The organism is Neobacillus niacini (genome assembly GCF_031457145.1).
Lineage (GTDB): Bacteria > Bacillota > Bacilli > Bacillales > Cytobacillaceae > Neobacillus > Neobacillus niacini_J.
This window is the reverse complement of record NZ_JAVDVZ010000010.1, coordinates 113,542-171,212: the sequence shown is the minus strand read 5'-3', so window position 1 is coordinate 171,212 and position 57,671 is coordinate 113,542. Positions and strand designations below refer to the sequence as shown.

Annotated in this window: 58 protein-coding genes, 1 pseudogene and 1 other annotated feature (2 of these 60 only partly in view); of the genes and pseudogenes, 5 read left to right on the top strand and 54 right to left on the bottom strand. The window is 33.6% G+C overall.

The window, feature by feature from the left end:
* The 4 genes from J2Y03_RS20910 to J2Y03_RS20895 all read right to left on the bottom strand — a co-directional run.
* Nucleotides 1-2,024 carry the 5' portion of a BTAD domain-containing putative transcriptional regulator gene (locus J2Y03_RS20910; RefSeq protein WP_310197746.1) on the bottom strand. 1,222 nt of this gene lie to the left of the window's left edge, so only the first 2,024 of its 3,246 coding nucleotides appear in the window; the start codon lies at nucleotides 2,022-2,024; the stop codon falls past the left edge of the window.
* A 127-nt stretch (nucleotides 2,025-2,151) separates the two neighbouring features.
* A complete protein-coding gene (gene thrB, locus J2Y03_RS20905; protein WP_310197743.1) occupies nucleotides 2,152-3,069 on the bottom strand; it encodes a homoserine kinase in 918 nt (305 codons plus the stop codon).
* On the bottom strand, nucleotides 3,066-4,127 hold the full coding sequence (thrC, locus tag J2Y03_RS20900; protein WP_310197741.1) for a threonine synthase: 1,062 nt from the start codon (nucleotides 4,125-4,127) through the stop codon (nucleotides 3,066-3,068). Before thrC ends, thrB begins: the two co-directional genes overlap by 4 nt.
* Nucleotides 4,124-5,419, bottom strand: coding sequence for a homoserine dehydrogenase (locus J2Y03_RS20895; protein ID WP_310197739.1), 1,296 nt, complete (start codon nucleotides 5,417-5,419; stop codon nucleotides 4,124-4,126). Before J2Y03_RS20895 ends, thrC begins: the two co-directional genes overlap by 4 nt.
* 261 nt (nucleotides 5,420-5,680) lie before the next feature.
* Nucleotides 5,681-5,890, top strand: a binding site (T-box leader).
* 70 nt (nucleotides 5,891-5,960) lie between these two features.
* Between J2Y03_RS20895 and serA the strand changes: the two genes are divergently transcribed.
* Nucleotides 5,961-7,598 carry a phosphoglycerate dehydrogenase gene (gene serA / locus J2Y03_RS20890; RefSeq protein ID WP_310197737.1) on the top strand — a complete coding sequence of 546 codons (1,638 nt, stop codon included), beginning with the start codon at nucleotides 5,961-5,963 and terminating at the stop codon, nucleotides 7,596-7,598.
* Between the two features lie 33 nt (nucleotides 7,599-7,631).
* On the opposite strand, the gene J2Y03_RS20885 is transcribed toward serA, so the two are convergent.
* Entirely contained in the window at nucleotides 7,632-8,768 is a 1,137-nt protein-coding gene (locus J2Y03_RS20885; protein ID WP_310197734.1) for an HAD family hydrolase, read from the bottom strand.
* Nucleotides 8,769-8,881: 113 nt separating this feature from the next.
* Complete coding sequence (locus J2Y03_RS20880) at nucleotides 8,882-9,481, bottom strand: cell wall hydrolase (RefSeq protein ID WP_310197732.1); 600 nt, start codon at nucleotides 9,479-9,481, stop codon at nucleotides 8,882-8,884.
* Between the two features lie 354 nt (nucleotides 9,482-9,835).
* On the opposite strand from J2Y03_RS20880, the gene J2Y03_RS20875 reads away from it, so the two are divergent.
* Nucleotides 9,836-10,285 (top strand): Dps family protein, encoded by a 450-nt coding sequence (locus J2Y03_RS20875; RefSeq protein ID WP_132096091.1) that lies wholly within the window; start codon nucleotides 9,836-9,838, stop codon nucleotides 10,283-10,285.
* A 66-nt stretch (nucleotides 10,286-10,351) separates the two neighbouring features.
* Here J2Y03_RS20875 and J2Y03_RS20870 read toward each other — a convergent pair whose 3' ends face one another.
* Together J2Y03_RS20870 and J2Y03_RS20865 are read right to left on the bottom strand one after the other, a co-directional pair.
* Nucleotides 10,352-10,759, bottom strand: a complete 408-nt coding sequence (locus J2Y03_RS20870) for a disulfide oxidoreductase (protein ID WP_310197729.1) — start codon at nucleotides 10,757-10,759, stop codon at nucleotides 10,352-10,354.
* Nucleotides 10,752-11,471, bottom strand: coding sequence for a DsbA family protein (locus J2Y03_RS20865; RefSeq protein ID WP_310197727.1), 720 nt, complete (start codon nucleotides 11,469-11,471; stop codon nucleotides 10,752-10,754). Before J2Y03_RS20865 ends, J2Y03_RS20870 begins: the two co-directional genes overlap by 8 nt.
* A 132-nt stretch (nucleotides 11,472-11,603) precedes the next feature.
* On the opposite strand from J2Y03_RS20865, the gene J2Y03_RS20860 reads away from it, so the two are divergent.
* Together J2Y03_RS20860 and J2Y03_RS20855 are read left to right on the top strand one after the other, a co-directional pair.
* Nucleotides 11,604-12,659, top strand: a complete 1,056-nt coding sequence (locus tag J2Y03_RS20860) for a lactonase family protein (RefSeq protein WP_310197723.1) — start codon at nucleotides 11,604-11,606, stop codon at nucleotides 12,657-12,659.
* A gap of 28 nt (nucleotides 12,660-12,687) precedes the next feature.
* On the top strand, nucleotides 12,688-13,392 hold the full coding sequence (locus J2Y03_RS20855) for a DUF421 domain-containing protein (protein ID WP_310197720.1): 705 nt from the start codon (nucleotides 12,688-12,690) through the stop codon (nucleotides 13,390-13,392).
* 61 nt (nucleotides 13,393-13,453) lie between these two features.
* Here J2Y03_RS20855 and J2Y03_RS20850 read toward each other — a convergent pair whose 3' ends face one another.
* On the bottom strand, nucleotides 13,454-13,834 hold the full coding sequence (locus J2Y03_RS20850; protein ID WP_310197717.1) for a hypothetical protein: 381 nt from the start codon (nucleotides 13,832-13,834) through the stop codon (nucleotides 13,454-13,456).
* Nucleotides 13,835-14,240: 406 nt separating this feature from the next.
* Here J2Y03_RS20850 and J2Y03_RS20845 point away from each other — a divergent pair, with 406 nt between their 5' ends.
* Nucleotides 14,241-14,369, top strand: a complete 129-nt coding sequence (locus J2Y03_RS20845) for an anti-repressor SinI family protein (RefSeq protein WP_310197712.1) — start codon at nucleotides 14,241-14,243, stop codon at nucleotides 14,367-14,369.
* Between the two features lie 107 nt (nucleotides 14,370-14,476).
* Here the strand turns inward: J2Y03_RS20845 and J2Y03_RS20840 are convergent, their stop codons facing one another.
* The 45 genes and pseudogenes from J2Y03_RS20840 to J2Y03_RS20620 all read right to left on the bottom strand — a co-directional run.
* On the bottom strand, nucleotides 14,477-15,580 hold the full coding sequence (locus J2Y03_RS20840) for a nucleotidyltransferase family protein (protein ID WP_310197709.1): 1,104 nt from the start codon (nucleotides 15,578-15,580) through the stop codon (nucleotides 14,477-14,479).
* Between the two features lie 15 nt (nucleotides 15,581-15,595).
* Complete coding sequence (locus J2Y03_RS20835; protein ID WP_310197706.1) at nucleotides 15,596-17,401, bottom strand: ABC transporter ATP-binding protein; 1,806 nt, start codon at nucleotides 17,399-17,401, stop codon at nucleotides 15,596-15,598.
* Nucleotides 17,402-17,424: 23 nt separating this feature from the next.
* Nucleotides 17,425-17,874 (bottom strand): signal peptidase I, encoded by a 450-nt coding sequence (locus tag J2Y03_RS20830; RefSeq protein WP_310197703.1) that lies wholly within the window; start codon nucleotides 17,872-17,874, stop codon nucleotides 17,425-17,427.
* Entirely contained in the window at nucleotides 17,858-18,139 is a 282-nt protein-coding gene (locus tag J2Y03_RS20825) for a PqqD family protein (RefSeq protein WP_310197701.1), read from the bottom strand. Before J2Y03_RS20825 ends, J2Y03_RS20830 begins: the two co-directional genes overlap by 17 nt.
* Entirely contained in the window at nucleotides 18,136-18,915 is a 780-nt protein-coding gene (locus J2Y03_RS20820; protein ID WP_310197697.1) for a hypothetical protein, read from the bottom strand. The genes J2Y03_RS20825 and J2Y03_RS20820 overlap by 4 nt, the downstream gene beginning before the upstream one ends.
* A gap of 81 nt (nucleotides 18,916-18,996) precedes the next feature.
* Nucleotides 18,997-19,260 (bottom strand): hypothetical protein, encoded by a 264-nt coding sequence (locus J2Y03_RS20815; RefSeq protein WP_310197694.1) that lies wholly within the window; start codon nucleotides 19,258-19,260, stop codon nucleotides 18,997-18,999.
* A gap of 203 nt (nucleotides 19,261-19,463) precedes the next feature.
* Complete coding sequence (locus tag J2Y03_RS20810) at nucleotides 19,464-19,940, bottom strand: VanZ family protein (RefSeq protein WP_310197691.1); 477 nt, start codon at nucleotides 19,938-19,940, stop codon at nucleotides 19,464-19,466.
* Between the two features lie 374 nt (nucleotides 19,941-20,314).
* The gene (locus tag J2Y03_RS20805; protein ID WP_310197689.1) at nucleotides 20,315-21,214 is read right to left on the bottom strand and encodes a glycosyltransferase family 2 protein; all 900 of its coding nucleotides are present in this window, start codon (nucleotides 21,212-21,214) and stop codon (nucleotides 20,315-20,317) included.
* 111 nt (nucleotides 21,215-21,325) lie between these two features.
* Nucleotides 21,326-22,303 carry an SDR family oxidoreductase gene (locus J2Y03_RS20800; protein WP_310197686.1) on the bottom strand — a complete coding sequence of 326 codons (978 nt, stop codon included), beginning with the start codon at nucleotides 22,301-22,303 and terminating at the stop codon, nucleotides 21,326-21,328.
* Between the two features lies 1 nt (nucleotide 22,304).
* The gene (locus tag J2Y03_RS20795) at nucleotides 22,305-23,693 is read right to left on the bottom strand and encodes a nucleotide sugar dehydrogenase (protein WP_310197683.1); all 1,389 of its coding nucleotides are present in this window, start codon (nucleotides 23,691-23,693) and stop codon (nucleotides 22,305-22,307) included.
* Nucleotides 23,690-23,965: a glycosyltransferase gene (locus J2Y03_RS20790; RefSeq protein ID WP_310197681.1), complete on the bottom strand. Its 276-nt coding sequence runs from the start codon at nucleotides 23,963-23,965 to the stop codon at nucleotides 23,690-23,692. Before J2Y03_RS20790 ends, J2Y03_RS20795 begins: the two co-directional genes overlap by 4 nt.
* 539 nt (nucleotides 23,966-24,504) lie before the next feature.
* Nucleotides 24,505-25,728 (bottom strand): acyltransferase family protein, encoded by a 1,224-nt coding sequence (locus tag J2Y03_RS20785; protein ID WP_310197677.1) that lies wholly within the window; start codon nucleotides 25,726-25,728, stop codon nucleotides 24,505-24,507.
* A gap of 106 nt (nucleotides 25,729-25,834) precedes the next feature.
* On the bottom strand, nucleotides 25,835-25,984 hold the full coding sequence (locus J2Y03_RS20780; RefSeq protein WP_310197674.1) for a hypothetical protein: 150 nt from the start codon (nucleotides 25,982-25,984) through the stop codon (nucleotides 25,835-25,837).
* On the bottom strand, nucleotides 25,981-27,081 hold the full coding sequence (locus tag J2Y03_RS20775; protein ID WP_310197671.1) for a glycosyltransferase family 4 protein: 1,101 nt from the start codon (nucleotides 27,079-27,081) through the stop codon (nucleotides 25,981-25,983). Before J2Y03_RS20775 ends, J2Y03_RS20780 begins: the two co-directional genes overlap by 4 nt.
* 383 nt (nucleotides 27,082-27,464) lie before the next feature.
* Nucleotides 27,465-28,574, bottom strand: a complete 1,110-nt coding sequence (locus tag J2Y03_RS20770; protein WP_310197668.1) for a hypothetical protein — start codon at nucleotides 28,572-28,574, stop codon at nucleotides 27,465-27,467.
* A 17-nt stretch (nucleotides 28,575-28,591) separates the two neighbouring features.
* The gene (locus J2Y03_RS20765; RefSeq protein WP_310197664.1) at nucleotides 28,592-30,040 is read right to left on the bottom strand and encodes an MBOAT family O-acyltransferase; all 1,449 of its coding nucleotides are present in this window, start codon (nucleotides 30,038-30,040) and stop codon (nucleotides 28,592-28,594) included.
* 257 nt (nucleotides 30,041-30,297) lie between these two features.
* Nucleotides 30,298-31,104 (bottom strand): 6-hydroxymethylpterin diphosphokinase MptE-like protein, encoded by an 807-nt coding sequence (locus tag J2Y03_RS20760; RefSeq protein WP_310197661.1) that lies wholly within the window; start codon nucleotides 31,102-31,104, stop codon nucleotides 30,298-30,300.
* A gap of 55 nt (nucleotides 31,105-31,159) precedes the next feature.
* Nucleotides 31,160-32,137, bottom strand: coding sequence for a glycosyltransferase family 2 protein (locus J2Y03_RS20755; protein ID WP_396954236.1), 978 nt, complete (start codon nucleotides 32,135-32,137; stop codon nucleotides 31,160-31,162).
* Between the two features lie 50 nt (nucleotides 32,138-32,187).
* Nucleotides 32,188-33,240: an acyltransferase gene (locus J2Y03_RS20750; RefSeq protein WP_310197660.1), complete on the bottom strand. Its 1,053-nt coding sequence runs from the start codon at nucleotides 33,238-33,240 to the stop codon at nucleotides 32,188-32,190.
* A gap of 164 nt (nucleotides 33,241-33,404) precedes the next feature.
* Nucleotides 33,405-33,968, bottom strand: coding sequence for an acyltransferase (locus J2Y03_RS20745; protein WP_310197657.1), 564 nt, complete (start codon nucleotides 33,966-33,968; stop codon nucleotides 33,405-33,407).
* Nucleotides 33,969-34,049: 81 nt separating this feature from the next.
* Nucleotides 34,050-34,568, bottom strand: coding sequence for a KdsC family phosphatase (locus tag J2Y03_RS20740; protein WP_310197655.1), 519 nt, complete (start codon nucleotides 34,566-34,568; stop codon nucleotides 34,050-34,052).
* Nucleotides 34,565-35,572 carry a KpsF/GutQ family sugar-phosphate isomerase gene (locus tag J2Y03_RS20735; RefSeq protein ID WP_310197653.1) on the bottom strand — a complete coding sequence of 336 codons (1,008 nt, stop codon included), beginning with the start codon at nucleotides 35,570-35,572 and terminating at the stop codon, nucleotides 34,565-34,567. Before J2Y03_RS20735 ends, J2Y03_RS20740 begins: the two co-directional genes overlap by 4 nt.
* Complete coding sequence (gene kdsA, locus J2Y03_RS20730) at nucleotides 35,547-36,386, bottom strand: 3-deoxy-8-phosphooctulonate synthase (protein ID WP_310197651.1); 840 nt, start codon at nucleotides 36,384-36,386, stop codon at nucleotides 35,547-35,549. The genes J2Y03_RS20735 and kdsA overlap by 26 nt, the downstream gene beginning before the upstream one ends.
* 1 nt (nucleotide 36,387) lies before the next feature.
* Nucleotides 36,388-37,191 (bottom strand): 3-deoxy-manno-octulosonate cytidylyltransferase, encoded by an 804-nt coding sequence (locus J2Y03_RS20725; protein ID WP_310197649.1) that lies wholly within the window; start codon nucleotides 37,189-37,191, stop codon nucleotides 36,388-36,390.
* Nucleotides 37,192-37,195: 4 nt separating this feature from the next.
* A complete protein-coding gene (locus J2Y03_RS20720; RefSeq protein WP_310197647.1) occupies nucleotides 37,196-37,981 on the bottom strand; it encodes a 6-hydroxymethylpterin diphosphokinase MptE-like protein in 786 nt (261 codons plus the stop codon).
* 3 nt (nucleotides 37,982-37,984) lie between these two features.
* Nucleotides 37,985-39,160 carry a glycosyltransferase gene (locus tag J2Y03_RS20715; protein WP_310197645.1) on the bottom strand — a complete coding sequence of 392 codons (1,176 nt, stop codon included), beginning with the start codon at nucleotides 39,158-39,160 and terminating at the stop codon, nucleotides 37,985-37,987.
* Nucleotides 39,161-39,198: 38 nt separating this feature from the next.
* The gene (locus J2Y03_RS20710) at nucleotides 39,199-40,257 is read right to left on the bottom strand and encodes a glycosyltransferase (RefSeq protein ID WP_310197643.1); all 1,059 of its coding nucleotides are present in this window, start codon (nucleotides 40,255-40,257) and stop codon (nucleotides 39,199-39,201) included.
* A 119-nt stretch (nucleotides 40,258-40,376) separates the two neighbouring features.
* On the bottom strand, nucleotides 40,377-41,495 hold the full coding sequence (locus J2Y03_RS20705) for a glycosyltransferase family 1 protein (RefSeq protein WP_310197641.1): 1,119 nt from the start codon (nucleotides 41,493-41,495) through the stop codon (nucleotides 40,377-40,379).
* Nucleotides 41,496-41,586: 91 nt separating this feature from the next.
* A complete protein-coding gene (locus J2Y03_RS20700; RefSeq protein ID WP_310197639.1) occupies nucleotides 41,587-43,371 on the bottom strand; it encodes an ABC transporter ATP-binding protein in 1,785 nt (594 codons plus the stop codon).
* Between the two features lie 206 nt (nucleotides 43,372-43,577).
* Nucleotides 43,578-44,777 (bottom strand): glycosyltransferase, encoded by a 1,200-nt coding sequence (locus tag J2Y03_RS20695; RefSeq protein WP_310197637.1) that lies wholly within the window; start codon nucleotides 44,775-44,777, stop codon nucleotides 43,578-43,580.
* A 1-nt stretch (nucleotide 44,778) separates the two neighbouring features.
* Nucleotides 44,779-44,940: a hypothetical protein gene (locus J2Y03_RS20690; RefSeq protein WP_310197634.1), complete on the bottom strand. Its 162-nt coding sequence runs from the start codon at nucleotides 44,938-44,940 to the stop codon at nucleotides 44,779-44,781.
* Between the two features lie 9 nt (nucleotides 44,941-44,949).
* A complete protein-coding gene (locus J2Y03_RS20685) occupies nucleotides 44,950-45,294 on the bottom strand; it encodes a helix-turn-helix domain-containing protein (RefSeq protein ID WP_310197632.1) in 345 nt (114 codons plus the stop codon).
* A gap of 31 nt (nucleotides 45,295-45,325) precedes the next feature.
* On the bottom strand, nucleotides 45,326-46,465 hold the full coding sequence (locus J2Y03_RS20680) for a DegT/DnrJ/EryC1/StrS family aminotransferase (RefSeq protein ID WP_310197802.1): 1,140 nt from the start codon (nucleotides 46,463-46,465) through the stop codon (nucleotides 45,326-45,328).
* A gap of 53 nt (nucleotides 46,466-46,518) precedes the next feature.
* A complete protein-coding gene (locus J2Y03_RS20675) occupies nucleotides 46,519-47,163 on the bottom strand; it encodes an acetyltransferase (RefSeq protein WP_310197629.1) in 645 nt (214 codons plus the stop codon).
* Nucleotides 47,160-47,774 carry a sugar transferase gene (locus J2Y03_RS20670; protein ID WP_310197627.1) on the bottom strand — a complete coding sequence of 205 codons (615 nt, stop codon included), beginning with the start codon at nucleotides 47,772-47,774 and terminating at the stop codon, nucleotides 47,160-47,162. The genes J2Y03_RS20675 and J2Y03_RS20670 overlap by 4 nt, the downstream gene beginning before the upstream one ends.
* Nucleotides 47,775-47,790: 16 nt before the next feature.
* A complete protein-coding gene (locus J2Y03_RS20665; protein ID WP_310197624.1) occupies nucleotides 47,791-47,934 on the bottom strand; it encodes a hypothetical protein in 144 nt (47 codons plus the stop codon).
* A 22-nt stretch (nucleotides 47,935-47,956) separates the two neighbouring features.
* Nucleotides 47,957-49,024: a UDP-glucose 4-epimerase GalE gene (galE, locus tag J2Y03_RS20660; protein ID WP_310197622.1), complete on the bottom strand. Its 1,068-nt coding sequence runs from the start codon at nucleotides 49,022-49,024 to the stop codon at nucleotides 47,957-47,959.
* A gap of 27 nt (nucleotides 49,025-49,051) precedes the next feature.
* Nucleotides 49,052-50,122, bottom strand: a complete 1,071-nt coding sequence (locus J2Y03_RS20655; protein WP_310197619.1) for an EpsG family protein — start codon at nucleotides 50,120-50,122, stop codon at nucleotides 49,052-49,054.
* A gap of 39 nt (nucleotides 50,123-50,161) precedes the next feature.
* A pseudogene (galU, locus tag J2Y03_RS20650) lies at nucleotides 50,162-51,039 on the bottom strand (UTP--glucose-1-phosphate uridylyltransferase GalU).
* Nucleotides 51,040-51,052: 13 nt separating this feature from the next.
* A complete protein-coding gene (locus J2Y03_RS20645; RefSeq protein ID WP_310197617.1) occupies nucleotides 51,053-52,897 on the bottom strand; it encodes a nucleoside-diphosphate sugar epimerase/dehydratase in 1,845 nt (614 codons plus the stop codon).
* A gap of 20 nt (nucleotides 52,898-52,917) precedes the next feature.
* Nucleotides 52,918-53,055 (bottom strand): hypothetical protein, encoded by a 138-nt coding sequence (locus J2Y03_RS20640; RefSeq protein ID WP_310197614.1) that lies wholly within the window; start codon nucleotides 53,053-53,055, stop codon nucleotides 52,918-52,920.
* A gap of 238 nt (nucleotides 53,056-53,293) precedes the next feature.
* Nucleotides 53,294-53,950: a CpsD/CapB family tyrosine-protein kinase gene (locus tag J2Y03_RS20635; RefSeq protein WP_310197612.1), complete on the bottom strand. Its 657-nt coding sequence runs from the start codon at nucleotides 53,948-53,950 to the stop codon at nucleotides 53,294-53,296.
* The gene (locus J2Y03_RS20630) at nucleotides 53,940-54,668 is read right to left on the bottom strand and encodes a YveK family protein (RefSeq protein WP_310197609.1); all 729 of its coding nucleotides are present in this window, start codon (nucleotides 54,666-54,668) and stop codon (nucleotides 53,940-53,942) included. Before J2Y03_RS20630 ends, J2Y03_RS20635 begins: the two co-directional genes overlap by 11 nt.
* A gap of 174 nt (nucleotides 54,669-54,842) precedes the next feature.
* Nucleotides 54,843-56,636 (bottom strand): ABC transporter ATP-binding protein, encoded by a 1,794-nt coding sequence (locus J2Y03_RS20625; RefSeq protein ID WP_310197607.1) that lies wholly within the window; start codon nucleotides 56,634-56,636, stop codon nucleotides 54,843-54,845.
* A protein-coding gene (locus J2Y03_RS20620; protein WP_310197800.1) for a nucleotidyltransferase domain-containing protein crosses the window boundary here: on the bottom strand, nucleotides 56,633-57,671 show its 3' portion. The gene runs 95 nt beyond the window's last position; the window shows 1,039 of its 1,134 coding nt (coding positions 96-1,134); its start codon lies off the right edge, out of view — the gene reads right to left on this strand; the stop codon is at nucleotides 56,633-56,635. The genes J2Y03_RS20625 and J2Y03_RS20620 overlap by 4 nt, the downstream gene beginning before the upstream one ends.

Genomic DNA, 57,671 nt, shown 5'->3' with positions numbered 1-57,671 from the left:
GCTTCCATTGCCCGCTCGTAATCCCCTCGAGTCCCATAAAGAATACAAAGACCCATTAAAGGCTCGGCTTTTCCCCTTTCTACATTAAGCGAACTCATAATGTCTAATGCAGTATGGTAGCACTGTTCAGCTAAATCCAAATCATATTTATTGAGAATTTGAACCGCATGGCCCATCCGAATCCAGCCGCAGGCCTCCACAAAAGGTGCTTTAAGGCTAATACCTTGCTGAATTCCTGCTTGTGCTAAATCTTTAGCCTCCAAACCCTCTCCGGTAAAAGCTTCTATTAAGGACAATAATAAATCTGTTTCTCTGTGTGCCTTCGGTAAAGCATAACCAGTTTTACTAGATAATTGTTCTTTTTGTTTGAGGAGAAACTTTTTTGCTTCTTCAAAACGACCTGTTCGCAAATACAATCTTGCCTCAATATTCCCTTCCAAAAATTCCGGACTGGATTCATTAACCTTTTGCAGCCATTTTTCTGCCTTTGAAGATTTTCCTGAATTCAAAAGATTCTCTGATAGCAAATAGTATAGTTTTGCCTTTTCCTGTTCTGAACCAATGCTTTTTTCTCGGGCTTCAATGGCTTCATATAATAATTCCTCAGCTTGATGAGGTTGGATGGTATCTAAATAAATCTTCGCTTTACCTTCCAATGCCTTACTCATACCGAGAAAATCATTCCTCTTTTTTGCCTCTATAAATGTCCTTTCATAGCAAGCTTCAGCTTCCTGATATTGGGAGTGATATCGATGGACCTCTGCTTTGATAAACCAAAGAAGGTAATAAGTATCTAACTCAGACCCAGGAATCAACATTAAATGATCAGACAAGCTTTTGAGCTTACCGCCTTCAAGCATATTCATTCCATTGTCTTGCAAGATAGAAGCAATTGCTTTAAAATGATTAATTTTTTTATAGTGATAAAGCGCCTCTTCCCACATCGATCTTCTTTCATAGAAGCGTGCACATTTCTCATGTAACACTGAGTAATTATAAGGGTTGTTTTTTGAGAAAGCGTTTTCTAAAAACTCTTTAAAAAGAGCATGATACCGATAATGTTTTACCCCAATCTTTTGAATGAATAAATTTTTTTCCTTCAATTGTTCTAACATGCTGGAAGCTCCATGAATCCCAATTACTTCATCACATAGTTCTTCCTCAATGACATCTAAGATTGAAGTTTGTTCCAAAAACTGTTGAATCATGGGAGGTTGTTTTGAAAATACTTCCATTACTAAGTAGTCAAACAAGTCTTGAAGTGAGTAAGAGGTCTCAACAAGTGTAGATAACTCTCCAGTTAGAGGAATTTGCTGGGCAATCATACAAAGTGCAATAATCCAGCCTTCGGTTAGTTGATAAATGGTTTGTAAATGTACAGGCTCAATTTCTAACCCGTATAGGTCTGATAGCAGCAATTCCATTTCATCAATGGTCAGTACTAGATCTTCTCGCGAGATTTCTAATAAATACCCATTCACTCTCATTTTCGTTAGGTGCTTCCATCCTGGACGGCTGCGACTTGAAATCACCAAATGTAAGTTAGAAGGAATATGCTGAAGTAATTTTTCAATCCAGCTATTAATGGTATAAGAATGTTCGATTTGATGGTAATCATCTAAAATCAACGTGATATCGGAGTTCAGTTCAAGAATTTCATTAATGAATAACGAGCACAAATAACTGATATCTTCTTCCCGAATGTACCGGTCCATGGTTTCAATATGCTTAGCAATTTCCTGTCCAAAATCAGGCAAAAATCCTCTTATTGAATGAATGATATAGGAAAGGAATGGAAGGATGTCATCATCATTTGACGAAATGGAATACCAGCAGCCAGAGATTTTTTCATCCCTCATAAATAAAGCCAATGCTGTACTTTTTCCAAATCCAGCTCCCGAATGAATAATGGTCAATGGGTACTCTGGAATTTTCTTCATTTTCCGAGTCAGCTTTGCACGTCTAATAAATTCATCTTTGACAACGGGAATCCGCAGCTTGGTTTGAATAATTGGAAGCTTCATTTATTGTCCTCCTTTCTCAATTTTCCCAATTTTAACACTATTTTATCATATAATAGACAATTATGGCAGGATAAGACTTTACATTAAAAGGTAAAAAAATAGGGCCGATGAACTCTCGGCCCTATTTCTATATGCATTTATTTAGGCTGTAGACATTACTGCCCTTATCATCGATGTTTAGTAATTTAATGGTCATATCGGGAAAAGCAGTTTCTAGTTCATACTCAAGAGCTTTACCTTTTCCTTTTTCACAAAAACATAAAACAGTCGGTCCTGCACCACTTAGAGCAACACCAAAAGCACCTCTTGCCTTTGCATAATTTTCAATATCATCGTAAAACGGGATTAGCTGTTTCCTATAGGGCTGGTGGAAAAGGTCACGTTCCATCATTTTCCCTGCCATTTCCCATTCTTGACTAAGAAGGGCTGCCACTAATACGTTTGCTGTTGAAGAGGCTTGAATGGCTTCCGAATAGGAAAAATCCGTTGGCAGTACACCTCTTGAATCCTTCGTCAATAAACTTTCTTGCGGAATTACAGCAACCGTTTCAAATGTATTAACTGACAGGGAAAGGATATTAACCTCACCTTGTTGATAACTTCCAATGACTAGACCACCGTATAAAGACGCCCCAACATTATCAGGATGACCCTCTATTTCAGTGGCCAGCAGCAACTTTTCTTCCTTTGTTAATCCCAATTCCCCGATACAATCAGCAAGTTCAATTCCTGCAATGATTGCAGAGGCACTAGAACCTAGTCCTCGTGCCAAAGGAATATCACTAGCTACATTAATGTTACAAGGTGTTAATACTCTGCCGTACTTAGCGGCAGTTTGAATCGCAATTTGACAAATAAAATGATTTTCATCTTGAGGAAAATCCTTTAAGTCTGGGGAAGTAGAGAGACATTTCCACTCATCACTCTTCTCAACCTCTAATTCCAAATATAAATCTAGTGCGACTCCCATGGAATCAAAACCCGGACCTAGATTTGCTGAACTTGCAGGTATTTTGATTACAAACTTTCCATCATTAAGGGTCATTGATGGACAACTCCCTTAATATGTTCTGTTACAGCTTTTTCATCATTAGGCAAATGCTTTATATTTACCTCGCTGACCTGTATTGCAGTATCAGGATCCTTTAAGCCGTTTCCAGTCAGCACTGCTACGATTTTTGTTCCTTTTTCAATTCTTCCTTTTTGCAAGGATTTATAAATACCTGCAATAGAAGCACAGGAAGCAGGTTCAGCAAAAATTCCTTCAGATGAAGCAACTTTCTTATATGCTGATACTATTTCTTCATCACTGACCTCATCAAAAAGACCATTTGATTCCTCAACAGCAGAAACAGCTAAATTCCAGCTTGCTGGATTTCCAATTCGAATTGCTGTGGCAATGGTTTCAGGGTTTTCAAATACACGGTTATGCACGAGTGCAGCTGCACCAGCGGCTTCAAAACCATACATACGTGGTAATCCAGTACCCTTATGCTGGGAATATTCTTTAAATCCCTTCCAGTAGGCACTGATGTTTCCAGCATTGCCAACAGGTATAGCTAAAATATCTGGAGCAAATCCCAATTGGTCACATACCTCAAAGGCTGCTGTTTTCTGCCCTTCTAAACGATAAGGATTAACAGAATTAACTAAGGCAATAGGTTCTTGTTCACTAATATTGCGAACCATTTTTAGTGCGTGGTCAAAATTCCCTTCAATAGAGATTATTTCCGCCCCATACATCATCGCCTGCGCCATCTTGCCCATTGCAATTTTTCCTTCTGGAATAACAATAATACAACGTAATCCTGCTCGTGCTGCATATGCAGCTGCCGCTGCAGAAGTATTTCCAGTTGAGGCACAGATGATTGTTTTACTTCCAGATTCTATGGCCTTCGCAACCGCCATAACCATTCCGCGGTCTTTGAAGGAACCCGTCGGATTGGCGCCTTCGAGTTTAACGTAAAGCTCAATATCCCACTCCTTTGAAAGCCTTTCTAGCTTTACTAAAGGGGTATTTCCTTCATTTAACGTTAACATAGGTGTTTCGTTAGTTACTGGTAAAAATTCTTTATATGCTTCAATCAATCCTGGCCATCTCATAATGATTTTCTCACCACTCTATATGCACTTTTTATTTCTTTCACCGCTGGCAGATCATTTAATTCATGTAGGATTGCATCATAATTTGTCAATGATGCTTGATGTGTAACCAAGACAATTTCTGATGTTTCATTTTTCTTAACTGGCAATTGTAATATTTTTTCGAAGCTGACACCATTCTTTGCAAAAATGGATGTGAGTTCAGCAAAAACCCCAACCTCATCCTGTACATGGATACGTAAAAAGTATTTAGAGTACTTTTCATTATCATCCTTTAAACGCTTAGGATATTGTGGTGTTACGGCACTGCGTCCATTTACGCCAAGTCGTAAATTTTTAATAACCCCAACTAAATCTGAAACAATAGCTGTTGCAGTCGGCAAACTTCCAGCACCTGGTCCGTAAAACATTGTTTCACCAACAGCTTCACCGTAGACATAAACCGCGTTATACTCATTTTGAACGGAAGCTAAAGGATGGTTGTCAGATAAGAATGTCGGCTGGACACTTACTTCTACTTTTTCCCCTTCGCGGTGTGCATATCCTAGCAATTTCATTGTATAGCCTAATTGTTTTCCATACCGTATATCTTCATCCGTAACAGAAGAAATTCCACATACTTTTACATCATCAAGCTCTATATGCATCGAAAAACCTAAAGTTGCTAAAATGGTCATTTTCCGGGCAGCATCTAAGCCCTCTACATCTGATGTCGGATCTGTTTCTGCAAATCCAAGTTCTTGTGCCTCTTTCAGGGCGTCTTCATAACTTGAGCCACTTTGACTCATTTTTGTTAAAATATAATTAGTAGTACCATTCACAATTCCCATCATTTGTGTAATTCGATCAGAGGCAAGTCCGTCAACTAATCCTCTTAAGATTGGAATACCACCGGCAACACTTGCTTCATAAAACATATCACAGCCATTCTCAGAAGCGACAGTTAATAATTCAGATCCATGAAGGGCCATTAAATCCTTGTTTGCAGTCACAACATGCTTGCCATGGCGGAGCGCACTAAGCAAATATTCCTTTGTTTCCTTGATCCCGCCCATCACTTCAATCACAACATCTATTTCGGGATCATTCAGGATATCAGATGGGGACGATGTTAACATAACGGGATCGATTTCAACCGGTCTTGTTTTATGCACATCTTGGACCAGAATTTTCTTTATAACAACAGGACAACCCACCTGATGCATTAATTTATCTTGATGATTTTTAATAATTTTTACAACACCTGAACCTACTGTTCCTAAACCGAGTAAGCCAATTTGGATTGCTTTCATAACCTATCCCTCCCGGACTGTCTACTACACGCGTACAATTGTATTTATATAGTAGACATTATATTATTCTCTCAATATAATTACAATAGACTAATTTTTTTAAAAATTCAATGTAATCGCTTAACATTGCGCCAATATTGAATTACTTTTTTATAAAATTTATTTAATCAAAAATTTCTAAAAATTATTCAATTTATCCCTTTACAATATTAAAGAATCCAAGGTAGAATATTCAATAAATTCAATGAAAATTTAATCGAAAATAATGTGATGATGAAGACGGTAGTAAGAAAATGCTTTAGAGAGCTGGTGGCTGCTGTGAACCAGTGCAATTTCTTACTTTTACCCAGCCCTTCTGAACTGGCAGACTGAAGTTTTAGTAGGAATGCCCGGGAAAACCCGTTAGCATACTGAGGCTGCAGCGTTTTTAGCAGCAAAAGAGGGTGGCACCACGTAGATCACGTCCCTCATAACAAGACAAATCTGTCTGGTTATGAGGGATTTTTTATTTATAATTTTATAATGAAAGGATGAAGTTCAAATGTTTAAGGTACTTGTAACAGATGGAATAAGTGATACTGGTTTAAAAAGTTTGTTTGATCATCCTAATTTTATTGTTGAGCGCCAGCCTACACTAAAGCCCGAAGAGCTAAAGAATATTATTGGAGATTACGAGGCTTTAATCGTACGCAGCCAAACAAAAGTTACTGGGGAACTGCTTCAATATGCGGATCGCCTTAAGGTAATTGCAAGAGCAGGTGTGGGTGTTGATAATATTGATGTCAATGCTGCTACAGGGAAAGGGATTATCGTAATAAATGCTCCCGGTGCTAACACGATTGCAGCTACAGAACATACATTAGCAATGATGCTCTCTATGGCAAGAATGATTCCTCAGGCTCACAAGAAAACAGTTGCCGGAGAATGGGACCGCAATTCCTTCAAGGGTGTAGAGCTATACAAGAAAACTCTGGGTGTCATTGGTATGGGTAAAATTGGTACCGAAGTAGCAAAGCGCGCTAAAAGCTTCGGGATGAACATCTTGGGTTACGACCCTTACTTAACGGAAGAGAGAGCCGAAAAACTTGGAATGAAAAAGGCCAGTCTCGATTTAATCGCACGTGAGTCCGATTTCATTACAATCCATACACCACTCACCAATGATACAAAAGGTCTGGTTAATGACGACTACTTAAGCAAGACAAAAAAAGGAGTCCGCTTTGTTAACTGTGCTCGTGGCGGAATTATTGATGAAAAGGCATTGGTAAGGGCCATTCAAGCTGGCCATGTTGCTGGCGCCGCCCTAGATGTTTTTGAAAAAGAACCTGTAGCAGATCCAGAATTACTACAAAATCCAAATATTATCATTACTCCGCACTTAGGGGCTTCTACCGTAGAAGCACAGGAAAAAGTTGCTCAAGAGGTTAGTGAAGAAATTATTGAGATTCTTGAGACACAGTCAATCCGGAATGCAGTTAATATGCCGCAAATGTCTGGTGAGACACAGCAAAAAATGCAGCCATACCTGCTGCTTGGAGAACAAATGGGGCAGCTTGTGGTTCAATTATTAAAACATGCTCCTTCTAAAATTGAAATCAACTATTATGGGGATTTAATTGAAGAGGATACAGAATTATTAACAAGAACGATGATTAAAGGAATCCTATCCCACCATTTAAGTGATTCTGTTAATCTGATTAATGCGCTTCATCTTTTGAAAGAGCAGGGAGTTTCCTACAATGTGCAAAAAAATGCCACTAATAAAGGGTTTGCCAATTATATGGAGCTCTCTATTACAAAAGGCTTGGAAACCACTAAAATTGGTGCGACGGTATTAAACGGCTATGGTGCAAGAATCGTAAAAATCAACGAGTATCGTATTGATGTTAGACCAGAGAGCCATCTATTACTTGTCAAACATCAGGATGTTCCTGGCATGATTGGAAAGGTGGGATCACTACTTGGGGATTATCATATAAATATTGGAACAATGCAAGTAGGTAGAACAGCAGTTGGTGGAGAAGCCATCATGATGTTAACACTTGATAAACAAATTACTGCAGAGGTTATTCGTGCCCTAACACTAATAAGTGGATTAAACGAAGCCAAATCATTAGAATTATCTAATGTTGATCCCTTTTATCCAGGAAGACTGGAGTTAGAGAAAGTCAATAAATAGTAAAGAGGGATTGCTTCACGCAATCCCTCTATTCTATTTTTCGATAATTCCCCTTACATCCAGCACGGAATCAAGAATATAGTCTGCCTCGTGTTTTTCAAAGTCACTTCTTGCGTCTTTTCCTGATAATCCGGTTAACACTGCAGCAAATTGGCACCCCATTTGTCTAGCAGCAAGCAGGTCGGCCAATGAGTCACCTACCACTAAAACCTCTTCACCATTTTCAATTGGCAATGAACTACTTAAACAGGCTTCGACCGAAGTCTCCCTGCCGTTAAGTCCCATTATATACGTAAACGGGTCTGGCTTTGATAACGACCGGCTTTCTTCCAACTCTTTTTCGGCTTTAAGCACATCATCAGCGGTTACAATATAATTGATATCAAAGTGTTTTAGCCAGTCCAAATGGTGAAATGGCTGAATAGTTTCAAGCTCTGGTCTCCCCGTCCCTATACCAATCCTTACACCAGAATCATTCAGGAATGAAAAGAGTGATTCAATTTCTTCTTTTGCTGCTAATGTGGTTTCATTTGCTAAAAAGCCCTTCTTTCCTAACTGCACAGAAGGTCTACCAGTAGATTTCTGTACATTTTTATCCCCAACATACCATTCCTGACTAGTATGCTCACATACAGACCATAGTGCCCCGCCCCCACTAAAGATAGATGTTTTTACCCCAAGCTTTTCTTCTGCAAGTTGGTTTAGATAATTGAACAATTCTTGCTTAGTTTCCTTTGAATGTTCAAAATCAGCTACAAATAAATTGAAATCAATGTTTACTGAATAAGTTTGAAGGACCCTGCCTAAATCAATCAGTACTTCTCTCGTAATGGGTTCTTGAAGCCAAGTGTGGATTCTTTCAAACTCGATTTCCTTGATTTGAGATAAGAGATAGATTAATTGGTGACTGAAGGATAAATAGATCATGTCCCAGTTAGCATTTAAGCCCCTTGACTTCATAAGCTTAAGGACCTCATCATTTTTTCCAAACACATCTTCCCGAATATCCTTAATCTCTGCAGCACCATAATCTGTCTTGTATTCTTCCGGTGCCAATCCTAAATATTTATCGCTGGTTACCAGCTCCCAAACAGTTAAGGCAGATGCATCAAAATAATGCTCTTCACTTAGCAAGACACCATCAACATCAAATAATATTGTTTTAATCATTTAAACAACCCTCTTTTCCCAGTCCGCTTTATTTCGTTATCGTAACACAGTGCACAAAAAAATAAAATATAAAGAAGCTAGCCATAATAATGACTAGCTTCTTTAACTATTTATTATTTAGCAAAACGGTGATTTCCGATTGTTACTGTTGTTTCACGCGAAAAAATCCATTGACTTACAGCTGTATTTGGGTTGTAAAAGAATAAAGAGCCATTTCCTTGTCCTTGAAAAGCAAGTGCTTCGTTTACAGCCTGTTTTGACGCTGCATCGGCAGGTTGATTAATTTGACCATTTTGTACTGGCGTAAACGCGTAATGTCCGTTAGAAATCTGATAAACAACTTCTCTTACAGAGTTAGGAAAATCCGGACTTGCAACTCTGTTCAAGATTACTGTTGCAACTGCTACCTTACCTGCATAAGGTTCACCAACTGCTTCTGCACGAACAAGGCGTGCCATTAATTCTTTATCGGCTGCTGAAATAGTAGCATTTGGGATTACTAGATTTGAACCAGCATAAAGTAGTGAATTTTTTGCATTGTTTGCCTTCATTAAACTAGTAACAGGCACACCATAATTAGTTGCTATTTTCCAATATGTTTCACCGGATTGTACTTTATGGTTACTAGTTGCTTCTGACTGTGTCACTCCCGTAAATGCTGACATTGATAAGAGTAATCCTGTTGCAATGACTAGTTTCTTTAGTTTTTTCATGTTTTGTTCCTCCTCGTAGTTCGTTTCTCTACTACTAAGGCTATCAGTTGTAACATTCTTATTCATTAACCAAAAAATCCCAGTGTGAAATAAGTTCAAACTAGTCCTGCTATGAAAGCATCTATCTACCATCTGGAATAATAACCCAGCCACTTACCATTCCCATTGAAATTCCACTACTGGATAATTTAGGTGGAAATATTACATTTTATTTCAGGCTGATTTCATAAAATCCTATTGTAACAATGACAATCTTCACGGAATTGACAAAATATTGCTCAATTCAAGTAAGAATTCTAACTTAATCTTTGGTAATAATATAATAGAAGACAAAAAATGATGGAGGGTTTATATATGGAAAAAAATCAGTTAGTCAGCGTACTTAACAAACAAATAGCAAACTGGTCTGTATTGTATATCAAGTTACATAACTATCACTGGTATGTGAAAGGCGGTCAATTTTTTACCTTACATGCTAAATTCGAGGAATTCTATAACGAAGCCGGTCTGCATGTAGATGAGTTAGCTGAACGATTACTAGCAATTGGGGGAAAACCAGTTGCTACTATGAAAGAATGTCTTGAATTATCATCTATTCAAGAAGCAAATGGTAATGAAACCGCTGAGGAAATGGTTCAAACCATTATTCATGACTTCTCGATTATTATTGGTGAATTAAAGGAAGGTATGTCAACCGCAGGAGAATTAAATGATGAAACAACGGGTGATATGCTTCTAGCGATTCATTCCGGGTTAGAAAAACACGTATGGATGTTGACAGCATTTCTTGGAAAATCAATTTAATTTTTCAACATTAGTCCAACTAAAAGTTGGACTTTTTTTATTTCCACGTAAAAAAGAGACTATTTATTAGTCTCTTTGGCTGCGAGCAATGAATACAAGACAGATGGTAATAATCGTGAAGGCGGTAAACGCCAATATTGGAATAGTGATAAATCCAAGCCAGTTTATATAATCTTGGGAACAAGGTACACCACTTGAACACATTTCAAACTGCTGCAGATACGGAATCTTTTGAAGTGCAGTATGGTAGCCTGAAATCAGCATTCCGATTATTGATAATGGTATCGTGTATTTCACAATTCCTTTATCGTTTTTATAAAAAGCAATACCCAGGATAATGGCTAATGGATACATAAAAATTCGTTGATACCAGCATAGAGTACAAGGGATGTAATGAAGAACTTCACTGAAGTACAAACTACCTATGGTGGCAATAAGGGCTGCCACCCAAGCAAGTAGTAAAGGTTTATTCATTCCCCTTCTCCTTTGCTGCTTCCTCTACCAATTTATTTAAATCTTCCATTGTTTGTCCATCAAATCGCTTTCCATTTACAAAGACAGTTGGAGTTCCTGATACACCTAATTTTCCTCCAAGAGCTTCGTCGCTCTTCCAAGCGTCCTCTGGTGCCTTTGTATCGAAATAAGCAACTACCTTATTAACTTCTTCTTTGTTAGCAATTTCCTCTAGGGTTTCTGTTAAGAAATCCTCTGTAAAAACATCGACTTTCTCGTATCTTGTATCTTCAGGCTGCTTATCGTAAATAAGTTCATGGAACTCCCAGAATTTATCGTTGCCTAGTTCATGGTAAACTGCTTCTGAAAATTTTGCCGTACGTTCAGAGTCAACATTAATAAATGGATAATGAAAATAGTAAAATTTAGCCTTCCCTGTATCAACAAATTCTTTTACAACCAGCGGTACTACATTGTCTGCAAAGTTTTTACAATTTGGGCATTTATAATCCCCAAACTCTACAATGGAAACAGGGGCTGATTCTTCACCCAGAAATGGCTGATTTGCATAATCAATCTCTTCTTTAGCAGTATCATCAGATTTCTGGTTGTTGGCTAGAAAGATAAATCCAATAATAGCTATTGCAATCAATCCAATAATCCAAAAAGCAAATTTTGATGATGAAGATGATGGTCTCGTAACTTTTTTAGTACCTTTTTTCTTTTGTGCCATGATTAAACTCCTTATTAAGTAATTTTTATGATATTAACTATATAGTGGGTTAAACAAAAATTCCAGTTATTAGACTGAAGTCCCATGCTAAGGTTAAAATAAAAGAATAACAAATGATAAGGAGTTTTTAAAATGACAAATACTAATTTACAGCAAGGGTTTATTGGTACATATACAAAAGGAGAAAGTAAAGGAATTTACAGTTTCATATTAGACAGTACTGAAGGAAAAATAACAGATATTAAAGCTGTTGCAACCCTTGAGAATCCAACATACTTAACCTTATCTAATGATAAAAAATATTTATACTCAGTAGCAAAGGATGGTAAATCTGGTGGACTTACTGCCTTCTCCATTACCGACAACGGAGAACTTGCTCTTATTAATAGTCAATTATCTGCCGGCTCCCCTCCCTGCCATGTGAGTATTGATAGTCAAAATCGATATGTTTTCAGTACAAATTACCATAAAGGAACAGTTGAATCTTTTTTACTTAACTCAGAAGATGGTACAGTACAGCCAGCCTCTTCTATTATTCAACACGAAGGTTCTGGACCTGACCCAAGACAGGAAAAGCCACATGTGCATTATGCTGGGCTAACTCCTGATGAAAAGTATCTTGCGGTAGTTGATTTAGGAACAGATACTCTTACTACTTATGAAGTAAGTACAGATGGAAAACTTACAAAGGTGCATCTTCTACCTTTAAAAGCTGGCAGCGGTCCGCGGCACCTAACTTTTCATCCTAATGGAATGCTTGCTTATCTCATGACTGAATTTAGTTCAGAGGTAATTGTTTTACGTTATCATTCGGATAATGGACATTTTACAGAAGAACAATACATTTCTACTATCCCTGCAGATTTTAGTGAGAATAATCAAGGAAGCGCCATTCATATTTCAGCGGACGGACGCTTTGTTTATGCAGGAAATCGCGGTCACAATAGCATTGCAGTCTTTCGCGTCGAAGAAACAGGTGAACTTAGTTTCTTGGAACATACTCCTACTGAAGGTGATTGGCCAAGGGATTTTGAAATAGACCCAACCGGAAGATTTGTAGTTGCTTCCAACCAAGAATCTAGCAATTTGGTGCTGTTTGCTAGAGATGAAAATACGGGCAAGTTAACTCTATTACAATCTGATATTACGGTGCCGCACCCGGTTTGTGTTAAGTTTTTAGGAAATTAGACTCAACTGAATAAAGGACGTGTCTTCAGTGGATTTCTTTCAAAGCCAGGAAACATTGACTACGATACAGTGGATACTAAGGGCTGTAATTGGATTTTTATTTTTGCTGATTGTTGCAAAATTTATGGGTCAGCGTGCCATTTCACAGCTCCGTTTGATTGATTTCGTCATGGCATTAGTTCTTGGGAATATTATTGCCCATCCGTTATCTGATGAACACCTTGCAATGAAAGGTTCTATGATTACTACCATCGTATTGGTTATTTTATATACTGGGGGTTTATGGCTTACCTTAAAGTTCACCTTTATCGAGAAGCTCCTGGATCCACCACCATTTCCTCTTATTAAAGACGGTGAAATTATCTACAAAGGGCTAAAAAAGGCTAAAATTTCGGTTCACCATTTATTAGCCGAGTTAAGGGCAGAAAAGATTGAAGATATTAGTAAAGTAGCATTAGCATTATGGGAATCAAATGGGAACATTTCTATTTTTTTAGATCCAAAGTATGAACCAATCACACCTGAACTATATAACATAAAAACGGTACCATTTGATCTCCCTCGGACGATTGTAAAAGAGGGAAAAATTGAAACAAGAGAATTGAAGCAATTAAACAAAGAAGAGGACTGGGTTGTCAATACAATAGAAAAGTTATATCAGACAGACTTAAAGAACGTGCTGCTTGCAACTATTGATAACAAGGAAAACTTGAAAGTTTTCCTATATAAATAAAAAAGACCACGTAATGGAAATTTTTCCGTTATGTGGTCAATCATAAAATATGGATTAAAGACTAATAACAATACCATTTTCTCCATATTTCCGTTGAGTCTATACAGCCATTATCATTACCCCAACCCCATTTGTCATCCTTACACTCATCCCAATCCCAATCATCGTCGTTGTGCTCGTTTATATGGCCCCAGGACCAGTTAAACAAGGAATCCCACCAATTTTTATTATCCTTATCATAATAATTATAATTTATTGAATTATCTTCTTGATAGTATTCACTACTTTTATCATTGTTAATAAATGAGAAATAGTTAGCAAGAGCTTGAAAGTAGTCACTATTACTTTCTTGACTATTATTTGATGTGGCAAATGCAAAAGTTGGGGATATCAAAACACTTATTAATACCAAAGTAAAAGAAAGCTTTCTTAACCTTCTCAAATCAATTTACCCCCTTCCTAACCATTAGCATTTAATTCGTTCTTTATTAAGAATATACTATGTATTCCTGAAATTGTAAACAATAAGTAGTAATTTATACCCAAATCTATAGAATCCCCCCTTTTTTCAAGCATATTTAACTACTTTTTTCTACCCTTGCCGATTAAATAACGAAGTATGTTCTAAAATTTCAGCAGTATTTTTTAAAATGAGTTATATGTAGAATATTGTCGGAATTTTTAGAATCAAAATCGTTCGATATATAGAATATTTATGGTACTATTTACTTATGAACTTTATACCATTATTAAATAAAGGCAACCCTCATGAAAAGCTATACGACTTATGTACTAAAAATAATGGCTGATTTAGCTGAAATAATAATTTTAGGGGGACTTTCAGTAATATGTTAACTGCGTTATTAAATGAAAATGAACTAGATCTTGAATGGATGGAACTTATTTTGGAAGCACGAAAATTAGGAATTTCTGATGAAGAAATTAGAGAGTTCCTACGAGAATTCTCTACTACCTAATATTGTCTTTTGTGATATTTTCCATATCACCCTCAATTCTAAAAGACAACCAAATAGTTCAAGCTATAAATAAAATAGATTATGTAAGGAATATTCCTTCACATAATCTATTTTTTTATTATTTTCCCTAAAAAAAGACCTCTTATTATTCCAGATATCCTTTTCTTGTATAAGATTATATAAGATTTAAAGGAAATTCCTTGTGTATTCTCGTTAAGTTCCTGCGATAGCTCAAATTTAGAAGGAAATAACCATTGGTAGATTTCTTTAATACTGTGTTTGGAAGTGTCATAACTGAAAAATTGGTAATCTAAAAAGTCCATGTATTGTTTAAAGCCTTTAGTATTAGCATGCTTCCTAAATCTCTTTTTTCTGTTAATAGGGAGCTTTACTACTTGATGTAAATCTGGAAATTCCTCATAAACAATGGATAAAGTTCGAGTTAACCGTTTCAGAGTTTGGTGCGATTCTGCCAACCTAAAAAGTTCACCATAATCCAAGTCAGAACCCAATTTGTGAATCATCTGCATGATATCAATGAAATATTTCAAAGAACTAAGATTATGTCTCCACCCATGTAGACAAATCATATAAAAGCAATGTAGATGGCTAAGTGCTCTTATATGTTTGTTTTCTCCTACTGCTTTGGCCTGTCTCCAAATATCATTTATGTCAAATTTTGAAGTATCTTCTTTTACAAGCCCCCAATGTAATTCCACTACTAAAGGCATAATAGAATGCGGCAACTTTTTGCTAAAACTGCAATGAAAATGTCCGGGAATGGGTTCCTCTTCTATTGTAAAACCAAGAGCTTTAACCGTCTCAATTGCATGACTTAAATCCTGAAGGCGAACCAATAAATCGATATCAGAGGTTGCTCTAGCACCTAAATGTCCAAAATACTTTTCGGCAAAATACACACCTTTTAGTGGAATAACATCGATTCCTCGCCCTTCAAACTTGGCTAATAACATATCCGTCTGATTTTTTATGAACAGGTTCATAAAAAGACCTTTATCATATTTTGCTTTTAACAAGGCTTGAAAGAAGGATGGTGTTTGCTCAAGAATTCCTTTTTGCTTTAATAAAAAATAGACCTGTGATTCGACACCTTCGTGTTCGATATCTCGAATAATTTTACTGTAATAATAATCATCATGTTGATCTAGATAATGTGAATGATATAAGGCCGAGATAAAATCATAACTCATGTAGCCACCTCCCCATTACGATTTTGAGACTAAAGTCAAAGGGTTTATTTTCTTGGAATTATATGCTGCTTTATGGAGTTTTCGGTATAGACCATTTTGATTGATTAACTCGTTATGCGTTCCGCTTTGAACAATTTTCCCATTACTCATAACTAAAATAAGATCCGCATTTTGAATAGTAGACAATCGATGAGCAATAACAATCGTTGTTCTGCCTTTCATCAATTCCTCGAGTGCTTCCTTTACATGGAACTCCGTTTCTCCATCCAAAGCTGATGTTGCCTCGTCTAGTAAAAGGATCGGGGCATCTTTAATAATAGCCCGTGCGATTGCAATTCTTTGTTTTTGACCACCAGATAATTTGATTCCATTTTCACCAATTTCGGTATCATACCCTTTTGGGAGTGAGAGGATAAATTCATGTATCTCAGCACTGATTGCCGCTTCAACCATTTCCTTCTCCGTCACATCTGGTCGTGCAAGCAGCAGATTTTCACGGATAGTGCCTGCAAATAAGAAAGTATCTTGCGGAACATGAGCTATCGAACTTCTTAATTCGGAAACAGAGTACTCATTAATGGATTTACCCGATAGACGTATTTCCCCTGATTGCTGCTTATAAAATCCTTGCATTAGATTAAAAAGGGTACTCTTTCCTGCACCAGTTGGGCCGACTAATGCGATCATTTTTCCAGTCGGGATATTTAGATCAAATTTATCTAGTACTTTATTATTTCCATAGCTAAATGTAACATCATCAAATTCAATGGAATCCACATCCTTTAGTGTTGGAGAAAAAGAAGGAAGTTCCTTTATATCTGGTAATTTTTCTAATACGTCTAGCACTCTTTCAAGAGCAGCCACAGACCGTTGAAAGCCAGCCCAAAGCCCCGCAAAGCCAGTAATAGGATAAAACAAATGGTTAACCAAATTTAAAAATGTCAAGAGCGCTCCAACGGTTAGTTCCCCAGTTGATACGAATAATGCGCCAATAGACAAATTCACCATAAAAGTAATCGACCCTATGATCTGCCCGCCTGTATTATACCAAGATCTAAGTTTCGTATTTTCCAGTTCAAGATCAAGCAATTCCTTGTTCTGATTAACATACTTATGATATTGAATTTTTTCCAATGTAAAGGAACGAATAACCTGAAATCCGTGAAACGTTTCACTTAAGAGGCTATTAATATTACCTATTAAACTGTGAATCAATCTCCCATTTTTCCGAAGTAATAGCCCAAACACTACGCCTGATATTGCCACAATCGGTGCAACAATTAAACTAATCAAACACAGCGTCAAATTGATATTTGCTAAATATATAAAGACAACAATATAAATAATTGGCAATCTAATTAAACTAATGAGATTGCTGCCAATTACACCGTCAACACCATGTATATCGTTAGAAAAGTGGGACATTAATTCACCAGAACGATAATTAGAAACATCTCCAGCCGGCAATCGTAATACATGGTGAAATAAATGGTTTTTCATATCCATTTTCACACCATTAGTTGCAAAAGTTTCACAGTAGGTATAGCAAACACTTGAGAAAATACTTAATACGATAAGTAGTCCTCCATATGGAATGAACGTAAGGATTTGCTTATATCCCCCATGAATAGCTGAGTCAGTAATCTCACCAAAGAACTTTGCAAAGGCAATCGTTAAGTAAATATCCAGTCCTAATAAAAGAATAATAAACAAATAGGCCTTCCACTGTTTCATGATAAAAGGCTTCACAAACGAAAAGGTCCTACGTAAATCCTTTATGGTAAAATACTGTTTTATTAGCAATTCTAATTTTTCTTTCATAAGGTACACTCCACACTTCGTTATTAAAATTGCAATTTTCTATTAATATATCTTCGAAGAATACCTGAAATGGCGGGAAAGGTAAGGATAACTTTTCCCCAAAACCTTGCAAAACGACCTTCTGGGGTTAATATTCTATGTTTCTTTTGGACACTAACTAATTTACCAAGTATCTGATCCTCACCTATTAATTGGTCAAAACCTAGGTTAGTATCCCCCTTTAGCTGAAATAATTGTTGATTTTTTACTATTTTTATAGAAACTAGACGATGGGCAATCAATTGTCCGGTTTTTGTATAGAATAAAATAACATCACCCTTTTTTAGGAGTGTCGGTTGACAGTGAACAAACCGGCAAAGGTTTCCTTGTTGAATAAAAGGATACATACTATTACCAAAAGAAGGGAGCTCGAGCCAGCCATCCTTTATAATAGTAGTTTTTAACAATAGATATGTGCTATAGTCGATTAACATTTTCAATCAACCCACACTCGGTAAGATTAGACAGAAATTCTTCGACATCTTGTTTAATTTGTTCTTTGTTTTGGACGGCTTTATACTCCTCAACCAAGGACTTTGTAAGAGTATCCACAGTTTGCATTTCGTTAAGCAAGGACCAGCAATGCCCTCCTACTCCATTTAATTTCGTAATGGTATATTGGTCTGTATTTAAGATGATCCATTCACCATCCAACTCAGTTGCTTCTACATTTCCTTTTTGAATAAAATGAGTCATCATGATATTAACTCCCAAAATGAATTATTTTTTTGAAAATGAAGTTCATAAACTGGCACTTGCATTACCAAAAGGGTTATTAGTTTCATAATTGTACTGGTTTCTTCTTGACTATGGGGCCAAAAGAAAACCTTATCCATTAATTGAAAAAGAGCGTCGGATTTGGCTACCTTTTCCCGCTTATTTTGAAGTGCTTGGAAAAGAATTTGTACACTGGCTAATGAAAGATTCCCGCTAAATGAGTCTGCCTCAATTTCACTACGAAACGGAGAATTATATATCTGTACATCCTCTTCCGTGATTCTTACAAGGGTTGCTTCATCTGAGAGGAGATTACGTGGATAGGATAGTTTAGCAGCAGTCGATTTACCTGCTCCGGATTGTCCTGCAAATATATGTGCCTTTCCGTTTTCAATTGCACAGGAGGAATGGATCAACAGACCCCAATTATGATAAACAATGAAGGAACTAAATAAGTTCATTAGAGCATGTTTAAGGGCTAACTCATCGTGTACAGAAATAGAAGCAGCTTTATAATCTGAATCCACCTTTATTACGTAATCAGCACGACGATAGAGGATTTGATTGTTGTCTTTCATGATATCAACATAATAATCTTGGAAGGATACACCAAATCCATCTTCAATTTTAATTACAATGTCAGGCTGTATATTTTCAGTTGGTATGTATGAGTGAAAATTTTTTTCAAGCATTGTCCGAAGATTTTTGGATTCGCACAAGACATGAATGAAAAAGTCGCCAATTTTCGTTTTTAACATTTTCATATTGGTCTCCTAAAAGAATTATTTGTAAGGAAAGTCAATGATCTTTCCTCATCAACCTTCCCGTCTTAGAACGTACTATGGGTTTACATTTGGATTACATTGCCCTACGCCAATATTTCCATTTCCATTTCCATTTCCATTCCCGTTCCCATTACCATTACCAGGTGTTCCAGCCCCACATGGCTGCGGATTAGGATTTCCAGGTGGAAAATGTATCCCACCATTCCCATTTGAATCAGGGTTATTCCCTTTTCCCGGATTCCAGCTATGCCTTGTTTCAAACTGAAGTGTTTGATGACTTAAAACAATCGGACGGGTATAAACCTTCTCTACTATCACTCATATCACCTCCTTACGGCAAACAGTTCACTATAAAGAACACAATATACAAAAAAAATACAACTGCTCAACATATGGAACTGATTTAAATGCGTAATAAATTTGATATGTCTCTATTTACAAATTATAATTCATAAATAGTCCTTTTTAAAGAACAACCATTCGACAAAGTCCACCTTGCTCCTGCCGATTCCTAAACATTGTTAGAAATAAACCTTTGATTTACCCTTTTTGAAAAAATTAGTACTACTTCTTAAAAACTGGCCAAATCTTGATTCTTTACTGTTAAAATAGTTCTTATGAATAAGAATTGCAATTACAAAAACACCAATAGCATTTTTTATTAAATCTACAATTGAGAAAGACCTAAAGGGTACAAATAGTTGATGAATTTCATCCAGAAATCCATATGAGATGGAAAAAATTAAAACTAGTACTTCCTTCCACTTCTTCAAATGTCCAAAGCTTAGGAATGCCAATATAAGCAGAAAGTAAAGAATACCAAATTCAAAAAAATGACCCAGCTCTAACGCAGCACCGATTGCAAGAATCAAATAGGGGTTTAAAACATGTCTTAAATCGCTTACAGATTCGGGGTCAAAATGGCTTGTTTGCTGCCAAATCAAGTACATATAAATAAGTGGAAAAATATTTAGTAAAAATCGTCCAACGAATATCATTCTTGGAGCACCACTCCTTAGCTTCTTCTACTAGATCATTAAATGACTTTTTTATCCTATTTTCCCACGTTCATAACAAAAACTTGATTTCTTTATCTCTAACAATAGCGCTTAATCGGTATTTTATCTTTTCAGGCTGTACTATGGATTAGTTCAATATCAGAAGCCTTAGTGATGGTAAAATGTCTTTTCTCAATGCTATATAATAATTACTATCACCTGAAGAAGCATTATAACTGTTACTTTTTAAGTAACTTCTTTTTTTATAAATAAACTTCCATGAGCGTCAAAGTGCTCCATGTACCATATTTCAATGTCACAATCATAATAATGGACCCCGCCCTTTACCTCAATTACTCCATGAAAAATTAAACCTACCGCAATGAGGAATTCAATTTTTTCCTTCTAGTATTGCAAACATATAAATACATAATTAAACCAAGAGGTAAGGCTAAGACCGTTAGTACTTTTTTGGGAGATTCTTTTATAAAACTCTTATTCCTTATCATAATGTTTCCCATTACATATTGTGCAGCGGAAAGAAATTTACGTTTGAATCCAGGCTCCATAATTAAAGATACTTTTCTTAACTCCAAAAAACCTCGTGGGTTCTTCTTGTACGATTCAATGATATTTTTCGAAGAACCATCTTCCATATATTCTACGTAACATAGAACTTTATTAATTATTAACATTTTATATTTATTATCTATAAGAAAATACTTCATAGAAAGTGGTGTAAGTCTTTCACCCACAAAGATAGGGTAAGGTGGGTAGCTATTAAACACCTCTGTTCTAAATATATATTTCTTATCTCCAGTAATCATACGATGTATATTCCTAAATTTATCCTCCTTCAAATTTTTCGGGAAAGATTTCCCAACGATAGTTCCATCTATAAAGGAATCAAGTCCTACCATTCCTGCATAACAATCATCACCAAATTCAGACCAATGATTTACAATAATCTCTACTGCCTCGTCAGCTAAATAGTCATCTGAATCAATACACATGCATAATTCAGTAGTAGTATGTTCATACGCAACATTATGGGCTGTATGCATACCGCCGTTATCTTTATAAATATACTTTATTTCGAAATCATCACTTTCCATTATCCATTTTTTCACAAGACTTTTCGTATCATCAGTTGATCCATCATCAATAACTAACCACATGAAATCTTTGCTAGTCTGTCTTTTTAAACTTTCATAACAATTATGAAGAGTATATGCTCTATTATATGTCGGTGTGAAAACTGTAAGAGTTGGCATAAAAAATTTCCTTTCTCACAAATTTACTTTTTGGTCCTTATTGGTAATTTCATTTCCTAATTCGAAGATAACTCCTCTGGAGTTTTAGTAGATCTCAAAATATTAGTATTTTTACACCAAAACCTGCTTATACCATTCAATCGCTATTTTCAATCCATCGGTAAAATTATACTGAGGACAATATTGCAAATGTTTTTTTGCTTCGCTTATATCAGCATTACTATGTTTAATATCACCATTACGTTCTGGTCCAAAGATAGGCACAATATTCTTTCCTAATGCTTTACACAACTCATCATAAATATCCATTAAATGCTCTCTCCCGCCGTAGGCAATATTATAAGCTTTTCCTGCTGATGCTTCGGAGGCCTGACATGCCTTCAAATTAGCTTCAATTACATTTTCAATATATGTAAAATCTCTACTCTGCTTCCCATCACCATTAATTGTTGGACTTTCATCATCTAGTAATTGTTTAATAAATTTTGGAATAACTGCAGCATAAACTCCATTTGGATCCTGTCTTCTTCCAAATACATTAAAATATCGTAATCCATAGGTATCAAGACCGTATAACTTTGTATAAAGCCTACCATATTCCTCATTTACCTTTTTGGTAAGTGCATAAGGTGATAGCACATTGCCTTCTCTACCTTCTTTTTTAGGTAAATTAGGCTCATCACCATATACGGATGAACTTGAAGCATAAACGAATTTTTTGACACCACTCTGTCTTGCTGCTTCCATCATATTTAATGAACCTTTAATATTAATTTCTTCATATAATAAAGGCATCTCAATACTTCTTGGAACGCTCCCCCAAGCAGCTTGATGAAGGACATAATCTACTCCTTCACAAGCTTCTAAACATGTACTAAATTCACGAATATCTCCTTCCATGAATTCATAGTTAGAATTAGATACAAACTGTTCTACATTTTCTTTTTTTCCAGTTGAATAGTTATCAAGTCCTCTAACTTGATAGCCTAAATTCAAAATAGCTTCAACTAAATTGGAACCAATAAATCCTGCTGATCCGGTTACTAAAAATTTTGATCCTTTTGGAAACCTTATATTTTCATATCCCACTTTATAACCTCCAATATAAAAACCCAGCACTCTCTGCTTCTGTTCGATTAAATACTCCCTTGATATCCATTAATACATGATTATTATTTTCAAATACTGTATTAAACTCAGATGCTGCCGCGACTTCATTCATAGCTTCAAAGTGAATATACTTTTGCCCTGATGATTTATACATCCCTTTTACGTCCTCTAATCGAATAGATTTAAACTCATCATGTGGCACCGCAAAGATAACTGCGTCCATCTCTTTAATTTCATGAATACCACTTGGATTAATTCTATATTCATGCCACAGATCGTCTCTATCTGCTAGTGGATCAACCACTTTTACCTCAATTCCATACTCTTCAAGTTCTTTAATGACATCTACAACTTTTGAATTACGAACATCAGGACAGTTCTCTTTAAAGGTAACCCCAAAGATAGCAACTCTTGATCCATTTATTTGTTTATTGGCCTTTATCATACTTTTTACCGTACTTTCAGCAACATACTTCCCCATATCATCGTTAATTTTTCTTCCTGAAAGTATAATCTGAGAATAATAGCCCATTTGTTCGGCTTTATATGTAAGATAATATGGATCAACACCAATACAATGACCACCTACGAGACCAGGTGAGAATTTGAGGAAGTTCCATTTCGTTCCTGCCGCCTCTAGTACAGCTTTTGTATCAATTCCCATCTTATTAAAGATAATCGAGAGCTCATTCATAAAAGCAATGTTAATATCCCGTTGCGAATTTTCAATAACCTTAGCTGCTTCAGCTACTTTAATGCTTTCCGCTTTATAAACACCAACATCCACAACTAGTTCATACACTTTTGCCACGATATCGAGTGTCTCTTTATCCATGCCAGAAACTACTTTTATAATAGTTTCTAATCTATGTTCTTGATCCCCAGGATTAATTCTTTCTGGGGAATACCCAACTTTAAAATCTAATCCACACCTTAATCCAGATTCTTTTTCCAAAATAGGAACACAGATCTCCTCTGTTACGCCCGGATAAACAGTAGATTCGAAAACCACAAAGGAGCCCTTTGTTAAATTTCTTCCAAGAGTACGACTAGCGGATATTATGGGGGTTAAATCTGGTGTATGATCTTCTTTTACAGGTGTCGGTACTGCTACAATATGAAATTTTGCTTCTCTTAGCCTTTTTTCGTCTGAGGTGAAATCAACTGGTGTCTTTTTAATTACTTCATTTCCCACTTCTTTTGTAGGGTCTATACCCTTTTTATAGAGTTCAATCTTTTCTTTATTAACATCAAAGCCAATGACATCAACCTTCTTAGCAAAAGAAACTGCAATAGGCATACCCACATAACCAAGTCCGATTAATGATACTTTTTCTTCTCTGTTAACAATCTTTTCGTATAGGTTCATATCATTCCCCCCTTTAAATTCTTAATTTCATCCATATATGCATGAATCAAAATTTTCCTATCATATTCTTTTTCCATCTTTTTGCGACTAGCTACTCCCATTGCATTTTTTTGCTCATAAGGTAGATTAATAAATTTAATGATGGCTTCAACTAAACTATCAACACTCCTAACCTCAAAGCCAAAACCACTGATGCCTTCATCAGTAGTTTCCTTACAACCAGGGACACTAGATGCCAACACAGCACGTCCTGATGAGGCAGATTCCAGCAATACATTAGCGTTTCCTTATGATAGGAACATTTGGTTTAATTGTATACGTAAAAACACTGTTCTCCAAAGAGAACAACAAATCCAAAAAAAAATAGAGGTTATATAATTTATTTACTGCCCCTTATATCTTATTATAATCCATATTAATAATCTAGAAAAACTCCATCGTTCACTATATAGAACAACTCGATAAGAATATAATGTTATCTATAGAAACTGAAGTCAACACTATTTATTTGAAATATCTTGAAATACATAAAAAACTTTGATTATATAGGTTGATATTTTTGATTTTAGTTACATACTATCCCTAGATAAAAGACTATGACCACAGATGTAACTTGTTACCCTTGACTGAGGATTTACCTTGGAAATCATGCCGAATCCTCGACTCCAGGGACCTTTGTTATTGAATATATAAGGGTATATTGCAATCTAAAGTCAACTTTTGCCACCTAGTCAATAAATGCTCTAGTATACAAATAAGGAAACCTTTATTTAAAGTAACACCCATAGAGGAATTAGAACATAAATAGATATTATATAACTTTATTTTCCCTGTTTTGGACTTTATCACTATGCCTTGCAAAAATTGCATCAGTTTTTGTTGTAAGGAAATTCCGAATAAAGTGTGTTTGAGTTTCCGTAATTCTGGAAAATAAAAACGCAATAAAACAAATGAGTATAACAATAAGAATTTCTGCTAGTATTGAAATTAAATTAGGCTGTAAACCTGAAAACCCGTTCTTAGCATACCAATAGTAAACTGTATTAATTATAGGATAGTGAATTAGATAAAGACTAAAGGAAAAACCTGCAAATAACTTAGATATCTTCCCTAGCCATCTAAGATCCACTTCCCTGATTCTAGCTGGTATACTATGTAGCAAGGTATAGACTAGCAAGCCAAAAGCTAATCCTACAAAAAGGTTGACACCAAATAAACTCATTAAATCTTTATATTCTTTATCTGAAAATAGCCTTCCTGTCATTACAAGTGGGTGAATAGTCATTGCTACCAATACTAATATTAAGGAAAGTACTGGAAAAAATCTTTGTATCAATAACTTTATTCTTGGTAACAAAAGGATGAATGGCCCTATTAGCCATATTACAAAATAAGAGTTAATCTGAATGCCAATGGTTGATATTATTATGCAAGAAAACAAGAAGTAAATAAATTTATTAATTTTTGTTTTATTGATAAATAATCCTATCAGTAATGGGAATAACATATAGTACCAAAATTCATAACTTAGGCTCCATAAAGGGGCATTTGAACCATAAAACCCTACAAATACACCTTGAAGAAATAATAAATTGCCAATAAACTCTTTTAGATTACTAAAAGAGTTATCATAACTCTCGTATCCAAGGAAATTAGATGCAAAACTATCTAAAATAAATGTAAGAATTAAGGCAGGAATTAATACAATAAACAGTCTTGAAAAGCGGTTTATTAAATATGACTTCCATGACCATATATTTTCAAATACTGCTATTAAGACCGACCTTGAGATAAATAAGCCACTAAGTACAAAGAATATTATTACTGCAGGATTACCTAGAAAATTAAGCAGATAGAGAAACTTAACAAGCAAGTTGGGATTTTCTAAATTTCCATACCCCACAAACAATCTAGAACTCAAATGCTCCATTACCACTAAAATTGCCGATATCCCTCGAACTAAGTCTAAAAAAATAGATACATTTCCCTCTAACAATTTATTTGCCTTAGAGAAATTCGAATAAAACTTCTTCATCTATCCACCTGCGTCCTTCTATTAATTTACACATAATAAAAGTGCCATCACTTAGCAATAATTTAATAGATAATTTATTACTTACTTCTTTTGTAGGATCAATACATTAATAGAGTTTAATCTGTTCCTTCATTAACAACAATCCAATGACATCAACCTTCTTAGCAAAAGAAACTGCAATAGGCATACCCACATAGCCAAGTCCGATTAATGATACTTTTTCTTCTCTGTTTACTATCCTTTCGTATAAGTTCATTTCGTTCCCCCCTTTAAATTGTTAATTTCATCTATATAGGCACTAATCACAATTTTCCTATCAAATTCTTTTTCCATCTTTTTGCGACCAGCTACTCCCATTGCTTTTTTTTGTTCATAAGGAAGATTAATAAATTTAATGATGGCTTCAACTAAACTATCAACACTCCTAACATCAAAACCAAAACCACTGATGCCTTCATCAAAAGTTTCCTTACAACCAGGCACTCTAGATGCCAACACAGCACGTCCTGATGAGGCAGATTCCAGCAATACATTAGCGGTTCCTTCATGATAGGAAGGAAGGATGGTTGCGTGAGATTTTTTGATAAACGAATGTACATCTTCCTGTTGACCGTGATAGTTTAATACCTCTGATTTATTTAATTCACTTAATTGTTGTTGATAATCTTCTTCACAATGGCCAATTAAATCAAATTGGGTATTTGGATATACTTCTTTGATAATTTTAGCCGCTTCCAGTAGTTCCTCTATCCCCTTTGATTTCATGATTCTCCCTATAAAAATAAATCTAATATTCTGACTTTCGCAAGGATACACTTCAAAAGTATGCTGCTCTAAATTCACACCAGAGCCTGGAACTAATCTTGTTTTATTCTTCACAATATTTTTATCAGAGAAGAACTTTAGATTCGTCTTATTTTGAAAAAATAAGCATGATGCTTTTTTCAATCCAGTTTTATAGAGCATCAACGTGATTTTCTGGATAATTCCCTTATTTTCAACTGCTGTACCTAGCCCTGTTATGTTTGTGAAGTAGGGTGTTTTGGTAATTCTACAAGCAATGCCACCATAAACATTTGGTTTAATCGTATAGGTTAAAACAACATCTGGTTTAATTCGTTTTATCATTTGTATGTAATGTAGTAACAGCTTTGAATCGTTCATTGGGTTGGTTCCACGTCTATCCAGGTGAGTCTCAACAAATTGACACCCCAAACTTTTTAACTTTGGTACATATTCATCATTAGGTAAAGAAAGATAAACTTTACTTTTTTGTTCTATTAATTCTTGTAATAATTCTTTTCGAAAATTATATAAACCCATACCGAAGTTAGCTAACACCAAAATTTTCATTTTATGAATTCTCCCTAGCATGAATCCCATATTGTTTTAGTTTAGATTACATCCCTACACATTTTTTTGCTACCTTCTAGCCTCACACAACTTAAATGTTATTCCCTATTGTATCTCGTCTAGAGGGATGAAACGTTTGAAGAGTATAACACATATCCGTTCATTAAAAAGAACGATTATTTTAAAAATAAATAGAGAGGATTTTATATTAAAGGTAATTCCCTCTATATTCATTATTAACTTATAATTGGATATATTAAAAAATACTAATTTGTTCCTTATAAAGAACAACTTTATAAAATTATCATAGTATCTAAAGGACATGAAGTCAATATTTATTTTTTTATTGCCCTCTGTTTTTTTAGCTATTTGTGTTTTTAACTTCAATCTTTAATAACATAGTGAATTTGCTCCATTGAAAACTCTTTAATTTGATTTTTGTACTCTTTTAGAAAAAATTCCAATTTCTTATTTGTAATCAAATATTTATCATCTTGGAATGATTTTAAAATATATTCACTAATCTCAGGGCTATGGTGCATCGTATCTTTATAATTATCCAAATTAAATGTAATCTTTTTATCTGTAGTAAAGTCAAACAGCTTAGCATTTGGATAATTACTTATTTTGGAGTACATATACTCTCTACTCTTGATTATATTATTAATGATACTAGGATCTAACTCATAAAAACGTTTATTCATTAATATGGAATACGGAGGATAATAAAAGTAAAATTCAGTGTCTGGATTATTTTTAACAATTGGAAGGATATTTTTATCAAAATTACTCTTTAACCTATTAAGATCAAAATTATTAAGTAACTCTTTTTTATCATCTCTGTCTTGCTTAATCTTCTTATAATAATCTTCTAAAACAATTTCTTTATTAAAAGTAAATAAATCTCCCCAATAATTAAGACGGTTTAAATCAGTTTCAGGGTAATCATTCAAACTTATTATTGGAGAGGCTTTATCAACTAAATTCGGAGAAATATTATACAAAATCGACGTAATGCTATATTTTGTTGTCGTAATATTTAATAAATATTTAAGGTCATTTATTTTATTAGTATCATAAAGAAACTTAGGGAATTCTTCAGTAAAAGAATTTTCTTTACCTAAGGAGGTATAATCAATTCCCCAAATGACGTTTTCAACATTTTTATGATTGAATGCTATCCTGGCAATTTTACTTTGTTCATATGTAGAAGAACCAGCCAATGATAATTTCAATGTTTTTGCTCCAGGAAAAATAGCATTCACTTCACTAGGAACAAAATTTTCTGTCATAGATGTTCCTAATATCATCGTATTGTAATTGTAATTTTTTGCGAGTCCCGGTAGCTGCCATCTCTCTTCTGACCAGTAAATGCCCTTATTATTATTACTTCTATAATAATGCAGTGGATCGACAGCAAAGTTAAAAAGAATTATTAACATAGAAAATAAAAAGGAATACATTATTGTAACAATCACCCATTTTTTATTCATCACTAAATCTCCTATTTTTAGAAATTAAAGTATAAGAATTCACTTATCTTATTAAAGTTTAATATACAATAGACGAAAAGAATGGAGATATAAACTGAAGTTAAGATGTTAGGCCGGAAATGTTCCGACATTATCCTCGAATTCTTACAATATACAACTATAATCATGCAAATAAATAAATAAGGAAGCATTTTCACTAACTCGGATAAATCAATAAAGTAAGTACCAAGTGTAACCCCTGAATTCTCCAGAAACGAGAGTATACCAAAGTCTGGTAAAACGACCCCATTAACTCCTGCCATACCTTTTAAGACTTTTATTGCGTCCTCCCAATTCGTTGCTCTAAAGAACACCCATGCAACATTGACAAAATTAAAGGTGATGAACCAAGCTATATATTTATTTAATTTTATGCCAAGTGACTTCCAATAACGATTTACAACAGTAGCAAAACCATGTAGAAATCCCCAAAAAATAAATGTCCATCCAGCACCGTGCCAAAAACCACTGATTAAAAAGACAAGTAAAATATTAATATATGTTCTAGTTTTCCCTTTTCTATTTCCACCTAGTGGAATATAGATGTATTGTGTTAAAAAGCGACTTAGGGTAATATGCCATCTTCTCCAAAAATCTTGAATATCGAGTGCTTTATACGGCGAATTAAAATTGATTGGTAAAACTATGTTGAACAGCAACGCTGCCCCAATTGCCATATCTGTGTACCCACTAAAATCAAAATATAATTGTAATGTATATGCTAGTGAAGTAATCCAGCCCTCAAAAAAGGTTAAGGTCTCAGTTTGATCAAATCCCTTTGTGGCCCAAGCAGCTAAAGTATCTGCAATAGCAACTTTTTTAAATAAACCAATAGAAAAAATAAAGATACCTCTACTTATATTTTGGTATTTAATATTCTTATTTTGGAGTTCAGCAAACTGTGGCATGATTTCTTTATGGTGCACAATCGGTCCTGCAATTAGCTGTGGAAAAAAAGTTACAAACAGTGAAAAGTTTAAAAAGTTATAATCCATTGATTCTCTCTTATAAGAATCAACTAGAAAAGCAATTTTCTGAAAGGTAATAAAGCTTATTCCAAGTGGCAGAACTAATTTTAACAGTGTAATATTACTGTCGAATACTGTATTAATGTTAGAAATAAAAAAGTCAAAGTACTTATAATACCCTAGTAAGCTTACATTAAAAACTATTCCTATAATTAATAAAGCTTTTCTATTTATTTTTGATTGTTTCTTTCCTAATAAGTAACCAACTACATAATTAAAAATTAGAGATATCAATAAGATGGGAAGATACTGTATATTCCACCAGCTATAAAACAATAATGAACTAGCAACTAGCCAAATTTTAGCTACAGTAGTAAATTGCTTCTTATTAAGAAAGAAATATACTATGAAAACTACAGGTAAAAAGAAAAAAATAAATTCGTATGAGTTAAATAGCATGTTCTTTCACCACTTTCTTGAATTTCAACAAAACTTATGTAGAAATGTTTCATTTTACTATATACTCATATCACGTGGATGGTTATACCTATCCTTAAATTTACTTACAACAATTTAAACTGATGATAATATATAACAATTTCCGCTCAAAAGCACAGATGTAATGATATAGTAAACGTTAGAACGGTACTGTATTTATTCTTAATTTTTTTAGGATATTCCTTTTTGTTATCCTTTTATATTATCTCCGTTATTTTTTATTTTTCAAAAAGTTCATCAAAATTTTTCAATTCAAATACATCCAAGTACGAAACCCGTGTTGAGTTATATATTTTTCTTCCAGAACTTTCAAATACTGATTTTGCATTTCCCATTCCAATATACATTTCTTCCGGAGCCTGACCTGGTTTTTTTTCATTCGCTTTAATGTAGTCATTACTAAAATAAATTTGTGAATTATCATCATTTTTAAGAAAAGATAAATCTTTTGTTTTCGAAACTGCTCCTTTGAAATTATAATCATGTCCAAGTAAATACACTTCAGAAAACCCCATATAAAGAGCTATTTGAAGTAGATGATAGGAAACTGTCCCTGAAGAGTATAATGATTCCATTATATTAGTTGAAAAAGCCTCACGTTTGTTTTTATTAAGGTTATTGTTAAAATATATATCTGCATTAAATAGATGTTTATAATTCTTTAATGTGAATTTTGTCTTTGCTTCTACTAAATTTATATCTTTTACATTTTCCTCTAAAACTATTGAATCCACTACCATATAAAATGTTGGTCTCCATGTAGTTTGATTGAAGATTTTATATATTTTGTTTGAGGCAAACGTAATTTCACCATTCAGTCTTTCTAAGTCTTCAGGTTTCAAACTTGGTCCATTACCAATAATAAAGCAACGTCTACCATTAAATTTCCCTTTCAATTTTAATATTTTGTAGTTATTCCAGCTAATTGGTACATTACTCTTAGAAAAGAAATTAACTAAATTAAATAATAATAAGTTTGTAACTTTATAAATTTTTTTTATTGGTATTTTTAAATATTTGAACACTCCCACATTCTCCTATATTATTATTTAGGCTATCCGGTGGTGGAATGATTTTTACCTATTTTCTCATTCTTAAAAGATTTTTTACTTTTATCACTTGCTCTGCAAACCAAACTAAATAATAATTATTTGTTTTTAATAACTTTATATATCTACTATCTTCTTTAGACATATCGGCTAAATCTATACACTCTTTGAATTCTTTTGAATTTAGAATATGATTGTTAAAAATTAATTTTTTTATTAATATATCTTTGTTACGTTTATCAAACGTATTCTTAACTACATTCAAAAAATTCAGATAGTAATATGTTGCAAATTCCTCTATTTGCTTACTGTAAATATTATGTTTTTTAAAATAATCCAGCCAGGCATTATATACCAAAACATTAATTTCTATTAAATCTTTACGATAGCTATTCATTAAACTGTATTGATTCGAGTGAACGTAATTATAAGTTATGATTGGGACCGTAGTAAATGAATCCATATGGCTCATATAGGAGAGGTTAAAAAGTAAATCTTCTCCTCTGTTTACGCTAACGTCGAAATAGATTGACTGTTCATGAATTATATTTGTGTCATATATTTTGCAACATAAACTTCCCGAAAGACCTTTTTTATATGTCTCAAAATACTTACACTTATCTAAAGTCATTTTTTTAGGAAATACCTTTATAATTTCTTTGTTCTGTTCTCTTATATTATAAATAAACTTAATTCCACTTACTGGTAAAGTATTCCCACCTTCTTTAATAGCCTCATAAAGTAGGCTACACCAATTTCTTTCAACAAAGTCGTCACTATCACAAAACATCATGTAGTCTCCTTTGGCAAGAGTAATTCCCGTATTTCTTGCCTTTGAAACCCCTCCATTTTTTATGTGAGCGACTTTAACTCTACTGTCCCCTAATGCATAATCATCACAGATTTCCCCACTCTTGTCTGTAGATCCATCATCAATTAATATTAATTCAAAATCTGAAAACGTTTGTGCCAAAATACTATCAATGCAGCGATTAATATAATTTTCCACATTGTATACTGGTACGATTATTGAAATTTTCGGCTTAATTTTTCCTCACCTCAATACACTGACTTCAGTTTATTAAACTGTTTAGCTTGTGATAAATGAATTAATCCAATACTAAACAACATTACACAAACTATTACAGAACAAAACAAAATTGCCGAATTTTTGTTACTAAAATATTGTGAAAATATCAATCCGTTAATATTAATAAACATTGGGTGTACAAAGTAAATAATGGAACTCATTTTCCTTAATAATGGATATAACGTACTGTTATTAAGATTTATTTTACTTACGGTGTTAAAAATAAAGAATACAGTAAACCCTGTTAATAAAACATAGGAAAATCTGGAACCTCCAGAGGTATCAAGTAACAATACTTCTAATCCAACTAATATTAAGCAAATTACACTTAAAATTGCACTCAAGGTGAGTGTTATTTTAATTCTATATTTTGCAAACACAATCCCCATTAGTAGATATGGAAATGTCCTAAAAAATCCCACACTTACTGAACCTAATGAGTCGTATATTTTTATAAAGTTTTCAACTAAAATGTTATCGTTGAAAATCCAGGAATATGAATATGCAAACGTTCCTATTAAGTAGAATATAACTGCTGTTGCAATTACCACTTTCATTTGGACAAATCTTAATAAAAGAAATGTGAATACCATCCCATAAATCAAAGCAACTATATACCACAAATGAAAGTAACTTCCAGATATGAAGATACTTATTACGTATCCTTTCATATTCGCAAAGGTTAAATAACCACCTTTATACCAAAGGGGTACCCACCATAGGAGAAAAAATACAGTCCAAAATGCATAAATAGTTAATAAATGAATAATATATTTCTTTACAGAATTAAAATTAGTAATGTTTTTTTCGATTTTTTCGTTTTGCATATTAATCTTTTTAAAAAAGAAATAACCCGCACACACAAAAAAGTAAGGTACAGCTATTCTTGCAATAATCTCCACTAATATAAAATTTGCGGTTTCATTATAGGAATAAAGTGGTGGTGCGTGGATGATCACCACCAATATTGCGCAAATAAATTTCATTACATCAACTGCGTTGTTATTCGTTGTACTATTCATATTATTCCCCACATTATTATTAAATCAAAATGCTCTAAAATCCCTGCCTCCACCATAAAAAATTCAAATTAAACTACCAATAAATTTCTTTTAAAAGTATTGACCTATTAGATTTTGTCAATATTACGATAGATTGTATAAAAAATATGATTTACAATTTAATCTCATTTTCCTGCTAATAGATATCCTATTTTATTTTTCAGCTCACTATAAACCTTTTCTTTTTTTAAACCTGAATCATTGCCTCTAATGTATGAATGTTCAAAAACGTATGATTCTTTAAATAACATTTTATTCTTTTCTAGGTACTCGTCTTTTGAAGTGATGACCTTTGCAGGATTACCAGCAACTATTGAGTTTTCTGGGACAGTTTTTGTAACAATACTTCCAGCAGCAACTATAGAATTTTTCCCGATAGTTACTCCGGGCAAAATTAAGGCTCTAGCTCCAATAAAAACATTATCTTCAATGGTAATAGAGCCAACTTTAGTAAAGTTAAGTTCCTTGATTGTACTTGCGTCATGTGCCAAAATATAAGCTTCTGGTCCAATTGTTACATTGTTACCAATATTGATTAACCAGCAAAAGGAATAATCAAAAGTAACACCTGCTTGAATTGAACAATTATCACCGATTTTCATTCCTAACTTTTTATAATCCTTAAGCCAAACCTCTTCAAATAAATATTTTCTAATCCTCGATTTAATGAAATTAAATAATTTCGGCACATAATTTGCCCCTTTTTAATGTCCAAATGTTGGTAGGTTAAATAATCAGTGAGGTAATATTAATAATAAATTTCTATTTATTTAACTTTGTGTATTTCTATTACTGATTGTATTTATTCTTCCTATTAATATTAAATCAATTAATTCTCTAACAGCCCCATTTCCACCATTAGATTTGCAAACATAATCTACTACATCAATAACTTCATTCATTGCATCAGCTGGGCAAGCTTTTAGATAGCATACTTTCATACAATCAATATCGTTTACATCATCACCGATATAAGCAACATTTTCATATGTTAACTGGTACCTTTTTATTATCTCGTCCAAAACCTTTAGCTTATCATCAATACCTTGATAAACTTCTTCAATCTTTAGTTCAGCAGCACGTTTCGCCAATATCTCAGATTTCTTTCCAGTAATGATAACGGGTATCAAATTATACTTTTTAATATTAATTAACCGGTAGCCATCTTTTACATTGAATGCTTTAAATACCTCACCACTATCACCTACATAAATTTTCCCATCTGTAAGGGTACCGTCTACATCCATAACTAACATTTTTATCTTTGATAGATTTTTATCTTTGATCATATGATTATCCCCACTCCAAGAATATCGTTAACTCTTATTGTTCCTACCAGTTTATTATCCCTAACGATTGGCAAGGCAGAGATATTATTATCTTTCATTATCTTAAGAGCATCTACTGCGAGCATATCAGAATGAATATATAATGGTGTTTTAGCCATTACATCATCTACAGACAAATCAAAAACATCCACTTCTCTTGTAAACGTTCTTCTTAAATCACCATCAGTAAAGACTCCGACTAATTCATGAAGCTCATTTACAATATTAATAATTCCTATTGCTTTAGTACTCATTTCAATAATAGCGTCCTTTAACTTAGTCCCAGCCCTTACAACTGCATTTTTGTCCCCTTCATGCATAATATCTTTCACCTTTATTAGCAGCTTTTTCCCTAGAGATCCAGCTGGATGATATAATGCATAATTATGTTCATGGAATCCATAAATCTTAGATAAACAAACTGCTAGTGCATCTCCCAAAACCATTTCAACTGTTGTACTTGATGTAGGTGCTAGATTCATCGCACAAGCTTCCTTAAATTTAGGAAACACAAACGAGTAATCACTATATTTAATAAGTGATGAATTTTGATTTCCAGAAATCCCTATTAATGTTGCACCGATAATTTTTATATTAGGTAGAATTCTAGTAATCTCTTCACTTTCTCCACTATAGCTAATGGCTATAACTATATCATTGGGCGAAATCATTCCTAAGTCTCCATGCAGTGCTTCCGCAGGGTGAAGGAAAAATGATGATGTCCCAAGACTTGACATGGTTGCGGCAATCTTTCTCGAAACATGCCCTGGTTTCCCCATACCTGTTACAATTACCTTGCCGGTACACTTGGATATTAATTCTACAATTCTTACAAAACTATCATCTAAAGCATCTTTTACAAGATTTATTGCATGTACCTCAGTTTCAAAAACAAATCTTGACTCGGAAAGAATATCTATTTGATGTTCGGTGTTCATTTCAGTTTGAGCAGCTAATTGATTCAAAATCATGCACCGCCTTATATACTTTGATAAGCTTTTTAAGCATAACTTCAATCTCATCAAGTCTTACCATATTAGGTCCATCGGACATAGCATTATCTGGATCTTCATGTACTTCCATAAATAATAGATCAGCTCCAACAGCTAAAGCTGCTTTGGCTAAATGTTCCACATACTCCCGATTCCCACCTGTAGACGTTAGGTTTCCACCAGGCTTTTGAACACTATGTGTTGCGTCAAAAACAACCGGATAGCCGAACTTCTTCATTTCAATAATACTTGTCATATCCACAACTAAATTGTTATAACCAAATGTATTACCTCTTTCGCATAAAAGAATGTGTTCATTCCCTGATTCTTCAACCTTAGTAATGACATTTTTCATATCTTTAGCAGACAAAAACTGTGCTTTTTTAATGTTCACCGGCAAGCCAGTTTCAGCTGCTGCAGTTAATAAATCTGTTTGTCTGCATAGGAAGGCTGGTATTTGAAGCATATCAACAACCTCAGCAGCAATCCTTGCTTGATAAGGTTCATGAATGTCTGTTACTACAGGTACCCCTAACTCATCTTTTACTCTTTTAAGAATACGTAAACCCTCATGTATTCCGGGACCTCTGAACGCTGAAACGGACGTTCTATTCGCTTTATCGAACGACGATTTAAAAATAAAAGGAATACCAAGTAGTCCTGTAATGTCTTTCATTCTTGATGCCACTTCCATCACTTGTGTTTCTGATTCTATTACACAAGGACCTGCAATTAACGTAAATATATTACTATCTATTGTAATATTGCCAACTTTCATTGTTTTCATTTTAATTTCTTCCTCCTAAAATAAAATCTTTATCTCTTTCATTATTAAGTGCATAAACTGGAAGTTTCCCACTTGCTAACATATACTCTTCAACTTTTTCAATATCCTTAGGTGTATCAACTGAAATTGTTTTACAATGTGCGTTAATATAATATATGTCCTTCCTATTCTCTATAAATCTAAAAGAGTCATTTTCTTCAATTTTTTCAATTGGTCCCCGTGGAGTATTATGATAGTATTTTAGAGCTTTTTTAGTAAACGCTCCTACTCCCACAAATTTCTGGTATGTATAATTCATACCACCTTTAGGGAATGGAATAGGGCTGCGAGAAATGAACAAGCAAATCCCATCTTTATTTGTTACTATTTTTAAGTTAGTTGTATCAACTACTTCAACCGGATCAGTAAAATCTGTCATAAGATTTGATACATAGAAATCTTCCTTTTTCAACTCAGCAGGAATACATTTGACTATATCTTTTGCTTCTATCACTGGTTCGTCACCATTTACCATTACATATAAATCTGCATCTGTTTTTTGTGATACCTCATAAAGCCTTTCCGTTGCTGTGTCATGCCCTTTGGAGGTCATTATTACTTTTGCACCGAAGTCTTCACATACTGTTCTAATTTCTTCGCTGTCTGTAGCAATATATACTTCTTCAAAACATTCAACTTCTTTAGAATGTGTGTAGACCCACCAAACCATAGGTTTTCCAAAAATATTTGCTAAAGGTTTATTATAAAATCTGGCAGAACCGCCTCTTGCAGGTATTACTCCAACTATTCTCATATTTGATACCACGCTTTCAACATATTATTTGATCGAAGTCTCTTCTCTCAAAGACTTCTAATTTTCCTCCACGGGTTGCGTTATATATTTTTAAATTGTGATTATCAGCATATTTTTTTGCAGCGATAAAAGCTCTTGTAGATACTTCAATATCAGGAATATATAAATCCTCTTTGTCTGTATTATACTTTTCAATAAAATAGTCTTTTGCTGATTCATCAATCACAATTTCGCCTTTATCGTTTATCATCCTGCTGAAATTATGGTCCACACCTAATAAATAAATTTCTTTGATTCCCATATATACGGCCAATTGAATGGCGGTATATGCTACGGTATTTCCCCAGTATATACATTTAACGATATCTTCAGAAAACTTAGGTTCTACATTCCTATCACCAAACTTAAAGATATAATAATTTGCATTATTAAAATGAATATTATAGTCCCATGGAAAGTTGACAGGAAAAAATTTGTTTTCTATCTTTAATTTATTGATCTCTTCTTTACTTTTAAAAATGGTTTTATCATCTTCAGAACAGTAATATGTGGGTCGCCAATCTGTTTTATCGAAGATATAGTAAATTCGATTAAAAGCAAAAGTAACTTCATTTTTTAATTTATCAAGATCTTCAGCTATTAAACTTGGACCATTGCCAATAATAAAACAGCGTTTACCTAAATGAATATTTTTTAGAGAATGTATATTTTTACCGTTCTTTGAAATAGGGTATATTAATTCCTTTATATATTTATTAGTTTTATAATTTAATTTAATTATTGACCTTTTTACATATCTCATATATTAGCCAACCTCGATTAAATTATATATTTTTTCCATAATTACTTTCGGACTGAATTTTTTTAATACATCACTCTTATCATTTTTCATTTGGTTATAAAGGTGATCATCTTTTATCAAAGAAACAATCCCCTTAAATAAACCTGCTGGAGTCGGTTCTACTAGTAAACCATTTTCATTGTGACGTAAAAACTCTTCTGGTCCCATAGACCTTGCAACAGTAACAGGAGTATTTAAAGCAAGAGCTTCTAACACAGTAATTGACAATGACTCAACAAGAGAGGGATGAACGTATATATGTGCATTTTTTATATATGGGTAAGGATTGGAGATAGCACCTAAAAGATAAATATTATTTTCTAATTGATAATCTTTAATACATTCTTCAATTTCACCACGTTGTGTACCTTCCCCTATGAGATACCATTTTACGAAATAACCATTGTCAACTAACTTTTTACAAGCATGAACACAATTTATCATCCCTTTTTCAGGCGATAATCTACCTATACTCAATAGAGTAATATTTTCATTGTTATTATAATCAAAAATGGTTTCTTCGGTTGCTTTTTGTCTAATTGCATCAACGTTAATTATATTGGAAATCGTAATAAATTTATCATTTATACCTTGAATATTCTTTTCTAACATTTTTTTGGTGCTGTCAGATACCACAATTATCTTGTTGAATTTTTTAAAAACTTCAATCAAACGTTTCGTTTGATTCACTGGATAATCATATGTTCCGTGATGCCACCAAGTTACTTTGTTTTTGCTGTTAATTACATATCCAACAAAATCAGTGCAAATACCTACTCGATATGCAATTGCGCAATGATAATTTTTATCCAACTTAAAAAGTGGTTTTGCAAGAAACAATGTCTTTGGTCCAATTACTTTCTCAATCAAGAATATTAATCTAAGAATCAGCGCAAACCAATTTCCATTTTTTATATTCTGTAAAATACATTGCAAAATTGGTCCATAAGCTTTCGATAAATCATAGTAAATAATATTAACTTCTTTTGGAACTTCATTTGAATAATCACCGAGTTCCTCAAATAATATCAAATCAATGTCGTAATAGTTATAATCAATACTTTTTAGTAAATTTATAAGAGAGTTCTCAACTCCACCAACATTTAAATGACCATTTACAAACAAGATTTTCTTTTTCAAAATTTAACCTCACATGTACTAATGATTTTTTCATTCTTTTATTGTTGTTTATTTAGCGTTTCATCATTAAGATGTAATGTGCCAGGTCTTTGATTATTTAGTATTAATAAACTATATATTTTAACCATTTTAAACTTTATTAGGAGAATACAAACCTTCATCTTCCAAGAAACGTTAGGTAATTTAAAGTTAATAAATATATCCCTAACTTTTGGGTGATACATGATATTTTTTAACCTATCTATTCTTTCTTCCTTGTCACATTCGGAATATTGTATTTGACCTAATGTATTTAATGTAAAATACAACATATTAATTTTAATTTGTCTAGAAAAATCAAATTCACTAGTTTTTCCAAAATACTTTATTAATCTATCATTAATTTTAAGGTACGCATTCCACTTTTTTTCATTATATGTATTCGTTGTAGAATTCGGATTGTAAAAGTAGTTATAAAAATGATAGCCTTTTAGGTAGTAAAAGTTCTTTGCATGAAACATAATCTTCGATCCTAGTATTGAGTCTTCAGAATAATGAATATCTTCATCGTAGTATAGACTGTTATTTTTAAGAAATTCTAAATTAAATAAACAAACCCAATTTGAAATAGTGGGTGGAAATTCAATATCCTCAAACATGACTAAACAATGGAAAAGTTCATTTCTTATGTCATCTTTTGAATAATATCCCCCTCGTATAGGTTGTGTTCGCTTATCTTCATAATCATTTGATTTTTTCTTGTAATCGCACATAATAAAATCCAGATCTAAATCTTCAGCTTTATTAAACATTTCCTGGTACATTGCAGGTTCAATCCAATCATCCGAGTCAATAAAACTTAAGTATTTTCCTTTTGCCATTTTAATACCGTCATTTCTAGCTGCTGAAACTCTAGCATTTTTCTTGTGCATAACTTTTATCCGACTATCTTTTTGAGCATAATCATCGCAAATTTGCCCGGAGTTATCCATGGAACCATCGTTAATTAGTATAATTTCAAAACCTTGTAATGTTTGATTTAATATACTATCAATACAACGGTGCAAATAATTTTCAACATTATAGACTGGTATAATTACACTAATTTTTGGTAGCATCTTTTTCCTCCTTTCAAAAAGTTTATATATTTTTCTAATTCATTTTGATAAGGTCTAAAATCAATCTTTAAGTGTTGCTCAAACTTTAGATACGTTATCAGAAAAATAATTCACATGAGTTATCTTGATGCGCTATATATTTCCGTAAGCTTTGATATTCCTTTATCTATAGAGTAGCCACTTTTTTCAAAACCTTTTATTATCTTACTAACATCTTTTTCTCTTTTACCTGCTAATTCTAGAATCTTATTAGCCCAATTACTGGGATTTCCCTTCAGTGATAGTGTAGAAAATAAATCTATACCTAAATTAGCTTCGGGCTGGATTGCTTCAGAAACGATACACGGTAGTCCACTAGCCTGTGCTTCTAATAGTACTAATCCTAGCCCTTCATAGATTGAAGGGAAAACAAAAATGTCCATACTGTGAAACATAGTGTGGATATCGTCTCTTACTCCTACAAATCTAATATTTTTAATTAGACCTTTCTCAATAGCTATTCTTTCAATTTGTGCTCTTAATTTCCCATCTCCTACTAATAATAGTTGAATATTTTCTTTTCTAGAAACAAGGTGGTATAATATCTCTAATAAAAACAAATGATTTTTGGATTCAATAAATCTCCCAACATGGCCAACCACTATATTATTCTCTATATCAACCTCAGATTTAAACTTTAAAATTTCTCTCTTCGGAGCTTCAAAAAATTTAGAGTAATTTATCAAATTAGGAAAGTATGAGTACTTTGAATCCTTTATACCCTTTTCTCCATACAAGTAAGTTCCTGCTTCTTGACTACATGCTAATAGGTGAGTAGAAAAAACTGTTATTGCCTTCCTCATAAAATGGTAATAACCTTTCCTTATGTAATTATCACTTTTATTGAAGGTGGTATGAGCATGAGCTATTCGAATTTTTACATCTGCTAACTTTGCTGCAATATTCGCTATCCCGCAATGAAATAGTGTATGTGAATGGACAGCATCATAGGGTCCATAGTCCTTAATTACAGTATAAATTTCTTTAATAGATTGAGTTTTTGTCAATTTTATTACTCTTCCACCTAATTCCTTTATTTCATTATCATAATAAGCATCATCTTTACTATATGAAACAAAATCAAATTTAAATTTTTTTCTATCTATGTTCCTGTAGATATTCATTAACATTGTTTCCGTACCTGCTTGGTTCATAGCACCAACAACGTGCAGTACTTTATATGGTTTCGAGTTTTTCATCATTTCTTCCTCAACTTAAATAATTAATTTTATGTTTAGCGATAAAAGTTATTTAAAAAGCGGAAATTCATCCAAATTACTAAATTTCCTATTACATTGACTGTTTTAATTTATGATCTACAGATATTAACTTACCTTTATCAATTTTAAATACAATATCGCAATTTTCAATTGTACTTAGTCTATGAGCAATAATTATTATAGTCTTATCACCTTTAAGGCCGTCTATTGCTTTCATAATCTCTTTTTCTGTACTGTTATCTAAAGCAGATGTTGCTTCATCTAAAAAGATAATCTCCGGATTATGGTACAATGCCCTAGCAATTCCAATACGTTGGCGTTGTCCTCCAGAAAGCCTTACTCCTCTCTCCCCGACAATAGTATCTAATCCTTCAGTAAGTGAATCAACAAAATCTTTTAACTGAGCATCTTTTATTGCCTTTTGAATAGCAAGTTCATCAATATCATTATCATCTATTCCAAATGCAACATTTTTCCTAATTGTTTCATCTGATAAATAAATGGATTGTGGGATATAACCAATTTTATTTTTCCAAATTGGCAAAAGTTCACTTAGCTCCTTCCCATCTATAAATACTAGACCTTTCTCAGGTTCCAAGAGACCCAGTATTATATCAACAATAGTTGTTTTACCAGCACCAGAAGTTCCAATAAAAGCAATAGAATTACCAATTGGGATGGTTAAAGATACATCTTTTATTGAATATTCATCTTGGTTTGGATATCGGAAGTATACACTTTCCAAATTTATTGATTCTTTGAATGTTTTCTCACCTTTAGCCATCTTTACTGGTTTTGATTCATTGATTTCAATTTCAGGCTTTTGTTTTCTTCCTAAATTGTCTTCAATTAAATCTTTGTATACTACTGTTAACGCTGGTTGACTGAATCGTATTGTTGATAGGCTAGCAACAATTCTATTTATTGAAGGCATAAGTCGAAAAGCTGCCATTGCAAATAATGACATAGTAGCCACTAGGTTTGCTGTATTTGTTCCTTGAAAAACAATAATAATCATCGTAATAAGGACAACTGAAACTAATAATGTCTCGATGAAAAGCCTGGGTGCTTGGTCCAGCATATTTTTATAAATCGTATTACTAGCCATGATTCTACTTTGTTTTTCATATGAATTTACAAAGTAACGTTCCTTTCCAGAAACCTTTATTTCTTTACTTGCCCCTAATCCTTGGTTGACCCATTTAATGACCTCACGGCTAATTTTTTGATTTTCCTTTCCTAAATAAGTGATTTTAGTTCGGAAAATTTTAAAGAAAATAAAAACACTTCCGCCTAATAGTATTCCAGCGGTTAGAGTAGCTAATGGTGCCGTAACGATTAATAAAGTAACTATAAAAATAACGACTAGAATTTCTGTCAATAATTGAAAAGTTGCTAATAAAATGCCATCAAATATTTTAGCCACTTCACCATTTACATTTCTTAAAAGTTCAGCGGAATTTCGTTGCAAATGAAATGTATAAGGTTTTGTTAGATAAGCTTTAAACATTGTACTTGATAGTTTTACTTTTTGATTAAAAATGACTCTGTATTGTAAATAATAAAACCCCAGTAAGTAGCCATTTTTTAGAATAAAAACTGTGAGTAAAAGGCCAACTGCAAATAAAATAAAAGCATTTACTGATTGGAAGTTTAACAATTGGTATGCATATGATAAAATTGGTTGCTCTTGTATCATAGCAGGATTTGTCACTATACCAACAAAAGGAACTATTAAACCAATCCCTGCCGTTTCAAATATAGCAGCAATGATCATCATAAAAAAAAGTAATAAAAACTTTTTCTTATCTCTTTTATTAAATAGTGCCCTAAGCTTCTTAAATGTATCTTTCAATATAGTCACACCTTTAATTTATTATTATCGTTCATTATAATGAACGATAACACCAAAAAAAATAATATATTTCATTTAAAAGTTATCAATATTTCCTTTTTTTTAAATTATATACCACAAGCAGTTCTTATTAAAGAACATTCATTCGACATAATTCTACAGTTTTTCATACAATTAGTTATTATAATACTCTTATCAAACTACAACTAAAGTAAACTAATTATTTTATATAGCTTTTCTAGTTCGTAACTATTACTATAGTCTTTATTTTTGACATTGTTCATTAGAGTATTCTTCAATTCTTGATTACATAAAATTTCCTCTATACCTTTTGCTAACCCAGCAGCACCTAAATCACAAATCACTCCATCAACCCTATTTTCTATTTGACTTGCTGCTGTGGAATAATTTGTTATTAGGATTGGCTTTCCTAATATTTTTGCTTCAGTCACAGTTACTGCTTTTCCCTCATATCTAGATGGTTGTACGTACAAATCACATGCATTTATAAAAGGATATGGATTCGTTTGCTTCCCCAACAGAATAAAGTCTTCTTTCAAATTATTTTTTGCTATTAATTCTTTAAGTATATCTTCATCTCCACCGTAACCTACAACATACCAAACGATATCATTGATGCCTTTTTCTTTTAATATCTTTAATGCTTGGATTGCATTATCTATTCCTTTTGCATGTGATAGTCTCGCTACAGTTAAAATCTTAAATCTATCGTCATCTTGCATTGGATTTTGAATCTTTTTCTCCCCCATTTTACGTATAAACTCTTGGGAGGTTATATTTTCTATTACACTAGTTTTTGTTTCTAATTCCTTATACTTTCGTAAGAAGGAATCTCTACACGCCTCTGAAACTGCAATTATATGATCAAATCTATTCCACATCTTTAAGTCCATTTCAATATCTGTTTCAATGTTAGAATAATCTGTATGGATCCAAGCAATTTTTCTTTTTGCGTTTACTTTTTCTGCTATAAAATAATGCGGCCACAAATAACTAATGGCTATATCGTAGGAAGTATCTATAGTTGGCAATAACGGCAAGGCATATTTCCACATTAATTGCATTTGAAAATAACCTGGTTCATCTATCCTTTTAATTTTTTTAGACAGAGCAGCATGTACTTTTGATAATACTCTTGATAAGCCTATACCAATTTGTTTATCTTTAATAGTCTCACCAATGGATTTTCTAAAAGTACTATAAGGAGATATTTCTGGAAGAAGATTTGGCTTTTTTGGGAGTAAATGTAAGAGATCCCCCTGGTGCCTATATAACATTAGATCAACTTTGTAATTAGTATAATCAAAGTTATCTAGCATACTGATAAGACTTCTTTCTACTCCTCCAACCTCCATATCAAAAGAAGCTATAAGCAATTTTTTCATTTTATCTCCCACCTGTTAAAACTTTTCTGAAAATAGTTTTCCCACCCATGACGTCTTTATCTTGAATTTTATTTTGTCTTAAGATATTTAACGATTCCAGGTTTTCCCTTTCTATCAAACCAACATAATGGATTTTATTAGGGATTTTATTAATATTGTTCATTTTTTCACCTCAATTTTCATCTACACTTGTTTTCAAATTTTTCCACTTGATGAATTCAATTAAAGTTTTATATTCATTAATTTGTATTCCTGTTTCTTTTAATTCTGCTGCTAAATCAATCAATTCCTGATCCATTTCTTGTTGAACTTCATTCGTATTTATTGGTCTCAAAAATATGTCTACTTCCACATCAAGCACTGCAGCAATTCTTTTTACTACTTCTATAGAAGGATTCCGATTTAGATTACGTTCAATATTACTTAAGTAAGACTTTGATAAATTAGCTCGTTTCGCTAATTCGGACATAGTTAGTCCCTTTTGCTTCCGAAATTCATATATCGTTTTACCGATCACGACTCATACCCCGTTTATCATAAAGTAATTACTATGTTCTAAACATATCCGCTCTATCCTTCCTTTTAATAACTGTTTGTTTGATATGGTGAATGACAGTCTCTATATCCTCCTCCGTCATATTGGATCCTGATGGTAAGCACAACCCGCTATTAAAAAGTATTTCTGAGACGCTTTCATCTTCACTATGAGAATAATAGCTCATATCCTCAAATATAGGTTGTAAATGAAGCGGCTTCCAAACTGGTCTTGCTTCAATATTTTCCTCATTTAATGTATTCAATATTTCCGTTACCGAAGTCCCAGCCTCATATTGATTTATGGTTAGTGCTGTTAGCCAGCGATTCGATAATGTATCGGTCAACTCAGGCATAAACGTAAAGCCGGGCAGGCTAGAAAGCTCATCAAAGTATCGTTGAAAAATCGCCCTTCTTGCCGCAATTCTGTCGTCCAATACTTCTAATTGTGCTCTTCCGACCCCAGCTAAAATATTGCTTAAGCGATAATTATATCCAACTCGACTATGCTGATAGTGTGGAGCAGCATCCCGTGCTTGTGTAGCTAAAAATCTTGCACGTTGTAACGCCTCACGATTATTTGAAACGAGCATACCTCCTCCGGAAGTCGTTATAATCTTGTTCCCATTAAAGGAAAAAATTCCATACTCTCCAAACGTTCCACTTGCTTTACCTTTATAAACCGCCCCTAGAGATTCTGCAGCATCTTCAATTATTGGAACCCCATATTGATTGCAGATTATTGCGATTTCTTCAATTTTGGCACTTTGACCATATAAATTTACAACAATAACAGCCTTTGGAAGATTCCCCTCTTTAAAGGCTTCTTTAAATGCTCTCTCTAAAGCTTGAGGGGACATATTCCATGTTTCAGGTTCAGAATCAATAAAAACTGGCTCTGCTCCTTGATATATGATCGGATTTGCACTTGCAATAAAGGTAAGACTTGAGCAAAACACCTTATCACCTTTACCCACATTTAATAATAAAAGAGCCAGATGAATTGCGGACGTTCCTGAACTAACTGCCACAGCTTCACTAACTCCTACGTAATCTGCTATTTCCTTTTCAAAGGCATCTACATTGGGGCCAAGAGGTGCAATCCAATTTGTTTCAAATGCTTCATTTATATACTTATGTTCCTTACCACTCATATGTGGCGAGGATAGATAAATCCTTTTTTTATAGGTAGTTTGTTCCAATGAATTCACCCCGCACTTACTTTATTTTTCAGCTTTACCTTCGCAGGTGTTCCTACTGCTAAACAATTATCAGGAAGATCATCAGTTACAGTTGATCCCGCACCAATCATTGACCATTCACCTACTCTTTTAGTTGGAATAATCGTTGCACCGCTTCCCACGCAGGTGCCCTCTCCAATTTCAACTGTGCCTGCAATCGTACTATTTGGACAAAGATGAACGAAATCTTCTAGTAAACTATCATGCTCTACTACTGAACATGAATTGATAATGCAATGGTGCCCAATCTTCACATCTGCATTAATTACAGCTTGCGGCATGACAACAGTACCTTTTCCAATTGTTGCACTTGGACTAATACTTGCAGTAGGATGGATTAAGGTTACAAAGTTCTCTATACATATACCGAGCATTTCAATGATTGATTTTCTTACTCTGTTATCGCCGATAGCCATCACAAACTTTACATCATTATTTTCTTCCATTAGATGCTTTGCAACTCCAATAGGACCGTAAATGAGATGGTCTATGATTTGAATATTTTCATACTTATTATCAAGATACCCAATAATCAGGAGGTCTTTAGACGCTCGAATATTATCGGAAACCACTTTACTATGACCTCCATGACCAATGATAACCACCTTCAAGTATTTCCACCTCCCATTGTGGAGTTAGATCCTTTAAAGCTTTCTACTGTTGCATTCCCAGGTTGATTAATTCCATCTGAAATAATGACTTTATATGCGGTCATTAATAAAATTTTCATATCAAGGAAGATAGATTGATTCTTAACATACCAAACATCTAACTTAAACTTTTCCTCCCATGAAAGAGCATTTCTTCCATTTACTTGGGCCCATCCCGTGATTCCAGGTCTTACATTATGCCTTAAGAATTGCTCCTTGGTATAGAGCGGCAGATACTCAACCAGCAACGGCCTTGGTCCTACTAAGCTCAAATCCCCTTTAACCACATTCCATAATTGTGGATATTCGTCCAAACTGTATTTACGAAGGAAACTTCCAAAGGGAGTTAACCTAATAAAATCTGGCAGTAATTGCCCCTTATGATCTTTTTCATCGGTCATGGTTCTAAACTTATACAACAGAAACCGCCTTCCACCTAAACCAGGCCGTTCCTGTTTAAAGATGATAGGTGAACCAAGCTTTAACTTAATTAACCATGCGATAACGATAAAGATTGGAAAAAGAACAACCATTAGAATCAAAGAAACTGTAAAATCAAATAGCCGCTTCATGTTTATTACCTCCCAGCTATTCGGAATCAGCTAACACTTGTTTTTTTATATCCTCAATAAGATCTTTTATTTGAATGTCTTCTGTCTCTATTCCCTTAACATATATATTCATTAAAATCTCTTTTAGTTTCTGTTGGGTTAAATGTTCCGATATAGCCATCCTACTAACCTCTCTTTGAATCTTATTTAATTAAAAAGTCCTCACTAGGTATTAAGTGAGGACTTTCTTCTTCTTGATTTTGTTTGTATCCATTTGGATTTTCACATTGCCAGTGCCAAGCATCTTTACACATTTCATCTATTCCTTTTTTAGCAACCCAGCCTAGACCTCTCTCAGCTTTTACTGGATCTGCGTAACAAATAGCTACATCCCCAGGTCTAGAATCCACTATTCTATAAGAGATCTCCCTGCCTGACGCTTTTTCAAAAGCAGAAATCATTTCTAACACACTATAACCATTTCCAGTACCAAGATTGAATACTTCAACACCTGTTGTATATGTAATCTTTTCTAAAGCTCTTAAATGTCCAATGGCTAGATCAACTACGTGAATATAATCCCTTACACCTGTTCCGTCCTTTGTAGGATAATTATTTCCAAAAACATTAAGCTTCTTTAATTTTCCCATAGCCACCTGAGAAATATAAGGCATAAGATTATTTGGAACGCCATTTGGGTCTTCTCCGATTTGTCCACTTTCATGAGCACCGATAGGATTGAAATATCTCAAAATCGATATGGTCCAGGTATTATCAGATTCATAAAGATCATGTAAAATATCCTCAATCATAAGCTTTGTACGACCATATGGATTTAATGCACTTAAGGGGCTCTCTTCGGAAATAGGGAATTTTTCAGGAACTCCATATACCGTTGCAGATGAGCTAAATACTAATTTCTTTACATTATATTTTTTCATTGTCTTACAAAGTAAAAGAGTCCCAGTAATATTGTTATGATAATACTGAAGAGGAAGATATACAGATTCACCAACAGCTTTTAATCCTGCAAAATGAATAACGGCTTCAATATCATTTTCTAAAAAAACCTCATCCAAACGGTTTTCATCCAATAAATCATAATTATAAAATTTAAAAGAAGAGCCTGTAATTTCTGTTATTTTTTTAATTGCTTCAGGCTTACTATTAATTAAATTATCCAAAACAACTATTTCATATCCTGCATTTAACAATTCAACACATGTGTGACTTCCAATATATCCTGCTCCTCCAGTAATTAAGATTGCCATGGTTTCCCCCTATTTCTTTAAATTGATTTATCCCAAGTAATTACTTCTATATATTATATTTAAATTAATTACACTTTCGTAGAAAAAATAAGCCAAATAACATAAAATGATTGCATAATAGACTAAGCTTTGGTCTTTTTTTCTAAATACCTTGACCATCCATGAAATTAAAATGATTTGGTAAAGTTCAAAATAAATATTAAACCTCGCAAAAATCCAGTTTGCAGTCGAAATGATCATAAAGACCAAACCGATAATGGCCATATTTACAATAATATCGCTTTCTGGGAATAGCTCTCTTAGCCTTTCCCTGCCAAAGAAAGCAAGGACTAACGGTGCTCCAAACACTATTACCCTTATAATATTTGCCCCTCCCTCATTAAATTGACTATATACACCATATTGACTATCCTCAATGGCGGAAAATAATATACTCGAAAACTGATTAAATCCTAAAACGATGATAATTGAAAAGAGTAATAGAACTAATGTTGCCTTTGACCAAGCTCTAAATCTTACTAAAAATGAAATAGGAATTAAGATCAGTGCACTTTGATGGAAAAAAGAAGCAAAAATTATAACTAATATATATTTAAACCTATTTCCTTCTATTAAGTATTTTGTAGCTACAAAAATAATAGCTGTTGCCAGACATTGCCGGATTCCATTCATGGTGACTAAAAATAAGCCTCCAGTTACATAAACATAGATACTTAATTCGAATAATCTGGAGTACTTATATAAGCCAATAATGATTAGTACATTAGTGATTAACGCCGTAGTAAATATTAATATTTGCGGATCTTCTGAAAATCTTTTTAAGATCATTTGAAGAATACCAAATCCAATGTCATCTTGAGATTTTATGAACTCCCAATTGAAATCGTTAATTCTGTAGGTATGCATATAGAAGGGTGTATCACCAATATTATTCCGCAATCCAGAAACTAAGATAAAAGACAGTATTGTACCAAATGCCAAAAATTTATTTGGTTTTATTGACACCAATGAATTATTTAGGACTAGAGTACTCGAAAAATAACGAGAAAGAAGGGATAATAAAAATACGATTGCAAGATTGACCCAGAGAACAGTCATACAATAGGTCCTTTCAGAGTACTAAAATGTAAATAAAACTCATTTAATTAATTCCTTATCTAAAGTAGCAGATAGATAGGTCAATAATTGACTTCTTAAATCCTTATGCTTTAAGGCAAACTCAATTGTGGTTTGTATAAAGCCCATTTTTTCCCCGACATCATAGCGAGTCCCTTCAAAGTCGTAGGCATAAACTTCTTCATATTCATTTAAAGCTGCAATGGCATCTGTAAGTTGAATTTCTCCGCCAGCCCCTGGCTCTTGTTTACTCAGGATTTCGAAAATTTTCGGACTTAAGATATAGCGGCCAAGTATCGCCAAATTGGAAGGTGCTTCTTCCTGCTTCGGTTTTTCTACTAATCGATTTACACTATAAAACCGGTTTCCCATTGATTCCCGCCTACAATTCCATAGCGAGAAACATCTTGATTTGGAACGGATTGGACACCCAATATTGTGGCATTGTATCGGTCATACTGCTCCATTAACTGTTTTAGACAGGGCTTTTCTGCCTGAACAATGTCATCTCCTAAAAGGACTGCAAACGGTTCATTGCCAATAAACTTGCGGGCACACCAAATAGCATGCCCCAACCCTCTTGGTTCTTTTTGACGGATGTAATGAATATCCACCAATTTAGAGGATTTCTGTACTTCGCTGAGTAACTCATATTTTCCTTTTTTCAATAAGTTATGTTCTAATTCAAAAGAGTGATCAAAGTGATCCTCAATCGCTCTTTTACCTTTTCCCGTAACAATAATAATATCTTCAATACCTGACTCAACAGCTTCCTCCACAATATATTGAATCGTAGGTTTGTCTACTATCGGCAGCATTTCTTTTGGCATTGCCTTTGTTGCCGGAAGAAACCTTGTTCCCAGTCCAGCTGCAGGTATAATGGCTTTTTTTACTTTCATTTAATAAACCCCTTTAAACAGTTATGGATAGTGCTTGTTTTGGAGAAACTTCTTGTCTTTTCGTTACTCTATTATTTGCTAGATTTAAAAGCTTTTCTCTTATTTCTTCCTTTTCCAGATGTTTAAATGATGAAATTAGCTCTTCGATTTCCTGTAAATAAATTTCTGATGTTTTTCCAATATAAATCTTTGGATATATTTGCTTTTCATTGACTTCGTCTTCTTTCAAAAGTTCTTCAAAAAGCTTTTCACCCGGTCTAATTCCTGTGAAATCAATGCCTATCTCTTCAATTGAATTTCCTGATAATTTGATTAGATTCCTAGCTAAATCTACAATTTTCACTGGTTCTCCCATATCTAAAACAAATATTTCTCCACCTTTTGCCAATGCACCAGCTTGAAGAACTAATCTCGATGCTTCGGGAATCGTCATAAAGTACCGAACCATATCAGGGTGAGTGACTGTAACTGGACCGCCTTTTTCAATTTGTCTCTTAAATAATGGGATTACACTTCCTCTGCTCCCTAGTACATTTCCAAAACGTACTGCAACAAATTTAGTGTTACTTATACGGTCGATTGATTGAATAACCATTTCAGCGAGTCTTTTTGTTGCTCCCATTACACTTGTAGGGTTTACTGCCTTATCCGTAGAAACCATGACAAAAGTGTTTACTCCATTCCAGCTGGCCGCCTTTGCTGCATTCATAGTTCCAATTAAGTTATTTTTGACTGCTTCTTCAGGATTGGCTTCCATTAATGGTACATGCTTATGCGCTGCCGCATGATATACAATACTAGGATGGTACGTACTCATAACATCCATCATTTTCTTTTCATCCTGTAAGTCAGCAATAATGGGAATAAATTCTGTCTCTTTATTTCTAAACTTCTCTTTTAACTCCATCTCAATTGAGTAAATACTATTTTCACCATGTCCAAGCAAAACTAATTGCCTCGGTTGAAATTTTGAAATTTGCCGGCAAATTTCCGAACCAATGGAACCACCCGCGCCCGTAACAAGTACTACTTTTCCTGTAATATTTTCTGTGATACTATCAATATCTAATTCTACAGGTTCGCGACCAAGTAAATCCTCCACCTGCACATCCCGAATTTGTTGGACAGATACTTTTCCAGTAATCAAATCTTCTATCATTGGAAGACTTTGTGTTTTAGCGCTCGTTTCGGCACACTGTTTATAAATAATACTAAGTTCCTTTTTACTTAGTGATGGTATGGCAATGACAATATGGTCTATATTCAGATTATTAACAGTAGCTTTTATTGTTTTAGTTCCACCAACCACTGGTATTCCTAAAATCTCAAGCTGATGCTTTTTATTATCATCATCAATAAAGGCAACTGGTATAAGATTATTTTCATTTTCCTTTTTTAGTTGTCTTGCAACCATCATACCCGCTGACCCAGCTCCGATAATGAGTGTTCTTTTCTTGTTACCGACCTTATTAAGATACGAATCTCTATACATTCTCCACAAAAAGCGGGAACCGCCAATAAAGGACATATTAAGAAACCATGTTACTAAAAGCAGCCTGACTGGAATTTCTCGAACGACAACCAGTTGAATCACAGCTGCAAAAAAAACAGAAATTGTAATTACCTTAAGGATGCTTACTAATTCTCCTACACTTGCAAATTCCCAGGCTTTTTTATAAAGATGTAATTGAAAAGAAAATAGATGATGACTAATTAAAATGACAATAGCACTTAATACCATTGGTAAAGTGATCACTTTTAAAGTTCCATAGGTTAAGAAGCGACTAAAGAAAATCACTGTTAAGACTATACAAGAGTCTAGAAAAATAAATAAGGACAATCGTTGCCTATAAGTCATACTTTTCCTCCAATACCAGATTAACTTCTTTTTAACCTTATTTTGATTGCATCGTCTATCAATCTTTTAATATCTTCTAGCAGTTCTTTGTCTACATCTTGCTTAATGTACCTAATAGCTTTGACAATGGATTTTGGATAGTGATCAATGTTTTTCACACTAACAGCTCCTTAAAAAAATATTAATGATCGGTTCTTTAGGCAAAAACAGATCATTAATGTTTTTTTAAAATTTGGGCATCTAACCCGTCCTCACATCACACTTTCGACGACTAACGCTAAGGTCTGATGACCCACAGCATGACCGAGTGCCTCCATAGATAATGGATAGGAGACATCACCAAAAATTTATTCAATTCTTAATAACGAACAGTTTGTTTAAAAAATTTTATAATTCTTAATGATTCATTACAACCCCAACTAGTTTTGCTTTTGCAAATTCCAGCACCTTTTTCGCCTCAGCAGCTTTTTCAAACTTTGTTTTACCGTTTTTAATCACCAATACAACTCCATCACATTGGTTAGCTAAAAGCTTTGTATCAGTTACATCCAAAATGGCATTGGAATCAATTAATACGATTTGATATGACCTGAGGGCCTTCTGTAAAAGTTCATGCATCATTTGTGAACCTAATAATTCAACTGGGTTATTGGGGGCAGGACCACTAGGTAACAGGTCTAACCTTCCCATTTCAGTATGAATAATAGCATCATGGAATAAAACCCTTCCATTTAAAATATCAACTAGTCCATTAGAGTTAGACGTTTTAAAAAATGAATGTAATGAAGGCTTTCTTAGATTAGCATCAATTAAGAGAACCTTTTCTTTTTGTTGGGCAATAGTGATTGCTAGGTTGGCAGCAGTGGTAGACTTCCCTTCCCCATCATTTGGTGAGGTAACTAAGAAAATTTGACTTTTCTCTCCTGCCATAGAAAATTTAATATTTGTTTGAATCATCCGAAATTGTTCGGAAATAATGGAGTCAGGATAAGAGGATGTGATTAATATTCTTTTCTTCCTTTGACCAAGTCGTTTTGTGATTTTATTTAACACCAACTGACTCACCTCTTACCTCTAGATTAGACTGACCATTCTTCTTTTTAATATTTCGTTTATTCATTTTTGAAACTCTTCCAAGCACTTGAACCCCAAGCATAGTTTCAATCTCTTTCTCTGAACGGATCCTATCATCTAAAGACTCTAGTAAAAATGCCAAACCAACACCCACAACAAGTCCTCCAATTATCGCCATAAACACTTTATTATTACTTTTTGGATTAATGGGCAGTGGATTTACTTTTGCCTTTGATAACGAACGGATATAATCTTGACCAACTATCTTAGGAACTTCCTCTTGAAAAATCTTTGCTGTGGTGTCAGCTATTAAAGCTGCTTGCTCTGGATCTGTATCTACTACACTTATACTCACTACTTGCGAACCATCTACACTTGCTACACTTATTTGTCCAGCCAACGCTTCTGCCGATTTACTTAGGTTCAGTTCCTTAACAACCAAGTCTAAAATAGACGAATCTCTTACAATTACTTGCAGTGTTTTTCTTGACTCTTCATCTGCTCCAATAATAATCCTAGAAGAAGATTGATAAAGAGGAACAATGGAAGTGTTGTTTAAGATCATCCCAACTATACCAGCAAGAATTGTAATAACAGCTATCGCCAAAAATCTTCTTTTAATAACATTAAATAATTCTTGTAAATTAATTTCCTTGGCTTTTCTCTTGTCGTTATTATTCTGATTAAAGCTATTCATTAGACCACCTTTTATTAAGACCTGAAACATTTTTGTTCTAAATAAAGAACACCGTGAACAAAAAAATATTCATTAGTAAACTAGTTTATAACATCATATTAGTTCTTTATTAAGAACTAGTCAATCATTATTTTCAGAATTAAACAATAATAAAGATAATTAAAAGCTCCAAAATTAAACACTAACTTCTAATTGCTTTTTCAACAACCTACTAAACATTCCATGTTTCTCATTTGCTAGTTGTCCAAACTGGCCTTGTTGAATGATTTCACCGTTATCTAAAACTATTACTTGATCGGCATTACGAATAGTTGATAATCGATGTGCGATTATTATGATTGTCATTGTCCCCTTTAAATTTTCAATTGCATTTTGGATTTTAGTCTCGTTCTCTGTATCCAAAGCACTAGTTGCCTCGTCTAAAACAAGTATAGACGGCTTACGTAATATAGCTCTTGCAAGTACAAGTCTTTGACGTTCTCCACCAGAGAGTTTTATTCCTCTATCACCTATCATAGTATCAAGACCATGGGGCATCCTTTTAACAAAGTCTGCTGCAACTGCAAATTCTAATGCCTCCCAGATTTGCTCATCTTTTGCTTTCTTATCAATAATTAATAAATTTTCTCTGATTGTATTATTAAACAAGAATGGGTCCTGGGGTACATAACTAATTGAGCGTCTCAACGCAAGTAAATTTTCACTTGTTAAAGTCTTTCCATCAATTAATACCTCACCAGTTTCAGGCCGATTAAGCCCCATTAATATATCTATTAGTGTGCTTTTACCTGCACCGGATGGACCAACTATTGCTGTCATTCGATTCGCGGGAAATCGTAAGTTAATTTTTTGTAAGGCATATTGCTCTGCTTTAGTATATTTAAAATAAACATCTTTACATTCTAGACCTTTTTTCATCATGATTGGATTTACGTTATGAATCATTCTTTCACTTAACTCTCGTCCCTCAATACATTGATTTTGCAGTTCTAGAAGTTTCTTAAATGAAGGTAATGCTAAACCTAGCAGTTCTAAATTTGATTGAATTCCAGTTATTCTCGGCCATATTCTAGAAAATATTATAAGAATTAGAAACAACGAAGCAGACTGTCCTTCGAACATTTTTATTGAAATAAAAATAAAGATTCCAATTAATAATGCTGATACTACTTTATAAATAAAGTTTGATTTTGTTTTTAATTCCACAGCTTTGATTGAGTTCTTAACCATTTTTCCGTTTAGTTCCTTGAACCACGAGATGTGGTGCTCCTCTATATTGTTACTTTTTATATCTTTTATCCCATTGAAAGAATCGGTAACTCCCGCCATATAAGTTTGTCCCAATTCGATATTATCCATACCTAATTTACTAGATTGTTTGATAAATTTTCTCGAGAAAAATACCACTAAAAATCCGAATAAAGTAACAAATATGGTCATCTTTATTGAAAAAAAACAAGCAATTCCAATTTGAATAAGTGTAAATATGAATGAAGAGATAAAACTAAAAAAAACACTTATACCTCCACTAACACGACCAGTTTCCGAAATCATTGAATTAATTAGATCTGATTTCCGATTTTTTAAAAAAAATCCCCAATTAGCTAATAAGATTAATTTATATGTTTCTTCTCTAATATAACAAGAAAAGCCTTGCTGAATTTTTACATTCAATATGGTTTGCTGCCTTTGAAAAAAACTTTGTCCTACCATTATTAACACGAATAAGCCTATGATTATTAAAAGAGAGGTTGTTTGAGGTATACCTTGAAAAATGAAAGAAAATTGATTTAAAAAACTATTATTTATATTTAAGTCTACTATTTCCGTTAAGTGAATTAAGGGTAATAGCAAAAAAATACCTATACCTTCAAATAGGCTTATTAATAACATTGCAGAAAGATTAAAATACAATATTCTCCCTGAAAAGGAATGGATAAGCTTTACAAAATGCATGATTTCTTTCATTTCGGTTCCTCCAAGGATAGTTCTTGCTTTATTGCCTTTCTCCATAAACATAAAAAAGGTCTTAGAATAAAATATAAAAAATGGAGTTTTTTTGGTAATGGTACTGTCAAGCTATCGACATGATAGGGGTATAAATAACTTAGTTTGTACAAAAACTTTTGCTGCCGAGACATTAACGAATATAAATGGCGTCCATGGTATATAGAAATATATTTTGGGACAAGGTCATCATGCAAATTAACCATATTCTCCATATAAAATATCGCACCCTGAGCTAATGATTTAGATTGATCACTTGTATATCTAAGCAATTCTTTTGTTACATCGGCATTTAATAGGGCTGAAGATAAGATTATACTTTGTCCAACCACATGAAAATTGTTGTGTTTTTTCGTAAAAGAATAAACTTTTTGCCAATCCATTTCCTGCTCAATCATTCTCTCAATATCTATTAACCAACGGAGACGTGACCATCCGTGTCTTGCACCATGAGAAACAAGAAATAAAAATAAATCCTCCCTGCCTAATAAATAAATTGGACTATTAACAGATACGCTTTTTCTCTTACGTTCCCATAATTCTAAAAAGCCTGGTTCCTTTCCAGGTCCTGGATTTAGTCTCCAATGAATTTCCACCTTAATATTTTTGGATTTTTGGTAATAAGTAACGTGATGATGTCTCCATTTCCAATCTCCCAATATACTTAGTATATAATCATCTTTTATAAAACCCTGGTTTTCTAGAATTCTATGCACACTATCTAAATCTTCAATAGGAATAAGTATATCTAAATCTCCACATGTTCTAAGTGAAACATCCCCGTAGATTTCATTTCCCAGTAATGGCCCTTTTAAAAAGATGGTTTTTATATCATTAGCATTAAATAATTTAGCTAATTGTTCCATTTCACCACTAAGTTGGAGCATTTTAAAAATATTTCTCTTATAGTATCCATAAACTGTTTGGGTTACGAATTGAGGAATTAAACTAGTATCAATATTTTTTAGTTTTGAGGCTAGTAAAGGATAAACCCGG

Excerpts from the sequence above, each read along its gene's own strand:
- thrB (WP_310197743.1), bottom strand. The coding sequence starts at position 3,069 with ATGACCCTTAATGATGGAAAGTTTGTAATCAAAATACCTGCAAGTTCA.
- thrC (WP_310197741.1), bottom strand. The coding sequence starts at position 4,127 with ATGAGATGGCCAGGATTGATTGAAGCATATAAAGAATTTTTACCAGTA.
- J2Y03_RS20895 (WP_310197739.1), bottom strand. The coding sequence starts at position 5,419 with ATGAAAGCAATCCAAATTGGCTTACTCGGTTTAGGAACAGTAGGTTCA.
- serA (WP_310197737.1), top strand. The coding sequence starts at position 5,961 with ATGTTTAAGGTACTTGTAACAGATGGAATAAGTGATACTGGTTTAAAA.
- J2Y03_RS20885 (WP_310197734.1), bottom strand. The coding sequence starts at position 8,768 with ATGATTAAAACAATATTATTTGATGTTGATGGTGTCTTGCTAAGTGAA.
- J2Y03_RS20880 (WP_310197732.1), bottom strand. The coding sequence starts at position 9,481 with ATGAAAAAACTAAAGAAACTAGTCATTGCAACAGGATTACTCTTATCA.
- J2Y03_RS20875 (WP_132096091.1), top strand. The coding sequence starts at position 9,836 with ATGGAAAAAAATCAGTTAGTCAGCGTACTTAACAAACAAATAGCAAAC.
- J2Y03_RS20870 (WP_310197729.1), bottom strand. The coding sequence starts at position 10,759 with ATGAATAAACCTTTACTACTTGCTTGGGTGGCAGCCCTTATTGCCACC.
- J2Y03_RS20865 (WP_310197727.1), bottom strand. The coding sequence starts at position 11,471 with ATGGCACAAAAGAAAAAAGGTACTAAAAAAGTTACGAGACCATCATCT.
- J2Y03_RS20860 (WP_310197723.1), top strand. The coding sequence starts at position 11,604 with ATGACAAATACTAATTTACAGCAAGGGTTTATTGGTACATATACAAAA.
- J2Y03_RS20845 (WP_310197712.1), top strand. The coding sequence starts at position 14,241 with ATGTTAACTGCGTTATTAAATGAAAATGAACTAGATCTTGAATGGATG.
- J2Y03_RS20840 (WP_310197709.1), bottom strand. The coding sequence starts at position 15,580 with ATGAGTTATGATTTTATCTCGGCCTTATATCATTCACATTATCTAGAT.
- J2Y03_RS20835 (WP_310197706.1), bottom strand. The coding sequence starts at position 17,401 with ATGAAAGAAAAATTAGAATTGCTAATAAAACAGTATTTTACCATAAAG.
- J2Y03_RS20830 (WP_310197703.1), bottom strand. The coding sequence starts at position 17,874 with ATGTTAATCGACTATAGCACATATCTATTGTTAAAAACTACTATTATA.
- J2Y03_RS20825 (WP_310197701.1), bottom strand. The coding sequence starts at position 18,139 with ATGATGACTCATTTTATTCAAAAAGGAAATGTAGAAGCAACTGAGTTG.
- J2Y03_RS20820 (WP_310197697.1), bottom strand. The coding sequence starts at position 18,915 with ATGTTAAAAACGAAAATTGGCGACTTTTTCATTCATGTCTTGTGCGAA.
- J2Y03_RS20810 (WP_310197691.1), bottom strand. The coding sequence starts at position 19,940 with ATGATATTCGTTGGACGATTTTTACTAAATATTTTTCCACTTATTTAT.
- J2Y03_RS20805 (WP_310197689.1), bottom strand. The coding sequence starts at position 21,214 with ATGCCAACTCTTACAGTTTTCACACCGACATATAATAGAGCATATACT.
- J2Y03_RS20795 (WP_310197683.1), bottom strand. The coding sequence starts at position 23,693 with ATGAACCTATACGAAAAGATTGTTAACAGAGAAGAAAAAGTATCATTA.
- J2Y03_RS20785 (WP_310197677.1), bottom strand. The coding sequence starts at position 25,728 with ATGAAGAAGTTTTATTCGAATTTCTCTAAGGCAAATAAATTGTTAGAG.
- J2Y03_RS20780 (WP_310197674.1), bottom strand. The coding sequence starts at position 25,984 with ATGAACTTATACGAAAGGATAGTAAACAGAGAAGAAAAAGTATCATTA.
- J2Y03_RS20775 (WP_310197671.1), bottom strand. The coding sequence starts at position 27,081 with ATGAAAATTTTGGTGTTAGCTAACTTCGGTATGGGTTTATATAATTTT.
- J2Y03_RS20770 (WP_310197668.1), bottom strand. The coding sequence starts at position 28,574 with ATGAATAAAAAATGGGTGATTGTTACAATAATGTATTCCTTTTTATTT.
- J2Y03_RS20765 (WP_310197664.1), bottom strand. The coding sequence starts at position 30,040 with ATGCTATTTAACTCATACGAATTTATTTTTTTCTTTTTACCTGTAGTT.
- J2Y03_RS20750 (WP_310197660.1), bottom strand. The coding sequence starts at position 33,240 with ATGAATAGTACAACGAATAACAACGCAGTTGATGTAATGAAATTTATT.
- J2Y03_RS20740 (WP_310197655.1), bottom strand. The coding sequence starts at position 34,568 with ATGATCAAAGATAAAAATCTATCAAAGATAAAAATGTTAGTTATGGAT.
- kdsA (WP_310197651.1), bottom strand. The coding sequence starts at position 36,386 with ATGAAAACAATGAAAGTTGGCAATATTACAATAGATAGTAATATATTT.
- J2Y03_RS20720 (WP_310197647.1), bottom strand. The coding sequence starts at position 37,981 with ATGAGATATGTAAAAAGGTCAATAATTAAATTAAATTATAAAACTAAT.
- J2Y03_RS20710 (WP_310197643.1), bottom strand. The coding sequence starts at position 40,257 with ATGCTACCAAAAATTAGTGTAATTATACCAGTCTATAATGTTGAAAAT.
- J2Y03_RS20705 (WP_310197641.1), bottom strand. The coding sequence starts at position 41,495 with ATGAAAAACTCGAAACCATATAAAGTACTGCACGTTGTTGGTGCTATG.
- J2Y03_RS20695 (WP_310197637.1), bottom strand. The coding sequence starts at position 44,777 with ATGAAAAAATTGCTTATAGCTTCTTTTGATATGGAGGTTGGAGGAGTA.
- J2Y03_RS20690 (WP_310197634.1), bottom strand. The coding sequence starts at position 44,940 with ATGAACAATATTAATAAAATCCCTAATAAAATCCATTATGTTGGTTTG.
- J2Y03_RS20680 (WP_310197802.1), bottom strand. The coding sequence starts at position 46,465 with ATGAGTGGTAAGGAACATAAGTATATAAATGAAGCATTTGAAACAAAT.
- J2Y03_RS20670 (WP_310197627.1), bottom strand. The coding sequence starts at position 47,774 with ATGAAGCGGCTATTTGATTTTACAGTTTCTTTGATTCTAATGGTTGTT.
- J2Y03_RS20665 (WP_310197624.1), bottom strand. The coding sequence starts at position 47,934 with ATGGCTATATCGGAACATTTAACCCAACAGAAACTAAAAGAGATTTTA.
- galE (WP_310197622.1), bottom strand. The coding sequence starts at position 49,024 with ATGGCAATCTTAATTACTGGAGGAGCAGGATATATTGGAAGTCACACA.
- J2Y03_RS20655 (WP_310197619.1), bottom strand. The coding sequence starts at position 50,122 with ATGACTGTTCTCTGGGTCAATCTTGCAATCGTATTTTTATTATCCCTT.
- J2Y03_RS20645 (WP_310197617.1), bottom strand. The coding sequence starts at position 52,897 with ATGACTTATAGGCAACGATTGTCCTTATTTATTTTTCTAGACTCTTGT.
- J2Y03_RS20630 (WP_310197609.1), bottom strand. The coding sequence starts at position 54,668 with ATGAATAGCTTTAATCAGAATAATAACGACAAGAGAAAAGCCAAGGAA.
- J2Y03_RS20625 (WP_310197607.1), bottom strand. The coding sequence starts at position 56,636 with ATGAAAGAAATCATGCATTTTGTAAAGCTTATCCATTCCTTTTCAGGG.